General features: G+C 34.0%; 39 protein-coding genes, 2 tRNA genes, 3 pseudogenes and 1 riboswitch. Of the genes and pseudogenes, 9 read left to right on the forward strand and 35 right to left on the reverse strand.

Going from position 1 to position 49,664, the window contains the following annotated elements; all coding sequences use genetic code 11:
• Window positions 1–80: 80 nt before the first annotated feature.
• The 8 genes from N4A40_15585 to N4A40_15620 all read right to left on the reverse strand — a co-directional run bounded on the left by N4A40_15585 (window position 81) and on the right by N4A40_15620 (window position 9,031).
• Window positions 81–1,574 carry a HAMP domain-containing histidine kinase gene (locus N4A40_15585; GenBank protein ID MCT4663279.1) on the reverse strand — a complete coding sequence of 498 codons (1,494 nt, stop codon included), beginning with the start codon at window positions 1,572–1,574 and terminating at the stop codon, window positions 81–83.
• Entirely contained in the window at window positions 1,567–2,238 is a 672-nt protein-coding gene (locus N4A40_15590; GenBank protein ID MCT4663280.1) for a response regulator transcription factor, read from the reverse strand. The genes N4A40_15585 and N4A40_15590 overlap by 8 nt, the downstream gene beginning before the upstream one ends.
• A 236-nt stretch (window positions 2,239–2,474) precedes the next feature.
• Window positions 2,475–3,470 carry a GGGtGRT protein gene (locus N4A40_15595; protein MCT4663281.1) on the reverse strand — a complete coding sequence of 332 codons (996 nt, stop codon included), beginning with the start codon at window positions 3,468–3,470 and terminating at the stop codon, window positions 2,475–2,477.
• Between the two features lie 21 nt (window positions 3,471–3,491).
• Window positions 3,492–4,157 (reverse strand): hypothetical protein, encoded by a 666-nt coding sequence (locus tag N4A40_15600; protein ID MCT4663282.1) that lies wholly within the window; start codon window positions 4,155–4,157, stop codon window positions 3,492–3,494.
• A gap of 258 nt (window positions 4,158–4,415) precedes the next feature.
• The gene (locus tag N4A40_15605; protein MCT4663283.1) at window positions 4,416–5,279 is read right to left on the reverse strand and encodes a tRNA 2-thiocytidine biosynthesis protein TtcA; all 864 of its coding nucleotides are present in this window, start codon (window positions 5,277–5,279) and stop codon (window positions 4,416–4,418) included.
• Window positions 5,280–5,619: 340 nt separating this feature from the next.
• A complete protein-coding gene (locus N4A40_15610; protein MCT4663284.1) occupies window positions 5,620–6,027 on the reverse strand; it encodes a DUF5684 domain-containing protein in 408 nt (135 codons plus the stop codon).
• Between the two features lie 167 nt (window positions 6,028–6,194).
• Entirely contained in the window at window positions 6,195–8,369 is a 2,175-nt protein-coding gene (locus tag N4A40_15615; protein ID MCT4663285.1) for an RNA-binding transcriptional accessory protein, read from the reverse strand.
• A gap of 83 nt (window positions 8,370–8,452) precedes the next feature.
• Window positions 8,453–9,031 carry a helix-turn-helix domain-containing protein gene (locus tag N4A40_15620; protein ID MCT4663286.1) on the reverse strand — a complete coding sequence of 193 codons (579 nt, stop codon included), beginning with the start codon at window positions 9,029–9,031 and terminating at the stop codon, window positions 8,453–8,455.
• Window positions 9,032–9,643: 612 nt separating this feature from the next.
• Between N4A40_15620 and N4A40_15625 the strand changes: the two genes are divergently transcribed.
• The 6 genes and pseudogenes from N4A40_15625 (at window position 9,644) to N4A40_15650 (ending at window position 17,439) form a co-directional block, all read left to right on the forward strand.
• The gene (locus tag N4A40_15625; protein MCT4663287.1) at window positions 9,644–13,927 is read left to right on the forward strand and encodes a hypothetical protein; all 4,284 of its coding nucleotides are present in this window, start codon (window positions 9,644–9,646) and stop codon (window positions 13,925–13,927) included.
• Entirely contained in the window at window positions 13,924–14,223 is a 300-nt protein-coding gene (locus N4A40_15630; GenBank protein ID MCT4663288.1) for an EscU/YscU/HrcU family type III secretion system export apparatus switch protein, read from the forward strand. The genes N4A40_15625 and N4A40_15630 overlap by 4 nt, the downstream gene beginning before the upstream one ends.
• A gap of 84 nt (window positions 14,224–14,307) precedes the next feature.
• Window positions 14,308–14,721: a flagellar export chaperone FliS gene (fliS, locus tag N4A40_15635; protein ID MCT4663289.1), complete on the forward strand. Its 414-nt coding sequence runs from the start codon at window positions 14,308–14,310 to the stop codon at window positions 14,719–14,721.
• A 41-nt stretch (window positions 14,722–14,762) separates the two neighbouring features.
• A pseudogene (locus tag N4A40_15640) lies at window positions 14,763–15,176 on the forward strand (flagellin protein FlaA).
• A gap of 1,353 nt (window positions 15,177–16,529) precedes the next feature.
• Window positions 16,530–16,904 (forward strand): flagellin, encoded by a 375-nt coding sequence (locus N4A40_15645; protein ID MCT4663290.1) that lies wholly within the window; start codon window positions 16,530–16,532, stop codon window positions 16,902–16,904.
• Window positions 16,905–16,995: 91 nt separating this feature from the next.
• Complete coding sequence (locus N4A40_15650) at window positions 16,996–17,439, forward strand: YaaR family protein (GenBank protein MCT4663291.1); 444 nt, start codon at window positions 16,996–16,998, stop codon at window positions 17,437–17,439.
• Window positions 17,440–17,445: 6 nt separating this feature from the next.
• On the opposite strand, the gene prfB is transcribed toward N4A40_15650, so the two are convergent.
• The 5 genes from prfB to raiA all read right to left on the reverse strand — a co-directional run bounded on the left by prfB (window position 17,446) and on the right by raiA (window position 25,117).
• Window positions 17,446–18,502 (reverse strand): peptide chain release factor 2 gene (prfB, locus tag N4A40_15655; protein ID MCT4663292.1). Its coding sequence is split into 2 segments (ribosomal slippage): window positions 17,446–18,465 and window positions 18,467–18,502, totalling 1,056 coding nucleotides; the frame shifts between segments, so codons are not numbered across the junction.
• 50 nt (window positions 18,503–18,552) lie between these two features.
• The gene (secA, locus tag N4A40_15660; protein ID MCT4663293.1) at window positions 18,553–21,351 is read right to left on the reverse strand and encodes a preprotein translocase subunit SecA; all 2,799 of its coding nucleotides are present in this window, start codon (window positions 21,349–21,351) and stop codon (window positions 18,553–18,555) included.
• A 326-nt stretch (window positions 21,352–21,677) separates the two neighbouring features.
• A complete protein-coding gene (locus N4A40_15665) occupies window positions 21,678–23,720 on the reverse strand; it encodes a methyl-accepting chemotaxis protein (protein MCT4663294.1) in 2,043 nt (680 codons plus the stop codon).
• Between the two features lie 167 nt (window positions 23,721–23,887).
• Window positions 23,888–24,457 carry a DUF5317 domain-containing protein gene (locus N4A40_15670; GenBank protein MCT4663295.1) on the reverse strand — a complete coding sequence of 190 codons (570 nt, stop codon included), beginning with the start codon at window positions 24,455–24,457 and terminating at the stop codon, window positions 23,888–23,890.
• A 129-nt stretch (window positions 24,458–24,586) separates the two neighbouring features.
• The gene (gene raiA, locus N4A40_15675; GenBank protein MCT4663296.1) at window positions 24,587–25,117 is read right to left on the reverse strand and encodes a ribosome-associated translation inhibitor RaiA; all 531 of its coding nucleotides are present in this window, start codon (window positions 25,115–25,117) and stop codon (window positions 24,587–24,589) included.
• Between the two features lie 555 nt (window positions 25,118–25,672).
• On the opposite strand from raiA, the gene N4A40_15680 reads away from it, so the two are divergent.
• Window positions 25,673–26,653: a class I mannose-6-phosphate isomerase gene (locus tag N4A40_15680; protein MCT4663297.1), complete on the forward strand. Its 981-nt coding sequence runs from the start codon at window positions 25,673–25,675 to the stop codon at window positions 26,651–26,653.
• A gap of 133 nt (window positions 26,654–26,786) precedes the next feature.
• Here N4A40_15680 and N4A40_15685 read toward each other — a convergent pair whose 3' ends face one another.
• From N4A40_15685 to N4A40_15790, 22 genes and pseudogenes are all read right to left on the reverse strand, one after another.
• Window positions 26,787–26,993 carry a YjfB family protein gene (locus N4A40_15685; GenBank protein ID MCT4663298.1) on the reverse strand — a complete coding sequence of 69 codons (207 nt, stop codon included), beginning with the start codon at window positions 26,991–26,993 and terminating at the stop codon, window positions 26,787–26,789.
• 56 nt (window positions 26,994–27,049) lie between these two features.
• Window positions 27,050–27,460, reverse strand: a complete 411-nt coding sequence (locus tag N4A40_15690) for a hypothetical protein (GenBank protein MCT4663299.1) — start codon at window positions 27,458–27,460, stop codon at window positions 27,050–27,052.
• Between the two features lie 11 nt (window positions 27,461–27,471).
• Window positions 27,472–27,918 carry a flagellar export chaperone FliS gene (fliS, locus tag N4A40_15695; GenBank protein MCT4663300.1) on the reverse strand — a complete coding sequence of 149 codons (447 nt, stop codon included), beginning with the start codon at window positions 27,916–27,918 and terminating at the stop codon, window positions 27,472–27,474.
• Between the two features lie 54 nt (window positions 27,919–27,972).
• A complete protein-coding gene (locus tag N4A40_15700) occupies window positions 27,973–28,431 on the reverse strand; it encodes a hypothetical protein (GenBank protein ID MCT4663301.1) in 459 nt (152 codons plus the stop codon).
• A 1-nt stretch (window position 28,432) separates the two neighbouring features.
• The gene (fliD, locus tag N4A40_15705) at window positions 28,433–30,922 is read right to left on the reverse strand and encodes a flagellar filament capping protein FliD (GenBank protein ID MCT4663302.1); all 2,490 of its coding nucleotides are present in this window, start codon (window positions 30,920–30,922) and stop codon (window positions 28,433–28,435) included.
• 24 nt (window positions 30,923–30,946) lie between these two features.
• Window positions 30,947–31,330: a flagellar protein FlaG gene (locus tag N4A40_15710; protein ID MCT4663303.1), complete on the reverse strand. Its 384-nt coding sequence runs from the start codon at window positions 31,328–31,330 to the stop codon at window positions 30,947–30,949.
• 88 nt (window positions 31,331–31,418) lie between these two features.
• Entirely contained in the window at window positions 31,419–32,654 is a 1,236-nt protein-coding gene (gene fliB / locus N4A40_15715; protein MCT4663304.1) for a flagellin lysine-N-methylase, read from the reverse strand.
• Window positions 32,655–32,743: 89 nt separating this feature from the next.
• A pseudogene (locus N4A40_15720) lies at window positions 32,744–33,121 on the reverse strand (flagellin).
• 849 nt (window positions 33,122–33,970) lie between these two features.
• Window positions 33,971–34,393: pseudogene (locus N4A40_15725) on the reverse strand (flagellin).
• Window positions 34,394–34,614: 221 nt separating this feature from the next.
• The gene (gene csrA / locus N4A40_15730) at window positions 34,615–34,842 is read right to left on the reverse strand and encodes a carbon storage regulator CsrA (GenBank protein MCT4663305.1); all 228 of its coding nucleotides are present in this window, start codon (window positions 34,840–34,842) and stop codon (window positions 34,615–34,617) included.
• Window positions 34,826–35,287 carry a flagellar assembly protein FliW gene (gene fliW, locus N4A40_15735; GenBank protein ID MCT4663306.1) on the reverse strand — a complete coding sequence of 154 codons (462 nt, stop codon included), beginning with the start codon at window positions 35,285–35,287 and terminating at the stop codon, window positions 34,826–34,828. The genes csrA and fliW overlap by 17 nt, the downstream gene beginning before the upstream one ends.
• A 63-nt stretch (window positions 35,288–35,350) precedes the next feature.
• A complete protein-coding gene (flgL, locus tag N4A40_15740; protein ID MCT4663307.1) occupies window positions 35,351–36,697 on the reverse strand; it encodes a flagellar hook-associated protein FlgL in 1,347 nt (448 codons plus the stop codon).
• A 12-nt stretch (window positions 36,698–36,709) separates the two neighbouring features.
• The gene (gene flgK, locus N4A40_15745) at window positions 36,710–38,272 is read right to left on the reverse strand and encodes a flagellar hook-associated protein FlgK (protein MCT4663308.1); all 1,563 of its coding nucleotides are present in this window, start codon (window positions 38,270–38,272) and stop codon (window positions 36,710–36,712) included.
• Between the two features lie 187 nt (window positions 38,273–38,459).
• A complete protein-coding gene (locus N4A40_15750; GenBank protein ID MCT4663309.1) occupies window positions 38,460–40,451 on the reverse strand; it encodes a methyl-accepting chemotaxis protein in 1,992 nt (663 codons plus the stop codon).
• A 245-nt stretch (window positions 40,452–40,696) separates the two neighbouring features.
• Complete coding sequence (gene flgK / locus N4A40_15755; protein ID MCT4663310.1) at window positions 40,697–42,658, reverse strand: flagellar hook-associated protein FlgK; 1,962 nt, start codon at window positions 42,656–42,658, stop codon at window positions 40,697–40,699.
• Between the two features lie 119 nt (window positions 42,659–42,777).
• Window positions 42,778–43,272, reverse strand: a complete 495-nt coding sequence (locus N4A40_15760; protein MCT4663311.1) for a flagellar protein FlgN — start codon at window positions 43,270–43,272, stop codon at window positions 42,778–42,780.
• Between the two features lie 11 nt (window positions 43,273–43,283).
• Window positions 43,284–43,571, reverse strand: coding sequence for a flagellar biosynthesis anti-sigma factor FlgM (gene flgM, locus N4A40_15765; protein ID MCT4663312.1), 288 nt, complete (start codon window positions 43,569–43,571; stop codon window positions 43,284–43,286).
• An 85-nt stretch (window positions 43,572–43,656) separates the two neighbouring features.
• The gene (locus N4A40_15770) at window positions 43,657–44,079 is read right to left on the reverse strand and encodes a MerR family transcriptional regulator (protein ID MCT4663313.1); all 423 of its coding nucleotides are present in this window, start codon (window positions 44,077–44,079) and stop codon (window positions 43,657–43,659) included.
• A gap of 15 nt (window positions 44,080–44,094) precedes the next feature.
• The gene (locus tag N4A40_15775) at window positions 44,095–44,829 is read right to left on the reverse strand and encodes a ComF family protein (GenBank protein MCT4663314.1); all 735 of its coding nucleotides are present in this window, start codon (window positions 44,827–44,829) and stop codon (window positions 44,095–44,097) included.
• Window positions 44,816–47,068 (reverse strand): ATP-dependent RecD-like DNA helicase, encoded by a 2,253-nt coding sequence (locus N4A40_15780; protein ID MCT4663315.1) that lies wholly within the window; start codon window positions 47,066–47,068, stop codon window positions 44,816–44,818. Before N4A40_15780 ends, N4A40_15775 begins: the two co-directional genes overlap by 14 nt.
• Window positions 47,069–47,202: 134 nt before the next feature.
• On the reverse strand, window positions 47,203–48,387 hold the full coding sequence (metK, locus tag N4A40_15785) for a methionine adenosyltransferase (GenBank protein MCT4663316.1): 1,185 nt from the start codon (window positions 48,385–48,387) through the stop codon (window positions 47,203–47,205).
• A 134-nt stretch (window positions 48,388–48,521) separates the two neighbouring features.
• Window positions 48,522–48,631, reverse strand: a riboswitch (SAM riboswitch).
• Between the two features lie 95 nt (window positions 48,632–48,726).
• Window positions 48,727–49,182, reverse strand: coding sequence for a small multi-drug export protein (locus N4A40_15790; GenBank protein ID MCT4663317.1), 456 nt, complete (start codon window positions 49,180–49,182; stop codon window positions 48,727–48,729).
• 285 nt (window positions 49,183–49,467) lie between these two features.
• Here N4A40_15790 and N4A40_15795 point away from each other — a divergent pair.
• Window positions 49,468–49,544, forward strand: a tRNA-Pro gene (locus N4A40_15795).
• 15 nt (window positions 49,545–49,559) lie between these two features.
• Window positions 49,560–49,636: transfer RNA gene (locus N4A40_15800), tRNA-Pro, on the forward strand.
• Window positions 49,637–49,664 lie beyond the last annotated feature (28 nt).

Here is a 49,664-nt window from a genome sequence, read left to right on the forward strand (position 1 = left end):
AAAAAAAGAGAAGTGTAATGTAATACACTTCTCTCAATTCACTCTTGATTATAGAAAATTTCATCAACATCAGCATTACATTAATCGTTTACTAAAGAGTCTGATATTCTAAAAACCACACAGCTTTCCTGATTCTTCACCTCTATTTTATAACCATTTACTTCAAGCAATCTTTTAACTATTGAAAGCCCTAAACCAGTTTGTCCATCTATTCCTTTGTGAAACGGTTCAAATATTTTATCTATTAAATCCACCTCTATCGGTCTTCCATCATTCTCTATTATTAGTTCGCCAAATTGCCATCTTATATTCACTCTTGTTTTTGCATATCTCACTTGATTGCTAAGTATATTATCAAGTATAAATGTCCACTGTTCTTTCGTCCCTCTTGCAGGCATTTGTTCTAAAACCATATCCCACTTCAATTCAGATCTCACTATCTCAAATCGATCAACAGCTTCTTGTATCAATGGCTTTATTTCTATTTTAGAAATAGTATCCTTGCGTTTGCTCAAATAGTCCATTTTATTTAAATACAATATATTTTTAACCATATTTTCAAGCTTGTCAGTTTCTTGACCTACTATTTCAAGTGAACTCTCTAAATTACCTTTTGGGTACAATCCTCTTACTATACTATCTAGATATCCCTTTATGACCATAATTGGTGTTTTCAGTTCATGTGAAATCGCATGAAATTGATGTTTTTGCTGCTGATCATATTCATTTAGTTGCAAGCGAACACTATCCATGATAACTGATAACCTTCCAAATTCATACTTATCATCTAAAATCAATTCATCTTCCCATTCACGATTTCCTATTTTTTCAGCATTTTTTTCTAATTCTTTAAATTTATTCTTCATTCTCTTACTAAAATAACCCACCATCAAACTAACTACACTTATAAATACAATAGCTAACATTATATACGCTACAAAAAAACTACTGGTAGCTTCTTTAGAATATCTACTCCACATGCTAGAAACTACATATATTTTCTGATTATCTAGCCAATGTGCCTTTTCATGAGTTTCACTATGTTTTGTAATTTCACCTATACTATAGAGTAACGTCTGATTGCCTACTAAATACTCGAAATTTCCTTCTTTTTTCAAGTATTCTTCATTATCTTCTATTTTTTTGATTAGTTTTCCTGCATATTTTTGAGCAGCTACTGGCAATTGATTTATCCATCGTAATTTTCCCTTATCATCAATCCAAAAGAAGGTATGACTTACAGCTCTTTTATCTTTCAGTACTCTAGGACTAGCCTCTAATTTAAGTGCATATTCTAATTTCTTTTTTATTCTTTCATCGTTCGCTTCATCTTGGTCATAATTTGATTTCAAACGTTTCTCAGTTTCATTCAGTTGATTGTACTTTAATTTCCCTAAAAATGTCTCATATAATTGTAAATTAGTGTCCTGTGATGATTTTATTATCTTATAGCTTTCGTTGTAAAAATATCCGTTTATATATTTATAAAAAAATACACCAGTAATTAGTAAAAATATACTTGTTATGACCAAAAAACTCGCTAAAAATCTAGTAAATATAGATTTTTTACTCATATCCACACCACCTATAACCGTAACCATAAACAGTCTCTAATTCAAATTCAGGTAATTTTTTTCTAACCCTTCTGACTAAGTCATCAACAACTCTATCGCTTCCAAAATAATCTCTTCCCCAAACCAAATCAAGTAATTCTTCTCGTGAAAATGCTTTATTTGCATTTTTTGTAAAAACTTCAACCAAGTCATATTCTTTAGAAGTAAGTTCTATACTTTGTCCATTTTTCCTTACAAGCCTATTGTCATATAATATTTCGCAATTACTCCCTATGATTTTATTCTCAGAAGTTTTGCCATTGCCATTTGCTCTCTCCAAGATTTTTTTTATTCTAAGTATCAACTCTCTAGGCAAAAACGGCTTAGTAATATAATCTTCACTGCCAAATTCAAGTCCAACGACCCTATCTATATCACTGTCTCTAGCTGAAATAAATATAACTGGAACATCTGAATGGTGTTCTTTTACTTTTTTTATAAGAGTATATCCATCTATTTGAGGCATCATTATATCCAATACCCACAAATCAACTTCGTCTTGAATATGATCCAAAGCTTCCATACCAGAGTAAAAGCTCCTTATATTCCACCCTTCATTTTTGAGGTGAAATGTTAGAAGATCATTTAAATTTTTCTCATCATCAACTAGATAAATCGTATACATATTACCCTCCCAAAACTAAAATATAATTTTATGTACATGATACCCGCATTGTATCTTTTAACCTAGTATAGCATGAACTTATCGCTATTTTTTCAAAACATTGTGTGAAATTATGTGATAATACATCTAATTTCCCCAAATAAAAAGCTTTCAAATCTCTGCCAATTAACATATATGATTAAATGACATCAAGATTTGAAAGCTATAAATTTATAATTTATTAAAGTCAGCTAAGCTTATTTAGCTTCTTCAATAGCAACTGCAACTGCAACTGTTGCACCAACCATTGGATTGTTACCCATTCCCAAGAATCCCATCATTTCAACGTGAGCTGGTACTGATGATGATCCTGCAAATTGTGCATCTGAGTGCATTCTTCCCATAGTATCAGTCATACCATATGAAGCTGGACCTGCAGCCATATTATCTGGGTGAAGAGTTCTACCAGTTCCACCACCTGATGCTACTGAGAAATATTTTTTGCCTTGCTCAAGACATTCTTTTTTGTACGTTCCAGCAACTGGGTGTTGGAAACGAGTTGGGTTTGTAGAGTTTCCAGTTATAGATACATCTACGCCTTCTCTATGCATTATAGCAACACCTTCACGAACATCGTCTGCACCATAACATTTTACTTTTGCTCTTTCACCTTTTGAGTATGAAGTCTCTTTTACAACTTTTACTTCTCCTGAATCATAGTCAAACTCTGTTCTCACATAAGTAAATCCATTGATTCTAGAAATGATAAGAGCAGCATCTTTTCCAAGACCATTTAATATAACTCTAAGTGGTTCTTGTCTAACTTTATTAGCTGATCTAGCTATACCAATAGCACCTTCAGCTGCTGCAAATGATTCATGTCCTGCTAAGAACGCAAAACACTTTGTTTCTTCTCTAAGAAGCATAGCTGCTAAATTACCATGACCAATTCCTACATCTCTTTGATCTGCTACCGAACCTGGAATACAAAATGCTTGTAAGCCTTCCCCGACAACGCTTGCAGCCTCTGCCGCTTTTGTAATTCCTCTTTTTATTGCAATTGCAGCACCCATAGTGTATGCCCAACATGCATTTTCAAAACAAATTGGTTGTACTGATTTTACTATCTCATGTACATCTATACCTTTATCATCACAAATTTTCTTTGCCTCTTCTAATGAAGCAATCCCATTTGCCTTTAATACTTCATTTATTTTATCTATTCTTCTTTCGTAACTTTCAAATAATGCCATTATATTGCCTCCTCTCTTAGATTATTTATGACGTGGATCAATTACTCTTACTGCATCGTCGAAACGACCGTATTGACCAGTTGCTTTTTCCATTGCTGCAGCTGCTTCTTCACCCTTAGCGATCATTTCCATCATCTTTCCAAGGTGAACGAATTTGTATCCAATAATTTCGTCATTTTCATCTAATGCAACGTTTGTTACATAACCTTCTGCCATTTCTAGGTAACGTGGTCCCTTTTCTAGAGTTCCATACATTGTACCTACTTGTGAACGAAGTCCTTTACCTAAATCTTCAAGACCTGCTCCTACTGGCAATCCGCCTTCTGAGAAAGCTGTTTGTGTACGTCCATAAACGATTTGAAGGAATAATTCTCTCATCGCTGTATTGATCGCATCACATACTAAATCTGTATTAAGCGCTTCTAAAATAGTCTTACCTGGTAAGATTTCTGAAGCCATTGCTGCCGAGTGAGTCATACCAGAACATCCGATAGTCTCCACTAAAGCTTCTTGAATGATTCCATCTTTTACATTCAATGTCAATTTACAGGCTCCTTGCTGTGGTGCACACCAGCCTACCCCGTGTGTTAAACCTGAAATATCTGTTACTTCCTTTGCTCTTACCCATTTACCTTCTTCTGGGATTGGCGCTGATGGATGGTTAGCACCTTTCGCAACAGGACACATGTTTTGTACTTCTGTTGAATAAATCATCACAATACCCCTTTCTATAACATACTGCTTAACCTCTTATCGTCAACTAAATTTTGTATATCTGTCCAATAGCCTTGTTAACGACTCGTAGTGAATTTTTCACTGACTTTTTTATTGTACCACACTTTATCTAGCTTGCCTACGGTGTTTTTAGAAGTAAAGGGTTTCCCTGTGAACAAAAAAACAAGTGTGCAAATACCCCAGTATTTACACACTTTGACCGACAAATATCTAATAATTTTCTAAAAAACTATGGTGTTTCCCATCCTTTTTATATCCTAGTATAGCCCCTAGCTCTACATTCATAGCTGACTTAAATATATTTTGCTCAACTGTAGGATTATCTTCCTTAAGTTTTTTTATCAGATCCTTTACCTCATATCGCTTACCAGATATTTTCTTAGCCGCAACCATACAAGCACAATTTAGCGGTGTTATCCCACAATAATCTGCCCACTTTATAATGTCATCTTCTCTAATATATATCATGGGTCTTATGAGCTCCATATTTTCAAAATTTTGAGCTTTTATCTTCGGCATCATCGTTTTAAAACAACCTGCATACAACACATTTAATAAATTAGTTTCTATTACGTCATCAAAGTGGTGGCCAAGAGCAAGTTTGTTACATCCAAGCTCTTGAGCTTTAGCATAGAGGTTACCTCTTCTCATACGTGCACACATATAGCACGGCATATCTCCTGCAATTTCACCAACAACATTAAACAATTTAGACTCGTATATATGAGCATGGAGATTTAAAATATCACAGTTCTCCTCATGCAATTCTCTTATATCTGGGTGATACCCCGGATCCATAGTCAAAAGTACTATTTCAAAATCAACTAACTTATGCTTTACTAATTCCTGAAATAGTTTACCCATAACCAAACTATCTTTACCACCTGAAATTGCAACTGCAACCTTATCTCCCGGCTCTATTAGATTAAATTCTTTTATCCCCTTTATAAATTTCGACCATAATTGTCTTCTAAATTTTTTTGTCAAACTCTTTTCAATTTCTCTTAGTGGACGTCTTTCAGATGTTGGTACAAAAATAGGGCATCCATTACTCGCAATAGTCTTCTCTGACATATCTTCACTCCTTAAAAAATTCACCGCTACACGTTTTCAATGTTTCTATTTTATATAATTCCTGTAAATATGTAAAGAACTTATTGCACTACAAAAACAATTGTGAAAACTCCCGGCGCCCAAAGGCGTGATAGTTTCGCACTGCGCTGAAAAAACTACATAAAAATAGACTGCATATTTTTCCTTCTAAAAAAGTTAAATACGCAGTCTATATATCTTTTTTTATTCCCAATATATCAATTGCTTATTTATGCATTCTTCAAAGCAGTCAACATATCTTTGTTTAGTTAAACACGCTCACATAATTATAAAATACGGAACTCTCACTTCCATGTCAAATTTAGTATTTAACTTGGAAACGATTTGTTCTCTTGTAAGCACAATTTCCTGAAAATGCCATATACAAGAAAATACCTTGCATAAGAAATGGCACGAAGAATGACAATATTATTATCACTCCAGGAATTTCAAAACTGTCCATGAATTGATACATAAATATAATAGATGCTATAACATTTACAAATGGTACTATATATATAAGTAACCACCAAGCACTCTTATCTATAACATGGAACATAATAATAAATTGTAAAAACGGAATAAATGCAATCCAAGCGTTATCAAGCCCAGCTTTTTCAGCAATTTTATAGTACGTCAATGCATTGATCACATAAAACACAATCATGAAAAACATGAAAAAACCTGAAGCAAATAATCCACCCATCAATTCTGCTGTATTCGAAGTCATTATTTCACCTCCTTTAAGTTTATTTACTAACAATTATAACTTATTTTTTTGAATATAATACATGTTTTACTAAATTTTAATAAATTTTTATGGTTTTGTTTCGAGAAAACGCTCTCATGTACTTAACACATCGCTGAGAATAAGTTTAAAACAATACAAGTCATGATTTATACATCTTTCATAGTAAGCGCAATTCTCTTTTTCTTTATATCCAATTCTATTATCTTTACATCGACAACATCGCCTACAGAAACTATATCCAATGGATGTTTCACATACTTGTTTGCTAGCTGCGAAATGTGGACAAGTCCGTCATCATGTACTCCTATATCCACAAAAGCACCAAAATCAACCACATTTCTAACAGTTCCCTTCATAACCATGCCTTCTTTTAAATCTTTAAGAGACAATACATCACTTCTAAATACTGGTTTTGGCATCTCATCTCTTGGATCTCTTCCAGGTTTTTTTATCTCTGCTACTATGTCTTTTAATGTTGGGGCACCAACATTAAGCTCTTCTGCCATTATCTTTGTAGCCTCTGATAATGTCTTTGACTTCGTCCTTAACAATATCTTAGTTTCAATATCCTGAAGCTTACCACTTCGCAGTTCTTCTTCAGTATATCCAAGTACTTTTATCAATTGCTCTGCTGCCGAATACGATTCAGGGTGTACTGATGTATTGTCAAACACTATAGCTCCATCTGATATTCTTAAAAATCCTGCACATTGCTCAAAAGCTTTCTTTCCAAGCCTCGGAACTTTCAATAGTTCCTTTCTATTTTTAAACTTACCGTTCTCTTCTCTGTATTCTACTACATTTTTTGCAATCGTCTTATTTATACCAGATATATAAGTCAAAAGTGATGGAGATGCAGTATTTAAGTCTACACCCACATGATTTACACAATCTTCTACAACTATACTAAGTGATTCTCCCAATTGTTTTTGATTTACATCATGTTGATATTGCCCAACCCCAATTGCCTTCGGATCTATCTTCACCAATTCTGCTAGTGGATCTTGTAATCTTCGTCCTATAGATATAGCACCTCTCGTCTCTACATCTAAGTCAGGATATTCCTCCGAAGCTAATTTTGAAGCCGAATATACAGATGCTCCTGATTCACTTACTATTGTATAGTAAACTTCTCTATCTATTTTGGCCAATAATTGTGCTATAAAAGATTCTGTCTCTCTAGATGCAGTTCCATTTCCAATAGCAATGAGCTTCACATTATATTTTTCTATAAAACCTCTAACAGTTGCCTCAGCTTGTTCTAATCTCTTTCTAGGCTCTACAGGATAAATTACTGCATTATCTAAAAGTTTTCCAGTTCCATCTATAACCGCTAACTTACAACCATGTGCAAAACCAGGGTCACAAGATAGACATACTGTATCCTTAACTGGCGCTTGAAGCAACAATGGCTTCAAATTCTGAGCAAAAATTTCAATTGCACTTTCCTCTGCCCTTTCTGAAAGAGCTTTTCTTAGTTCTCTCTCAATCGAAGGCTGTATGAGTCTTTTATAGCTATCTCTAACTACTTCATCCATTGCCTTCTCAATATCTACATTTGACTGCTTAATTATTTGTCTTGAAATATAATTTATTGCAATCTCCTCGTCCAATTCAATTTTTACTTTCAATAACTTTTCTTTTTCGCCCCTATTTAGTGCTAATATCCTGTGATTTACAATCTTATTTACAGGTTCACTATAATCATAATACATCTCGTATACTGATTCTTCCTCTTTTTTGGATGCTTTTGATTGCACTAAACCTTGGTTATACATAATTTTTCTAAGTGCATCTCTGTAATCAGCAGTATCAGATATTCTTTCTGCTAGTATATCTTCCGCGCCTTTTATTGCCTCTTCTTCACTCAATATCTCTTTTTCTATATCTATGAATTTTTTTGCCTCTTCTGACAATACTGTATTTTTATCTTGAATCCAAATAATATCTGCTAATGGTTCTAAACCTTTTTCTTTAGCTATAGTGGCCCTAGTTCTTTTCTTTTTCTTATAAGGAAGATATAAGTCCTCTACACGCTGAAGGTTTTGAGCCATCTCTATCGCTTTTTTTAGCTCTGGTGTCAATTTTTCTTGTTCTGCTATGATTCTCATTACTTCTTCTTTTCTGCTTTCAAGATTTCGAAGATAGGTCAATCTCTCATCGAATTTTCGAAGTTGTTGATCATCCATCTCACCAGTCTGCTCTTTCCTATATCTCGCAATGAATGGAATCGTACTACCTTCGTCTATCATCGTAATAACATTTTCAACTTGAACTTTTTGCAAACCAAGTTCTTTAATCAATTGCTCCACTATTGTCATAAAAAATCCCCCTTATTCACAATTACCCTTCATTATAACATAGGCTTACCCTTGAGTCATTTTTTTCTGAAAATGTATTCTAATCATAATTGCTTTTCCACAAATGCTATCAAATACTCTTCGCTAGATGACTTAATTTTTTGTAAATTTATTCTAAAACAAACCACTTCTTTATCCTCTTTTTTATAAAGTTCTTCTTCAAATATAATTTTATTATGATAGTTCTTATAAACCAAATCTCTAACTTTCCAATAATTCATTGGACAAATATATTTCTTCAAACTATTTCCAATTAGATTTTTCTTTACAAAACCCGTCATTTCACAAAATTTAGCATTTACTTCCAAAATATTACCTGAAATATCCATAACTATTATTCCCTCTTGTATGTGATTAAAAAAAAACATAAATTTTTTATAATTCATGTACTGCTCTATATCTGTTTCACTATCTATTTTTTTATCAAAGAGCAGTTTAGAGTCTACCTCGAGTGCTGTGGATATTTTTTCTAGTGTCTGTAAAGACGGATTCACCCTACCTAATTCAATGTCTGATAAATACGTATTCGATATATGCGCTTTTTTTGCTAAATCAATCTGCTTTAGCTGTTTGTTCAACCTCATTGCCTTTATTTTTTCACCAATTTTCATAATTTTTTCCACTCCCTCCTACAAATATCACAATCAATAATACTTATCATTCTCTAAGCTAAAAAAAACAGGAAACCACTTAGTTTTCCTGTCCCTAATTTAATGCATATAAAACCTCATCAATTTCTTTTCACACATCCTTTTTCCTTTATTTTACTTTAGAATGCTTTTCTTTGCCGTTAAAAGCCTTATATTTTAATCATAATTCAAGATCTCTCCGTTATTTTCGAAATTTATCATCAATAATTTATAATGTTTACTTGTTTTCACTCAAAAAACATGAGGTCGACCCAACGTTTCATTTTATTTATTAAAAAAAAAATTATTTTTATCTGTTGACATTGTGTCATCTCCATTTGAGATTATAAAGGTGTCCATAACAAGAAACCTTAGCATGGTTAATGTAAGACTAAAGTTGCCGCTGATGTCTTACTATATTCCGCTTAGCAGACCCCTCTGCGAGCGAAGATTAAAGAATGTCCTCCCCCGGATATTCTTTTTTTATTTCACCACTTCCTAGTTTTTCTCCACTTCTGAAAACACAAATCAAAATCTACATATATCCATTGATTATTCTATCAATTCTTCCGATAATATTAATAGAAGATTTAGGAGGAAAAGTGTATGTCTATTCAAGATTCTATGAAAATAACAAATCAAATTCAAAATATAACATCAGGAAAAGTAAAATCAAGCGAACAACTAATGCGCGGCGAAATAGTAGATAAAATATCAGAAAATGAAGCTGAAGTAAAAGTAGGCTCTAATAGTTATCGAGTTCGTTCTGAAAAACCTCTGCCTGAAACTGAAAATTTTTCATTCAAGCTAATTGAAATACAAGAGTCTAGCTCTGGTGAAAAAACATTGATAATAGACCCTATAAAGGGATTTGAATCATCAAATACTATTAATAATGATACTCAAAATGTTTCTATAGAAACAGCTCTTCAAAACCAAAATATCAAATCTAGTCCGGAAATTTTGAAAGCGTTATCAGTTCTAAAAGATAACGGTGTAAAGCTTTCTGCTGATAATTTAAATCATATTTCGAAATTCATAAATGAAGCTTCTGGTTCTATAGATAAAAAAATCATAACTTTGCTTATGACGCATAAAAAAGGACTACCTCTAGAAAATGTATTTAGCGAAAAAATACACAAAGCTCTAAATAATCCACCTGCTAGGAATGAATTAGTTGAAAATACTAATACTTTAAAAGCACTAATATCAGATGTAACTAAAGAATTAGAATCTATTGTTTCTGAAAGTAAAATTTTAGAAAATAAAATTTTGACAAGAGAAGTAGAAGAATCTTACAAGAATCTAGAACCTAAATTCAGTAACATAAAGGCACGTCTTCTATCTGAAGAATCTCCAAATATTAAAATCATAAAAGAGAAACTTTTAGAAGCAAGTATAAAAGAACTACCAAAAAGAAATTTTGAATCCGCTAAAATATCTATAAATAATATAGAATCAAAATCCGATGCTCTAAATGTTGTAAAGTCCTTATCTGAACTAAGAGTATCCGAAGTTAAACAGCAATTAGAGCAAAATGCTACAAATTTAAAAATTTCCACAGATTGGATTAAATCAGAAATAGTTGCTGCTAAAGATTCGGCCTTGCACTCAAAAGAATTAAGTGTTTTTGAAAACTCCATAAGAGAAAATTTTTCTAAGGATATAACAATATCTCAAGAATTTAAAGATGAAATTATAAAAAAATCAATAGATTTATTAGAACCACTAAAAACTCTTGATTCCATTGGAAAGCCGGCAGTAGCACTATCAAAACTCGAACAAGTAGCTGACACTTTAATAGAATTTGCCGAATCTAAAATCAATGTAGAAACTGAAAAATCAATCTCGCTCGAAAATCATGAAAGACTTTCTAAATTGGTTGATACTTTAAAAACTTCACTTGAAAGTAGCAAATCTCTTGAAGAAATAAAATCAAAATTCGATGATATTTTGAAAAATAGTAATGAAACTCTACCAGTAAAAAAATGGCTTCGTTCTGCTTTTCAAGATGAATTAAAGAATCTCTATAATAATCTAAATAAAATGAGCACTATTGATGACAATGTCGACGTAAGATCAAAAATACCTCTAAATGCTACACTAAATGAAATTGAATCTACTTTTAATGAAAGTAAAAATGTGAAAAAAACTATAAATTTGATAGAAGAAAAACTATTAACTCATAAAGACATTCCTGAACCCATACAAAAAAGTTTAAAGAACAAAATTGCGCTCTCTCTAAATAAAGCTAAAAATTTAAGTCAATTTGGTCTTAGACGTCAAGCTGAAATACCTTTAAACAACGTACTAAAACAGCTAAAATCGGAACTAAAGCCAATACTTGAGCACCAACATAAAGAGAGCAGCACCGCTACTAAAATAGTTGATTCAAGTAATTCAAATTTAGAATCAAAAATCACAAAAACAAATACTAACGCAAATAATATTGAAAATGGTACTTCAAAATCAAATTTTAAAGTTTTGACCAAAGAAGTTAGTAATTTAGATTCTATCTCTAAAGTTGTCGATAGTGAAACCAGTTCTTCGGATTCTAGGTCTAAACCAGTCGATAGCGAAACTAGTTCCTCGGATTATAGATTTAAACCAGCCGATAGTGAAGCTTCTAAATCTAAAATAATTGCTAATAAAGATAGCTCCTCTGATTTGATATCGGACAAAGTAAGTACTAAAACTAGCCCCTTAAATTCTAAATTAAATGATGCCTTGACTATAAGACAAATTCACCAATCTGCTAAATTAGACCCTAGTTTTCATTCAAAAATTCAAACCACAATTGATAGTTTATCTAAATTACTTCAGGTAAATCTTCAATTAAATGAAACCATAGATGTCATAAAACAAGGTGAAAATGATTTGATATCTAGAAAAGCAACTGAAATTATAAGAAATTTAGAAAATATGCTAGATGCATCTGATCAAAATTTTACATCTCCTGAACAAAAAATCGAAATGATAAACGAAGCTGTTAACAAAGCTAGGCTAGATATTGGCGATTTGATACACCAGCAATTGCCAAGCTTAGAAAAAGTACTAACCAATCAGCTAAGTAATATCAGAAATCATGATTCTCTTGAATCTATAGATCTATCAGCAATTTCAAAAGCTATAACTTCAGATCAGCAATCGATATTAGACTCTATTTCAAATGCCTTAGAAAAAGCACAGATACTATCAGGTAAAAATATGGACTCAACAGCTATAAATACGATGATAAAAGCTTTAGAAGAAAATATTAAGTATGTACAAAATCTTCAATCGATCGACAATGAAACATTTGAATCCTTTAAATCTACACTTATAGATACTATCGATAATTTGAAACTAGATATAGAAAATTTTTCTAATTTGTCAGCTAATGAAGATAATTTAAATAATCCAATAGATTTATCTAAAGGATTTGAACAAATAAAATCTGATTTGAATGAGCCACAGGGTTTCAAAAAAGCTCAAAACACACTTGATAGTTTGCCATTTCCCGATGAAATAAAAGAGAAACTTTCTTCTATTCTAAAATCTGGTTCTCAAAGTGCAAAGCTTGGATATAGTCAAAGAGCTGTGGGTAAATCTCTAAAAGAAATCAATGATGTAGAAAATAAATTTAAGTCTGAAAGTGAATCTCTTAAAGTTGATAAGTCTAAAGCTGAAGAAATTGATAAAAAATTCGATAATCCTTCAAATCAAGTTTCTGATTCTGATAATATTTTAGCTTCACCAGAAATAAAAGAAATTCTAAATCCTTTAGATATAGGGACTAAAGATTTTATAGTAACAACTATCACTGAAAAAATGAAAAAAGTAGAAAAAGATTTTGCATCGATGAAACGTGACTTATCAACTACCATAAACTCCATAAAGCAGTTAGCCGAAAGCACAAGACAGCCTATACATCGTCATACTAAAGAAACTCTCGAAAAAGCCATAGCGAAATTTGATAAAATGCTAAATAAAAGTGAGCTTCTATTATACACTGACATGAAAACTGAGCGAAAACTAATAGGTTTTTCAAGTGATTTAGCTAAAGCTCAGAAATTTTTACAGCAAGGACAAAATAGTGAAGCTGCTAAAATTCTAGGTTCTGTTCAAAAAGAATTAGACAAAATGGTCTTTAAGCCATCAACATCTAAAGCTATGCATATGGTAATTGCTCAAAGAGAAGTATTGAAAAGACAAAATTTAAAAAGCTTAGTAGAGCGCGAATTAATATATGATGTAACTAAAAATGCAATCTCTAAACCATCTTCCAAAAATGTATTTGAGTTAATCCGTTCTAATGGGCTTAATTACGATAGCGATATAGCATCTGGACTTGCATCTGACGATCCAGAACTTATAAAACAAGCTGAAGAGACGCTAAAGGGAGCATTGCTGAAATGGTCTGAAAAAGATTCAAGCTCCGTTTCACAAGCAATAGATCAAACGACTGGGCAACAATTACTAAGTAAAGCTGATAATAATTCAAATCAACAAATGATGTATTTCTCACTTCCTATACAATTGAGTGAGGAACAAGGGAAGCTAAAAGTGTTTCTAAATAGTAGACGTAATGGTGATAGAATTGATTGGGAAAATACAAATTTATATTTCTTAATAGACACTCCTAGACTTGGTGAAACTGGAATACTTGTCGAAATAAAAAATAGAAATTTAAAATTAACCCTAAAGAACAATCATCTTAATTCTCTTGAAAATGCAAAAGCTAATGCAGAAAAGTTCAAGATGCATCTCCAAGAAATTGGGTATAATATCGAAGATATTTCTTTTAACAATCTTAAAAGTGAAGTAGTTTCTGATAAATCTAATACTCCTGAAGATGATCCATATTTGATTTACAATATTGATACGAAAGGAGCGTCTTGGTCGATATGATTTATAAAAAATTTAATTTCAAAAAGAAAAAAGAAGTTCAAGGTGAATCAGCCGTTGCCATAAAGTATGGAGATACTGATTCGGGGCTACCAGAAGTAAAAGCTCACGGAAAAGGTATGCTTGCAGAAAAAATAATAGAGCTAGCAAAAAAAAATAATATTCCAATGCAAGAAGATCCTTCACTAGTCGCAAATCTAATCGATTTAGACCTTGGTGATTCGGTTCCCCCTCAGCTCTATTCTGTAATAGCTGAAATATTGATTCTCATAGAAGAATTAGAGGGTGAACTGTATTGAGTAAAGAAAATATAGTCAAAAAGCTTAAGATTTACTTATAGATTGACGATAGAATTAGTGAGAAGAATTTTGGAGGTGAAGTAAGTGTACAAGGAGCTTACAGAACAAGAAATTAGCGAAATGATGCCACAAGAACTTACAAGTATCCTGTACGAAGCATGTATCGACAAGCTTGACGAAGCTTGCGATCTGATCGAACACAAATCTTATTTTAAGGCAAACCGTAAAATACAAGCTTGCAATGATATCCTGTATCGATTAGGCGCAGGACTAAAGTACGAGGTCGGTCCACTAGCAGATCAGCTTGACAACCTCTACAATTATTGTGCGGAAACCCTTATTCAAGCAAATTTAAAAAAAGACATTTCTTTGATTAAAATTGTAAAACGTATTGTAGGTGAAATCAGCGAAGGCTGGAAAATAGCTCTCGAACGAGGCAGTGAAGATACTTCTCGTGTAAATAAAAAAGTACTTGCTTATGACGGCTACGGCTATTAATCGTTTAGTAAAAGAAATGGATAGTAAAGGAGAGAGAGTTTATGCGAATCAATCATAATATTCAGGCTTTAAATGCCTATCGTAATCTTTCAATGAACCAAACAACGATGACTAAGCATCTCGAGAAATTATCTTCGGGACTTCGAATCAATCGTGCAGCTGATGATGCTGCTGGTTTGGCAATTTCTGAAAAAATGCGTTCACAAATTAGAGGTTTACAGATGGCTGAAAGAAATGCACTAGATGGTATTTCATTAATTCAAACATCAGAAGGAGCGCTTGCAGAAGTTCACTCTATGCTACAGCGTATGAGAGAACTAGCTGTGCAATCATCAAATGATACAAATACAAATGAGGACCGTGAAGGAATCCAAAAAGAGGTTTCTCAATTAATAGACGAAATCGATAGAATCTCTGCGAACACAGAATTCAACCAATTGGATTTATTAAATGGTGCTAGAAGTTCAAATGAAATATATGCAACTAGCGATGTGAAAATCACATCACCAACTAATAACGTAAACATCGTTGCTTCTGGACTTGATGCAAATAATGTTTTGAGCTTGACTATGGCTGATGATATAAAAATTACAGCTAATTTGAGTCAAAGAGACTACGATGGTTCAGTTGGAAAAACTGCTCATGACTTAGCTCAAGATGTAAAGAATCAAATCATAGGGGTAGATACAAACATAAATGAAAAAGAATATATCAGTATAGGAGTAGACAAGCCTTATCAACAAGGATCTACTGCAAAAATGGCTGGAACATCTGATATCCCCGATTTCAGTGTAACACCACTAAACCTTACTTCTATAGGAAATGAAGTTTCTATAAAAGTAAACGGAACAGACTACAAAGTAGACAATGCAGCTCTAAAATCACTTTCTTCTAGTTCTACAAAAGAAGATGTGCTTAACTTGTATAACAATGCTGTTGATGAGTTTGGAAATAAATTGTCATCTGTTGCATATGTTGAATTGTCAGGAAGTAAGATAAATATAGAAACTATGGAAGCTGGAACTGATGCTACTCTAAGTATCACTGTATCTGGTGCAGATGCTGCTGCTGTTCAATCAGCTATGGGATTAAATGCTCCTACTATAGTAAATGGTGGTGCAGCTGGCGAGACTTCTGCTAAGTACTCTGCAGTATTCACTCAAAACTTAATTCCTGGTGATGTACTTAGAGTTGGAGATAAAACTTATACTGCAGTAGCTGCTACAGCGACTCCTGGTGCTAATGAATTCCGAATTGGAACTGGCGCTACTATTGACGATCAAGTAAAAGATCTACAATCAAATGTCATAGCTGCAATAAATGCAGATACTGGATCTGACTTTACAGCGAGTCTACATGCTGGCAAGATAGTTTTAAAAGAAAAAACTACAGGTTCAACGAGTCTACCATCATTTGTAGTAGATAAAGAAAGTACTCCTTACTCACGATTTGTAGCAGATCCTACGGCTGCTAACTTCTCTGCATTAGCTAAAACAGCTAAACAAGGAAGTTTAATAGATGCTGTGAACAACCTTACTACAGGTCAAATGACTGCTAAAGGTTATCCTGATTCTAGTGATTTATCTAAAGCTAAATTTTTAAACGATATAATCGCTGGAACTAATAAATTTGATGTAAAATACGATGAAGCAAAACAAAGATTTGCTATAAAAAGTAATTACAAACTAAGAATGGATGAAGAAAAATCTACAGCAGCTGCTGATCTTGGAATGACAAATTTATTTAGAGGTTTAGATCTTCAAATTGGTGCTAATATAGGACAGATAATGAATGTAAATGTTGGCGATATGAGCTCTCGTTCTCTTGGCTCTGGAGCTAAAGACAAAGAAGGCAATTACATTAATAAAACACTTAGAGATGTTCAAATCAGCAGTACAGACAGTGCTAACGAAGCATTCCGTCTTATAGATCAAGCTATTAAACAAGTTTCAGAACAGCGTTCTAGCCTTGGTGCTTATCAAAATAGATTAGAACATACCGTTACTAGCCTTGGCGCTACTCGTGAAAACTTAACTGCTGCTGAATCTCGAATCAGAGATACTGATATGGCTCTTGAGATGTCTGGATTTACAAAAGACAATATAATAAATCAAGCTGCCACAGCTATGTTATCTCAAGCAAATCAATTGCCACAAGGGATTATGAGATTACTTCAGCAATAAACCAAAATAAAAATATACTACAATAAATGTCACCCCATGGCTTTGCAATTACCATGGGGTGTTCTTAGTCTAAGCAAAGGTGGATTATTATATGAAAATTGATAAGATAAAACCATCATCTGGTGTGTCTAGTAATCAAAAAGCTGGTGAAATAAAATCAGGCGATAGCGTCGTATTTCAAGAAATGATGAATCAAAAAAGAGAAGATCGCCAAAATGAAAGATTCAATGAATTATTAGATCACATAGATAAACAAGGAAAAAAGCTTGCCGAAAAACAAACAATAGCAAATCTAATTGATTACAAAAAAATGGTCAAAGAGTTTGTATCTGAAGCTGTCGATCACGGACTTAAACTTGAAAAACAAGGTGGTTTTAGACGTGGAGGTCGCTCAAAAATATTTAAAATAGTAAAAAAAATCGACGAAAAACTTCTTGATTTAACTGATGAAATTTTAGACAACGAAAAAAAAGGCCTAGATGTCCTCTCTTGCGTAGGAGAAATCCAAGGCCTTCTAATCAATATATATACCTAATGTATCTTAGGCATTTTGTTTAAGATATTCATTTATGAAAGGATCTAAGTCTCCGTCTAATACCTGCTGTACATTTCCAATTTCAAAATTGGTTCTGTGATCTTTTACCATGGTATAGGGATGGAATACATAGGTCCTAATTTGTGACCCCCAAGTAATTTGACCATAATCTCCCTTCAAATCCTCTATCTTTTCTTTGTGTTCCATTTCCTTTATAGCTATTAATTTTGCCATAAGCATCTTCATAGCCACTTCCTTGTTCGAATGCTGAGATCTTTGATCTTGACATTGAACAACTATCCCAGTTGGAATATGAGTAATTCTAATAGCAGAATCTGTAGTATTTACGTGCTGACCACCGGCTCCACTCGACCTATACGTATCTATTCTAAGATCTACAGGATTGATATTTATTTCTATCTCTCCATCTAATTCAGGCACTACTTCAACCGATGCAAACGATGTATGTCTCTTTCCTGACGAATCAAATGGCGATAATCTTATGAGTCTATGAACTCCCTTTTCAGGTTTCAAATATCCATATGCATTTGGCCCACTAACACTTAGTGTAACCCACTTTATACCGCCTTCAGTATCGTTTAGAAAGTCCAAAGTCTTCACTTTAAACCCTTTGCTCTCTGACCATCTTTTATACATTCTAAGTAGCATTTCAGCCCATTCTTGAGCATCTTTGCCTCCCACTCCAGGATGTATTGTGAGTATAGCATTATTCCTATCAAATTCTCCTGATAACAGTATTTCAAGCTTAACTCGTTGGAGTTCTTTTTCTAAGGCTTTAAACTCCTTTATACTCTCTACTTTCATATCGTCGTCTTCCTCAGCAAATTCTAAAGATACCAAAAGATTTTCATATGACTCTTTGAGATTCTGAGCCATCGCCCTTTTCTCTTTAAGAATATTGCTTTCAGCAATAATTTTCTGAGCCTTGTCATTGTCTGACCAAAAATCTTCTTTTACCATTTTTTCTTCAAATTCTACTATCAATTGTTCAAGATGAGGTAAGTCAAAGACTCACCTCTATATCATTGATACTCGCCTCCATATCTGGAAGCAAAGACTTAATCTCATCTAATTGCATAAAAGCGCCCCTTTCTATGCTTCTTTTCCACAGCACTTCTTGTATTTCTTACCAGAACCACAAGGACAGAGATCATTTCGTCCAATCTTGTCACCAGTTCTTCTTATTGTTTTCTTAGCAGATGATTCCCCACCATGACTAGCACCAGATTCTTTGGCTACTTTTTCTCTTTGTATATTTTGCTCTGTCTCTATTTCTATGTGGAATAAATACTTAACCGTATCCACTTGAATAGTATGGATAAGTTCTTCAAACATATCATAACCCTCTTTTTGATATGCTCTTACTGGATCTTCATTACCCATAGCTCTAAGTCCAATACCTTGTTTTAACTGATCCATAGCATCTATATGATCAATCCACTTAGTATCAACTATTTTTAACATTATAATTCTCTCGATTTCTCTAAATCTATCATCGCCAACCAATCTCTCTCGTGTTTCATAGAGCATCTGACCGACATTTTTAAGTGTCTCTGAAAGTTCTTCTTTAGTAAGCTCATCTATATCAGCTTTTCTAAATGCAGGCTTTAAAGGTGGTGGCAATAAAATATTGTCATGCTCAAATATCAATCCCATAGGAATAAATACATCATGCAAATACTTTTCAAGTCCATCTAAATCCCATTCTTCAGGGAATGCTCCGCCTGCTGTGTATCTTTCAACAGCTTCGTCTACTATATTACCTAACATAGATATTATATGGCCTCTAAGGTTTTCGCCTTCAAGAACTTTAGCACGTTCTGCATATATTACCTCTCTTTGTTTATTCATAACATCATCGTATTGTAATACATGTTTACGAATTCCAAAGTTACGGCCCTCTACTTTTCTTTGAGCACCTTCTATAGATTTTGAAAGTATTCCGTGTTCTAATGGCTCATCTTCTGGAAGGCCAAGCGAATCAACCATAGAACGAACTCTATCTCCGCCAAATAATCTCATCAAGTCATCTTCAAGTGAAATATAGAATCTAGAAGCACCAGGGTCTCCTTGACGACCGGCACGACCTCTAAGCTGATTATCTATACGTCTTGATTCATGTCTTTCTGTACCTATTATGCGAAGTCCTCCAGCTGCTAAAACTGCCTCAACTTCGTCTTTAATCTCTGCTTGTATTTCAGTTAAATACTTGTTGTATCTCTCTCTTACATCTATAACTTCAGGATCATCTGTTGGTCCATGTCCATCACAAAGAGCTATCAAATGATCCGATGCTCCCTGGCTTTTAAGTTTTTTCTTTGCCATAAAGTCAGCATTTCCGCCAAGCTTGATGTCTGTACCACGACCAGCCATATTAGTTGCTATAGTGACAGCTCCAAGTCTACCTGCTTGTGCTACTATTTCTGCTTCTCTATCATGCTGCTTTGCGTTTAACACTTGATGTTTAACTCCTGCCTTTTTAAGTTCTCTACTGAGCATTTCTGATGTTTCTATAGATATAGTACCGACCAATACAGGCTGCTTTTTTTCATAACTTTCTTTTACTTCGTTTATAACCGCTCTGAATTTACCTACTTCATTTTTATAAATAATATCCGGAGCATCTATTCTAGCTATAGGTCTATTTGTAGGAACAGCAATACTATCCATAGTATAAATCTCTCTAAATTCATCTTCCTCTGTCATAGCTGTACCAGTCATCCCTGCAAGCTTTTCATACATTCTAAAATAATTTTGGAACGTTATAGTTGCAAGAGTTTTTGACTCTCTTCTAACTTCAATTCCCTCTTTTGCCTCGATAGCTTGGTGCAATCCATCGCTATATCTACGACCAAACATAAGTCTCCCTGTAAACTCATCAACTATTACTATTTCACCATCTTTTATAACATAATCTATATCTAGTTTCATAAGATTATTAGCTTTAAGTGCTTGATTTATATGATGTGACAATTGCATATTATCCGCATCAGCCAAATTTTCTACACTAAACCAATTTTCCGCCTTTTCAACACCCTTGTCGCTAAGTGTAGCTGATTTGGCCTTTTCATCTACAGTAAAATCCATACTCTCTTCTTTAAATTCTCTTTGGAATCTGTCTACTTGTTGCTCTTCTTCTGACACGATTCTACCCTTGAGTGTTTTTACAAATTGGTCAGCTCTAATATAAAGATCAGTTGATTTCTCTCCTTGACCTGATATTATAAGCGGAGTTCTCGCCTCATCAATCAATATACTATCAACCTCATCAACTATGGCATAATTTAATTCTCTCTGAACCTTTTCCTCTTTAAATATAACCATGTTGTCTCTTAGGTAGTCAAAACCAAATTCATTATTTGTTCCATATGTTATATCAGCTAAATAAGCCGCTCTTCTCTCTTCTTTTGGCTGGTCATGCTCTATATGACCAACTGTAAGACCTAAGAATCTATATATTTTACCCATCCATTCCATATCACGTTTTGCAAGGTAGTCATTTACTGTAACTACATGCACACCTTTTCCGCTAACAGCATTTAAATACACTGGCAATGTCTCTGATAATGTCTTACCTTCACCAGTTTTCATCTCTGCTATATTTCCTTGGTGTAATATAATTCCACCTATCAGCTGCACTCTATAGTGTCTGATTCCAAGTACACGATCAGCAGCTTCTCTAACAACCGCATATGCCTCTGGAAGTATATCGTCAAGGCTCTCACCTTTAGAATAACGATCCTTAAATTCCTGAGTTTTTTCACGAAGCGCATCGTCAGCTAAGTTTCTCATATCTTCTTCATAAGATTCAATTTGCTGAACTATAGGCTCGATTCTTTTTATTTCTCTATGGCTGTATGTACCAAAGATTTTTTCAAATAATTTTTTCAACTACATTTCCTCCTTCATCAACATCTATGCTATATAATTAAAGTCATTGCCGATTCTAAATCGTCCATTTAAATTAAGTCTCTATCGGCTTTTTACCTTATCCTACTAATTTTATCATTAATAAAGCCTAGCTACAAGTTATTAGATAGAACTTAATCAGAAATTAATAAATAATAATTTGCTCACTTGCTAATAAATGTTTTTTACCACAATGACAAAAATATTTACACCCATAAAAACGTCTAGATTCCAAATATCATAGCAATTCAAATGATATTCAGAACCTAGACTCTAAAATATAATAAATTTACTTTTTAATCATTTACTTATTTAATCTTAAATTGTCTTATAGCATTGTTGAGTTCTTCTGCAAGTTCTGATAACGATCTACTAGCAGATGATATTTCATCCATAGATGCTGTTTGTTCTTCAACAGCAGCTGCTGACTGCTCTGTACTAGCTGCATTTTCTTCTGCAATAGCTGAAAGATTTTGAATAGTATCTAATATCTCTGTTTTTTGCTGCTCCATAGATTTCTCAGACAAATTCAAATTCTTAATTGCTCTCTCTGATACCTGAATAGCATCAAATATTTCTCTATATTTACCCTCTGTTTCACCTACGCTGTCTACCTGTTCCTCTATAATTGTAGTAACTCTCTCTATTGTCGTAACTGCCATCTTAGAACTATCTATGAGTTCTTGAACTATATCATCTATTCGTTTAGTCGAATCTGTTGATTGCTCTGCTAACTTTCTAATTTCCTCAGCAACAACGGCAAATCCTTTTCCAGCTTCACCCGCTCTAGCAGCTTCAATTGCCGCATTAAGTGCCAATAAATTAGTCTGTTCTGCTATAGATGCAATCACATTACTTGCCTCGCCAATCTTTCCTGTATTCTCATCTGTTTTTTGAATTACTTCAAATATTTCTTTAGTTGCTATATTAGTCTCTTCTGCTTTTTTACTCAAATCATCCACTATCTCTAAACCAACTCCAACTAAATCAACCACATTAGTTGATGCTTCATTAAGTTCTTGCATGTAGCCTTTATTTTCTTCAATCAAATCTCCAAGTTCAGCAGTTTTCATTGCGCCTTCTGTTGTGTTCTCGGCTTGATCCGTAGCACCTTTTGCAATTTCTTGAATAGTACTTGCAACTTCTCCTGATGCAGTAGCAACCTGGTCGGATGTAGCGTTTAACTCAGTTGCCGACGAAGCAACTTGCTCTGCTGTAACTCCAATCTCTCCAACTAGTTTTCTGAAATTATTTGTAAGATATTGGAAAGATTCAGCCAATGCTCCTATTTCGTCATTCCTTCTAACATATTGCTCTGGAATATCTTCTCTAAAGTCGCCCTCTGCCAAAAGCTGAGCATAATCAGCTGTTTTGATTATTGGTTTTATAGTTTTTCTAATACTTACAAATACAATTACAACCAGAATCAAGGCTCCTGCTATATATATTCCAACTAACAATGCAGTAAATTTAGAAAGTGGAGCAAAAACTTCTGATTTATCAACTAATTGTATAACGCCCCAACCATTTATCTCTATGGGTTCATAGGCAACTAGATAATCTACTCCATTGTATTCTAATTCTTTAATATCTGACTTTCCTGCGAGCACTTCACTTTGAACGGATGAAAAACCAGATATATCTGATAAACTCTTTTCTTCCTCTATCAACGCTTTATCTTGTGCATATACGAATTGTCCTGTGTTTGTTATCAAAAAATTAGTTCCTTTTTCACCAATCTTGTAATCTTGCATAATCTCAGGAATTCTCTCTAGTGAAATATCTGCTGAGTAAAATCCTAAAACTGAGCTACCATCTCTTACTGCCTGAAGCCCCGATATAACTGTTGCACCAGATCCTACATCTTGATAAGGTGCAGTGAATACTACATCATTCGAATTCATTGCCAATCCATACCAAGGTCTAGAACTAGCTTGATAGCCTGGTGCAGAAACAAACTCTGTATTGTCTATAAAAAAGTTTGCTCTCTCATTCGCTATCCATATAAACAAAAGATTTTCATAAGAATTAGCCACATCTATTATTGTATCGCTAACCTTAGAATAAAGTTCATGTGTTGTTATCTTCTCATGAGTATCGACCTCAGCTAAATACTGCCTAATATTTTTATCAGTAACTCCTTGCTTGACTACTTGCTCTGTAATCTCGAATATACTAGATACACTTTTGTTAACTAAGTCTGATTTCGTTTCAATATTTCCAACGATATTTGAGCTCAATTCATTCTTCGTATTATTGTATACAACAAAACCAGATATAATAAATATTAACAAAATAGCAACTAGAACAACTGATACTAATTTTGTTGCTATGCTGCCTCTTTTTTTCATGCCTACTCCTCCTTTTCCCTTTGCACTTTGATTGAAACTTAATCTATTTATACCCACTTTTTGAATTTTGAGTTAATTTCAAAACAAAAAAATATGCTAAACATTCATATTTTCCACCGCTCGCGATGTTAAATATAAACATTTAGCACAATTGTTTTCATTTTTAATTATCGAAGTCTAACAAAGCGTTCCATCTGATCATTTAGCATTATAAATTGCACAAGTGCAAACAATCCCACCATAATAGCTATATCTCCAAAACTATATATATTTTCAAATGGAATTTCAATCTGAACTGTAATCATTTTTGAAAAAATAGGAATTTTAGTAGCCTCTGACAATGGAACATAGAGTAATTTTTCTCCTGAAGATACTAAATCAGCTAGCACACCCTGCCCAGACATTCTAAGCCCCTCAATACTTATAGGCACTCCTCTATTTACCAAAAATACAACAGCATTCGCCAAAGTTCCAAGCCCTATTACTATCATAGCACGATACTTTACATTAAATGCTATTCCGATAAGCAAAAATACATAAGACAATATATATAATTCATTTATGTATTGTAAAACCAAATCATTTCCCGTAGCACCTATAAATGTTATTCCTATATTTAGTCCAAGACCTAATAAAATAAATACACTATTCTTCAAACGCATAGTTCCGATATTTCCAAGTGTACCGCCTCTTAACCAACCACATAAAACAGCTAGTATTAAGCAAAAAATTAACATAGTTTTCTGCCTCCTCGATAATTATGATATCTAAATTTTCTTACATTTTAATTATAGCACAACTTACTGTCATTTAAACACTTTAATGTTAAAAAAAGAGCTAATCTTTCGATTAGCTCAATATCACTATTAGTAGTCTCTCTCTATTAACCCATAATTTCCGTCTTTTCTCTTATAGACTACGTTTACCGCATCTGTGTCTGCATTTGAAAATACGTAGAAATCATGTCTCAAAAGTTCCATCTGCAAAACCGCCTCTTCTGGCGACATTGGTTTCATTGGAAAGCTCTTCATCTTAACGATTCTAGGCTCCGTATCCTCCTCCTCTTTAAAACTTGGAACATTGTCAAAACGAATAGTCTCACCTGTATGCTTTCTCTTCTGCAATTTCGTTTTATGCTTGATGACCTGTCTCTCTAATACTTCAACCACATCGTCGATTGAATCGTAAAGACTCTCTGTCGTCTCCTCAGCTCTCAAAATCGTCCCCGCGAATGGAATTGTCACCTCAACTATATGTCTCTCTTTCTCAACATTCATCGTAACCTTCACTTCGACATCTTTGAAAAAATATTTTTCCAACTTGTCAAATTTTTTCTCCGTCATATTACGAATCCCTTGAGTGATGTCAATATTCTTTCCGCTGATTACTAGTTTCATAAAAACAACTCCTTTCAAAATAAGTTATGTCAACTAGATTAAATCTAGTACTCTAATGCTATTTTTATTATACCCACCCTTTTTGCTTTAACTCACAAATAATAAAAAAATTTTTACAATTTTTTACTTTTATATTTATACATAGTGTTATCTGTGTATAAGTCTCTATTTTTTTGTTAGAATATAAAATATTTTCAGTATTTAATCTTTACAATATGCTATTTTGTTATGAAATTTTTCCCAACCACTATATTTAGTATTCATTTTCTATCTCGAGCAAATTGTCACACTTTTCAAATTATCAACATTATCCACAGGCTTATTCACAGCCAAAAACCGAACATTCATTCGAGCATCTGTTGATAATGTTAATATCTTTGTGGATAACCTATTTTTAAGGCTTTCATCTCTTGATAATTTGTGTAAAACTTTTTCTCAATTTTTCCACTACAAATAATTATGCATCATCTGGCTCATGATTTAATTTTATGCTATACTATTATCATGGTCGACGGATTCTACAAAAGAAACTATATATAATTAGGAGGAACTATTGTGGAACCATTAAAATTTGAAAATATTTATGTTGAAAAAGTCTGGGGTGGAAGAACCCTAAATGGTTTTAAAAATGATTTACCAGATGGGCAAATCGGAGAAAGTTGGGAAATTAGCTGCCATGATCATGCTACTAGCATTGTTGCTAACGGCGTTTATAAAGGGCGTAGCTTAAGCGATGTCATATCTATAGAGAAAAAGAACCTTATAGGAACAGCTATAGACGGTGAGCGCTTCCCTCTCTTGATGAAATTTTTGGATGCAAAAAATGAACTTTCTATTCAAGTTCATCCAAATGATGATTATGCTCTAAAAAATGAAAATGATCTAGGCAAGACGGAAGCTTGGGTTGTTTTAGAAGCTGGTGAAAATGCAAATATGGTATTAGGAACAAAAAATGCAACGCCAGAGGAATTTAGACAAGCAGTCGAAAATAACAATTTAGAACCGCTTTTAAACAGAGTCTCGGTAGAAAAAGGCGATGTATATTTTATAAAAAGTGGGCTAATCCACACTATGGAGGATGTTTTAGTTGCTGAAATACAACAAAATAGCGACACAACATATAGAGTATATGATTTTGGTAGAGGAAGAGAACTTCATATAGACAAAGCTCTAGATGTAATGGATATGTCGCTAAAAGGTTCTAAAAGCAAAGGCTTGTCATTTGAAAATAATCATTTCAAGAAGACATATTATTGCTTTGATTCAAACTTTTCCCTTGAACGATATGACGTTTTTGATGAAATTTGCGAACAAAGTGATGAAGAAAGATTCTTCATATTTACCTGCATAGATGGCATAGGCACATTAAATTACAGTTCTGGCTCAATGAGTTTAGAAAAAGGTGAGAGTTTATTGATACCTGCTACGTTAGGAGAATATTCTTTTAAAGGAACTTTGTCATTATTGAAATCCTATGTTCCCGATACAGATAAACTTAGAAAAGAAATCTTGGATATGGTTGATAAAACTATATAAAAATCATCAAGTGAATCTGCTAGAATAATAACTTTCTTTATTCTTCTGGCAATTCTTAGATAAAAAATGAGACTTAATGTGTAATCAAAGTTCAATTACATATTAAGTCTCATTTTTTTAATCAAAAAACACATTACGCCTTCGTATCTATTTTTCCACCTAGATGTGACTGCACACTTCTTTGTATTGCTTTAGTTTGTGCATCAATCATCTGCTGATTCTGCGTAGCCATAACCTTGGATTGATCAAGGGCTTTTTTCATTACTGCAATACTTGCTGACGTTTTTAGAGTAGCTTGACTACTCGCCATTGAAAATTTAGCTATACTAAGCACATCCATAAAACCCCTCCCTCCTATAATTAGGATACCCAATTTTCACAAAAACTACCTTTTTACTAAATTTTTTTATTTTTGTACTGATCTTCTAAACTTTTGTATCTTTGCACACTGCGTTTTGCTGGTTTAGCATCTCGTAATTTAGTCTTGATAGCTTTATTTTTTTTCTGACACTTAGCATAATTCAATTCTTCATATTTTTGAATTTCTTCCGTCAAACAAATCAATTGCTTCACACTATGCTGTATAGATTTTATATCTTCTTTTGGATTATGTGCATTCATTTCCTCTATATTATAAAGTTTACCAAAATCATTATCGATATTCTCCGCTCTAAAAATCAATTCTTCTTTTCTACCAATTATATCTGATGTAATTTCTCCTAATTGAGTTAAATCCAATACTTCAACTAATATATCAATTTTTTCATCTAACAATTCTTGAATTTTCTTGATTTTTTGGCTTTCCATAGTTTCTCCTATTATTTTACAATTTCTTGAATCGGTGCAGTCATAGATTGTTCACTTCCAAGAATCTTTTTTCCAGTTTTTCTTTCAATTTTAGCTCTTCTCATAGCCTCTTTCCATGTATTTCTAAGATCTTCAACCATAGGATATACTTCATCTATTATACTTGCATCTTTAGTCATATTCGCTTCATAAAGCTTTTCTAAAATAAAAGTATAAAGTGGTCTCAATGCTTTAGATACTGGGTACTCCATCTTAAGCGTCAAATTAAGTTCATCAATAATATTTTCAGCTTTTATTATCGCGTTATGAGCCTTCTCAATATTATTTTCATCTATAAAAAGTTTAGCCTGTCTCATGAATTTCAAGCATCCGTCATAAAGCATTAGCGTAAGCTCCTCTGGAGATGCTGTCAAAACTGAATTTTGTTTATATCTTTGATATCCTTTATTAATAGCCATTTATAATCACCTTTCCCCTACTCCTACCTTCTGTGAAATTGTATAAGATAACACCTATCTTTTGCTATCGAAGCGGCTTCCACTAAAGCCATCATGCATTCCATAATAGCTATTTGTAGCTTTTCTTGATAGTTTAATCTTCTTTACCTCTTTTTTTGAATCATCAACTTTAGATGATACTTTCTTAATATTTTCTTGATCTTTTCTGTACAGTAGAACAAATATATCCTTTATCTGAGTCTTATAAGTCTCCATCATATATTCTTCTAATATTTCATCTTCTTCCATACCTGTTTCTGTAATTACACTATCAAGATATGCTTGATATTTTAATTTATACTGCTCATATTTTTCAATTTCAATATCCCTTGCTACGATGAGCCTTTCAAATCTCTCCATATCATCATGATCTAGTGCAAACGACGTATACGTCATTATGGTTCTCATTTCTTCTGCAATACTTAGCATGTATTTCAAATTACTTTCTAAATTATCTAAAAGTTCATTTAGCATATTACATGCCTCCTAATTGCTGTGCAAGCCATGTTGATTGCTGGTTCATCTTTTGCATAGCTACTTCTAATTTAGAAAATTGATTATAATATCTCTCTTCTTTATCAGCCATTCTCTTAATCATCTCTTTTATGCGTTTATCATACTCTTTTATTTCTTTATACAATACATTGTCATACTGTGTTCTGTCACCAATCATACCTGCTTTTTGTAATAATTTACCTTTAGTTCCTGTCCTTCCAGACATCTTATTTACTTGCTCTTCTAATTTATAAGCTATTCCCTTACTGCCTTCTTCATCCATAGTGAAGAGATCCACTATTTCGCTACCCTTTTCTTTAAGAGCCATTTTCAATTTAGTTGGATTAATTACGAGCTTACCCTTTTCTTTATAATCTGAGCTAGTAGTTATTCCTATATCGGGTAGACTTATTCCTCCCACTTTCGAATACAAATCAAGTCTAAGCCCATCGACAAAACTACTTAGCGTAGAATCATTTCTAAGAAGTCCACTCTTCGCCTTTTCTGTCCATAATTCTGCATCATCGTCTGACATAGATTGTTTTTGCTCCGATGTAAGCGGCTTATAATCTCTGTATCTTTCCTCATTTAATTTGTCATTTACCTGCTTTATGAGCTTATTATAATCTTCTACAAAAGCTTTTATATTATCATATGCAGTATCCACATCTGACTCAACTGTTACTTCTATCTTCTTTCCTGGTTCTGCACTTTTTAGTTCATAGCCTATTCCATCTATATTAAATGAATTACTCGATTTGTATATATCTATACCATTGTCTACACCATCGTCTGTGTTGTCTATATTTACTATGGCATCCTGACCTCTCATCTCAGTCTCATCAAGGCCTAGCATTTTCATAAAATTGCCTTTTTGATCTTCAATTTTAACTCTTGATGCAGTTCCCATAGATTTACTCTCTAATACAAATTGATCTCTATATTGATCATACTCCATTTTCACTCCAACATTTGATTGATTTATCTTTGCAGTTATATCATCTATACTATCTGCTGAAGTAAACTGAAATGTCTGTCCATTTATCTTGAATTCTATCTCGCCTTCATCGTTAAATGGTTTGTTTACATCTGAATTTGCAAACAAATTTGCATCATAAACCTCTTTGATGCTACTCTTTAAATCAATTCTATTACTTATAGAACTTCTTTCCATTCCAAGATTTTCTAATTCGTTATTTCCAACAACTTCTATACTATGCCCATCTGGTGAATTAAATGCAATAGTTCCGTCATTTCCTATTGTAACTGAAACACCCGATCCACTAAGTGCACTATTGATAGCTGTCTCCATCTCATTTTTTTCGTTAGAATTAAAGTTCTTGTCAAAATTAACCTCGTAATCTTTTCCATCTATTTTAAATTCTAATTTTTGATTTACATCATTATACCCAAAATTAGCTCTTCCCTTCACAGCCTGTATTTCCGTTCCAGATGCAATCCCTGCTTTTGCAAGTAAATCATCACTAGTGTCATTTACTAATTTAAATTTCTCGCCTACGCCCATAGCACTTATCTGCAATTTATTTCCAGACATAGAAGCCTTAACTCTATTTGAATAATGAGTTTTCAACTGCTCATTTATTTTATCTAACATCTCCTGTGCATCATTTGCACCACTTACAGTGATTGTTTTAAAACTTCCACTTCCCTCTTGAATTTTAAATACTCCATTAAAATCTGTAAGTTCTTTAGTTCCCTCTGTGAAGTTTTTCTCTCCATCGACCATTTCCATCTTTTCATTGTACGTAGATACTGGATTTCTAAGTTCCAATTGACTACTCTTTAATGGTCCGCCAAGTTCAAAGCTAAATCTATTGTTTTTGAATTCAACTTTGATTTTAGGATTCTTTACTTTTCCGCTGCCACTTGGGTTATCTGTTTCATAATCACCAAATGCTTCTTTTAAAAGATTTTGGAATTTATCTTCAATTTCTTTATTTGTCGCTGAAGATAAATCCTCATCTAATTTTATAGATTTGAAAATGCCATCTACTACAGCACCAAATTCGAATCCCTCTTTCAATTTACTTCTATCGACATCTTTAGTTGACTCCAATTTAGAATATGAGCTGCTAATAGTTCCACTACTTTCTTTTCTCGCATTAAACGCCTTTTGTTTAACTGTAATAAATCGCGTTCTCGCTGCAATATTCTGTGTATTTGTAACTTTTATTATATTTTTGTAGTCATCACTGATAGTTGCCTTTGTAGAAGAGAACATAGCAGGCGATTTAATATATGTGTCTTTGTTAAGTACATCAAAATACTTATCCTTGAATTCGACAATTGATTTATTTATGTCTCTATATTGATCCTGTGTCCACTCTCTAACCGTTCTCTCTGCTTCTAATTTGTCAAGTTTCATCTGCTCGGCTTTCATCATATTTTTTACAGCAGCATCTGTATCCATACCACTGGCCAAGCCACCTATTCTCATTCTATCACCCATTTTGCCACCTCACATTCAGCCTCTCTAGGCTTTTTCATCAACTAATATTCCCGCTAATTCCCACATTTTTGCAACCATATCCAATACCTTTTCAGATGGTATCTCACGAATAATTCTGTCTTCATCACCACTAGTATCAATTACTTTTACCATTATTTCATGTGTCTTTTCATGAATTCTATACTCTAATCTTCGGTCGTAAGTCTTGACGCTCTTATTTGCTGCTTCAATAGCATCAATTAAATCCTTCTCTTGCACATCTTTTTTCTTAACCTGTTCCTTTTGATGCGCTTTTATAGTTTCTCTTTGTTTCGACATTTTTTGATTATCCAATTTACTTGATTTGTATGCTGTAGTTTTCTGCTGCTGAGTTATTTGCGTTTTTTCCCCAATTTTTTCAATTCGCATACTTCTTACCTCCTTTATTTCGATGCCTCAGCCTTTTGTCCTCTCCTATCCTTCTCACTACTATTATCGGCATTTAATCAAATATACTTTACCCTTTGATTAAAATTGACATATGAGCTAAGCTATCTAAATCACTATCTTTCAGCAAATTTATCATCTCTTTTATAAAATCCGAATTATGATTTATTTCCCTTGCAAATGCTTGTATCGAAAACAATGCTAATTCGTCATCAAATTTTTTATTGAAGCCAGAAACTCCTACAGCATGTAACCTAAGCATCCCATATAGCATACAAATATGAAGGTATGAATCCCAAATATCTCCGCCAATGCTAAATGGCATCATTTCTTTGTAGTATTCATTTACTAAGTAATTTTCATAAACATATTCTTTATCTTCCAGGTATGGCTTTACATACCTATCTAGATTTTCTATATATTCTTCAAGTACATTTTCAATCTTTTCGCCTTCTCTATATCCTACCCCTTCAAAAGTTTCTTTCAATAGTTTTAAATATCTCTTGTTTCCAACACCTCTTAAAAATCTCTCTGAAACCATTTCTTGAGCCAATCTCATTTGTATTTGATAATTCACCTCGATTTCCTCAATATCTGCTCGCAAATCTCCAGATTCAATTACCATACTCATGTTTTCAAGTAACTGAGGTATCTCTTTAGTTCGCTTATCTGTTTCATATTTTTTTATTTGCTTTCTCACTATTCCCATCAAAATTAAACGTTCTTCTAAAGAATACGTTCTATTTTGAAGTAGCGACAAATCAAACATTCTTATATCCCAAAAATATCTCTGTGTTTTATTCATGTACAAATGTCCCTGTGTTTCTAGATGCCCTCTGACTATAATTTTTGTTTCTACATCTTCATTTATGTGTTCAAACACTACTCCATTTTCATCTAATAGTGCCATTCGGGCAATCTCTGGACATGATACGCTCGCACCTCGCTCATATTGTCCATCTACCATTCGTTCTAATCTTGGATATGTAGTACACACATCTGACAAATACTCTTCGCCTAATTCACTTTGTATCATGCACAAATTATCTCCATCTAAAAATGGACATCTACCTTTAGTATCCATATCAATTTTGCCAAATTTCTTATCAGTGTATTTCCCATGATATCTCTTAATTTTAGCTTCAAATAATTTTTTTAATGGTCCTGTCTTTATTTTTTTATATTTTTTATAAGTTTTTTTATCTAAGTCTACACGCCATCCTTCACAGCAGCTATCTTCGCAAGCAGAACCTATACACTTAAAGTTTTTTATGTAAGTTGGTTGTAAAATTCTTCTAGTATTCATATGCATTCTCCTCTTTATTTTATTTTAAAAAAAAGGATTGGAGAGCATTTCTCCAATCCTTTCTAGCTCTGTCACTACATAGCATACAATTATCTCAATAATTGTAATACCCCTTGTGGTGCCTGATTAGCTTGCGCTAACATAGCTTGTGCAGCTTGTTGCAAGATATTGTTCTTAGTAAACTGCATCATTTCTTTAGCCATATCAGTATCTCTAATTCTAGATTCTGAAGCTTGTAAATTTTCTGCAGATGTATCTAAGTTCTTGATTGTGTGCTCAAGTCTGTTTTGAGCAGCACCAAGTGCACTTCTTTGCTCTGATACACTCTTGATTGCTGTATCAAGTGTATCTAATGAATTTGATGCACCAGCTTGAGTACTAACATCTAAACCTGAAATACCTAAGTTTGCAGATCTCATGTCATCAATTCCAAATGTCATTGTTTGACCTCTGTTAGCACCAATTTGTAATGTCATTCCGCCATTACCTGCTGCTTCGGTTTGTGCTTGACTAAGTCCTAAATCAGCTGCTGCTGTAGAACCGTCACGATCCATAAATTCCACCGGACCACTTTCACTTTGGATGTTTAATCGGCCGTCATCCGTTACTGTTACAGTCACATCTCTGATAAATCCGTCTTCTCCATCAGATTTACCAGTTGTACCATTGTATGCTCCAATAGATGCATTGATTTGAGTCTGTAATTGAGTTGCAACAGTACTCATTGTAGCTCCATTATTGATACCAGCACCAGTATCTAATTCCATTAATATACCATTTACTTTCATATCAATTTTAGAGTTTCCACCAATATTAGAGCCATTGTAAGTTGCTGTACCTACATTCTTAGCTGCTGAAACAGCTCCATCAGTTTGAGATAAAAGTTTACCAGCTATAGACGTACCCGCTGCTACAGCACTAACTGTTACTTCTGATTTAACTCCCTTAGTTCCACTTTCAAGAACAAGTTTGTTAGCTCCATCTAAGTAACCAGATACGTGAGCTACATTTTTACCTGAATTGTCGATAGCTGTATTGATAGCGCCAACAATTTTGTCTGATATACTGCTAAGCGTTGCATCAGTTGCTGCTGATAAGTTTGAGTTCAATAAGTTACGGTCATCAGTTGTAAGTAGTGTATCCCAGTTTACTTCAATTCTTTGACCATCAATTGTCAATTCATCCTTACCAAATGTCAAATTTGCACCTGACCAATCACCTTTAAGAGCATTTGCACCTGTCATCTTTCCAGCTGTAAGCTTAGAAATAGCTGCTCCAACAGTTGAATCTGCTCCAATAGCCGATCCGCCAGCTGCTTTCAAACTACCATTTAAAAGTTTCATTGTGTTGAATTCTGTAGTATTACCAATTCTGTCAACTTCTTCTTTCAATTGAGTAATCTCATCTTGAATCGCTCCACGATCCTCATTAGTGTTAGTACCATTGGCTGATTGATCCGCCAATTCTCTCATTCTTTGTAGGATAGCGTGTGTTTCATTAAGAGCACCCTCTGCAGTTTGGATTAATGAAATACCATCTTGAGCATTCTTAGAAGCCATTTTAAGACCTCTGATCTGTCCTCTCATTTTCTCAGAAATTGATAGACCAGCTGCATCGTCTCCAGCTCTGTTGATTCTGTAACCTGAAGATAATTTCTCCATCGACTTAGCACCAGAAGTGTTAGTCATACCCAATTGACGATTGGCATTCATTGCATTAATATTGTGATTAATAATCATAACATTCCCTCCTTGGAATTATATTTTTTTTCGAAAGCATCCATGCTTTCGAGTTTAACGATTTAAAATTATAATTTTAAATAACAACAAAACAAGTGCCTGTCGGCCGTTCAGGGTCTTCGTTTTGTTATTCACTATAGTTATCGACCAAAACATCTTAGAGCTTTAGTAAAAAATATAAAATTACACTTTGTAAATTTATGCTATTCAGATATTTCAATCTATTTATTAAATACTTTTTTAACTGACTTCAAATCCACATTCTTTTTACTCATGGCTGCTCTATTTTCTTCTTGTATCTCTTCAAATATTTCTTTTCTGTGAATTTCAATATCTTTTGGAGCCTTTATCCCTAGCTTCACTTTGCCATCTTCAATCTCTGAAACTACAATCTCTATATCCTTGCCAATCATTATGCTCTCGTTCTTTTTTCTAGACAGTACTAGCATTTCGATCTTCCTTTCTAGTATCTGCTATCACTCTATGCTTTGTATGATAGCGTTTGTCTTCTAATACTACTTGTTTTCCAAGTTTTTTCTTAAAATTTATAACTATTGGCCCTGCGAGATTGGCTGTCATTTCATTGACATTTTCCGGGATAACTAAGAGAGTATATATGGCAACATCCTCTTCGCTTTCAATTTCTAATTTCTCTATCACCTGATCACTAAGTTCAACCTCATAATCTGGTTTAAATAGAAATGGATCAATCATAATAAATGATATATCCCCTTCGTCTACTGATTGTAACCATTTAAATGGCAATTCTTCTTCTTGGCTATCGATTATGACAAATTTTCTTAAATTTTCAAACGCCAATATGCCTTCTGAAAACTCTAATATAGCTTCTTCATCTATTTTTATTTCTCCAAAATAACTTGTATCAAGCTTCAATAAATGCACCCCCACTTATGTGATTAAACTCCTTATTTTCATTATACCACAAATAATCCTTTTCTATCTCAAGAAGTCAAGCAATGTAGGTTGTATGATTTTGGCTCCTGCAGCTAATGAAGAATTGTATATATTTTCCTCTATTTTGAGTTGAGTATAAACCTGAGCCATATTAGCATCTTCATTGTTACTTAAAAGTTCTGTAAAGTTTATATTTTCATCACCCATACGATTATCAGTAAGTTCTAATCGTTTAACTTTTGCTCCAATTTCCGCTTTATTTTGCAATATATTTTCTTGAATACCATCAAATCTCTCTATTGTTTTCTGAATGATTTCAGCATCACCAGTCTTAAGTGCATCAGTAAATTCATCAACTACAGCTAACATATAACTCTTGTCAGCATAATCATCACTAGAGCGTTTTCCATTCTCATCATTTACTACCTCGTATCCGTTAACTTGATTTTGATGGTAATTTGGATTATCTATAAGCTTTCCGTTAGAATCAAATTCTGCTTTTCCAAAAATCCTTATTCCAACTGTATTTACTGTTATATCGTCAGACACTCCCAAATTATAATCTGAAACCTCACTTTGTTTAAGCGGATATCTTCCATCTTCTAGGCCTAATTTATCTAAACTACCTGCGCTAGGTGTTTCTATTAACAGACTATCTTCATTGCCAGATGGTCTCGTAAATACAAGCTGACCTTTTGTACCGCTTTGATTTACTATATCTGCAGTTATTCCAGTCGTTCCAGCAGATAATTGTGAATTTATTGCCGTTTTAAGTGCATTCAAATCAGAATAATTTTGATTCAAATTTATATTTGTAGAAGTTTCTCCAAGTTTTATATCAAAATTTAGCGGTTCCGAAGCAAAATTCAATTGTCCACCGTCAATTTCACTACCTCTAATTTCTGAGATCTGAGTATTTTCATAATCTGTAAGTTTATACTTACCACTATCATCTAAAAGTGGCACATCTGTTTTAAATCCTGAAAACAAATATCTTCCAGCATAAGTAGCATTGCCAGTTTGAACCAATTGCTCTCTCTTTTGCTCAACTTCAGCAGCAAATGCCTTTAGTTCATCATCTGTATTTGTTTGATTAGATGCGCTCACTGCAATATCTCGCATCCTCTTTACTAAATCATTTACCTCTGTCAATGAATCTTCTGTCATCTCCATCCACGACTGAGCATCTTTTAAATTTCTTTGATATTGTTTCAGTTTCCCCAAATCAGTATGAAATCTCATACTCTTTGTAACACCAATTGGGTCATCTGAAGGTCTAGAAAACTTCTTTCCAGAAGAAAACTGCCTATTAATATTATTCATTCTCTCAAGATTGTTATACATATTGTTCATTACATTGCTAATAAGCATGTTGTTAGTTATTCTCATATATTACACCACCTATCTACCCATTGTTCCAAGTTGATTTACAACTATATTGTAAACTTCATCTAACGCACGAATCATTCTAGCATTTGCATTGTACGCATGCTGGAATTTAACCATATTTGCAGTTTCTTCATCTTTTGATACTCCTGAGTCACTCATTCTTCTCTCTTTTACATTTTTCATAATTGTGCCCTCATTAGACTCCATTCTCTCGGCCTGCTGAGCGTCAACGGCGAGAGTAGATACTATAGATTTTAAAAATTCATCAGGTGTTCCCTGAGCAGTAGGTGTATCAAAGAATTTCTTATCATTTCTCAAATCCAAAAGATTCTTCAAGTTTTTATTATTTTCTGGTCCATCATCTGCCGTAGCTGTTGCTAGAGTATTTAAATCATTTTTCAAATCGCCAGAAATATCTATATTGTCTGCTCTAACATTTTCTCTCATGTATTTCTCAAATGCCTTGTAATCAGCAGATTCTTCATTCGTAAGATCTAAATCTTTTATTGCTTTTCCATTTATTTTAATCTTATCAGTATTTTCTCCAAATGCAGTCATAAATAATTTGCCAGATTCTCCATCGCCACCCACGCCGGTCGCATGTACCTTATTCATTTGTATAGCAAACGTTGATGCAAACTCATTTAATCTATTTACATAGTACGGAATGCCTCTATATTCGTTATTTTCACCTGAACCTTCTCCATCCAATGAGCCATCGCCTCTAAAATCCAAAAGGCCTTTTATTTCTCCATCAGTAAGTTTGAGTTCTAGCCCACTGCTTTCCCAATATATTTTGCTAAGTTTTTCTTCTGGATTTTGGGCATTGTCCATTTCCTTAACCAAAAGTTTATTAGAATTTTCATGGTCCACAAGTGTCATTCCACCAACACTGACATTGACTTTCCCCTCATATTCAGTAACATCTATATTTACTATTTTAGACAGATCATCTAACAAACCATCTCTTTTGTCTCTTAAATCATTTGCATAGCTTCCATCTAATTCCATAAGCTCAATTTGCTTATTAACCTCTGCTATTTGCGACCCATAATCATTGACTTGAGTCACTTTAGTTCTGACTTGAAAATCAGCTTCACTTTGTAAGTTATACAGTTTTTTTGCTAATTCATTTAGCTGCCCTGTAAATGTTTTAGCCGATTCTCTTACTAAGGATTTACTCGCATAATCCGATGGATTATTGTTAAGCTGTTCTATAGCCTTATATAAATCATCCGTCGCCTTTCTCATACTGCTATCTGTAGGTTCATTAAATGCATTTTCTATATCTTTTAACCTATTCATTCTGATTTCCCAATCGCCGTGCTTTCCGCTTTCATCCCAAAATTTATTATTTATATAGTCATCTCGCACTCGTTTTACATCTGTAATCTGTGTTCCTGTACCAAGCATTCCCACACCGTATACTCTCTGTGCCTGCGTTGCAGACTGAGTAATTACCTGCCTTGAAAAATCTTTATTATTAATATTTGCTATATTGTGTCCAGTTACATACAAACTCCTCTTACTTGTAAATAATCCTGAAACAACCGTATTAAATCCATCCCAAGCCATAGTCTCACTTCCCTCTATTCAAATTACTAAATCGCACATAAACTCTTCAAGGTTAATATCGACAAAAAGCTCTCAAATCTTGAGAGATAAAAACCATTAACATAATAACGAAAACAAAAGCCTAGTTCAAATATTACTTTGCTTGAAAAATAATATTTCGAACTAGGCTCTTTCATTTAATTTAAATCTATATTCTAAACTTTCTTATATCATTTTTCAGATTAACTGCTCTCTCATTTAATTCCTCAGCCGATCTTGCTACCATTTCAACCGCTGCCGTCTGTTGCTGCATACTAGCACTTACTTCTTCACTAGCAGCTGCTGTTTCTTCTGATACTGACGATATATTTGTTATAGCTGTAACTATATTGTTTTTGTCATTAATCATATCTCTAAGCTGTCTATCTATCGTTTCAATAGCAACTGCAATTCCTTCTATGGCCTGTGAAACATTATCAAATGATTCATCAACTGCCTTCACCGCTGTATTTTGCTTTTCTGTGTTGATTTTCAAATCTTCTACTATGTTAACTGTATGGTGAGTTTGACCTTGTATCATTCTTACAATTTCTGCTATTTTTTCAGCAGATGAAGATGATTCTTCAGCAAGTTTTCTTATCTCATCTGCTACTACTGAAAATCCTCTACCATGTTCTCCTGCTCTAGCTGCCTCTATTGAAGCATTAAGTGCCAGAAGATTAGTTTGCTCTGCTATTGATGTTATAGTTGTAAGTATATTTTCTATATCTTTAGATTTTTCCTCTAAATCATAAATGGCAGTAACAACCTCTCCTGTTGATGACATATTTTCAACAGATTTAGTTCTAAGGTCCACAACTACTTGTGTACTATTCACATTTATTTCTTTTATATCTGCTGATTTTTGGTAGATATTTTGTGTACTCTCTTCAAGCTCTCTCACTCCTGAATCTAACTTCGATGTAAGCATCGCTGCAGCTTCTGCATCTTGAGCTTGCTCACTAGCACCTTTAGCTATTTCTTCAACAGTTCTTGAAACCTCGTCTGCCGAAGCACTAACTTCTTCACTTGATGCAGCCAATGACTCTGCTGACTCTCCTACCGAATCTGTCATTTTAGATGCATTCTCTATGAGCTCTCTTACATTAGATGTCATATCATTGAATCTTCTTGCAAGTTCTCCAATCTCATCTTTTGATCTCACATTACAGACCACAGTCATGTCTCCCGATTGAACTTTAGCCATATCTTCAACTACTCTATATATAGGCTTAGTAAGCGATCTTGCAAACACGAATGCTCCAATAAATGCAATCAATATAGCCGCAAAACCAATCATGAATGTATTTCCAATCAATACACTCGCTTGATCATAGGCCTCTGATTCCAACATCGAAACCATAAGGTACCAATTAAGTCCCTCAACTTTTCTAATCACTGCATATTTTTTTACTACCACTCCATCTGCATTTGGATAAGTATAGTTTACAATTCCCTCTTCTCCGCTAAGTATCTGATCTTCAATTGCCTTTACCGGTACCTTATTTCCCACTTGTTTTGGGTCCTTATGAGTAATACAATTTGCCTCTGCCGTCAAAAGTGCAACTGCTCCAGTTTCTCCTACCTTTATCTCTGACATGTCTTTAGAAAGTCTTTCAAGATCCATACTCATTGCCACCACACCAATGATTTTACCACTAGCATCTTTTACGACTTTACTTCCAGAGACACTCGGTTTTCCTGTGGTTGCAGACTCATAAACCTTAGTCCAATTCTCTGCCCCAGTCTTCATTGCACCAGTATACCATTCTCTCACTCTAGGGTCGTATCCCTCTTCAAAATCATTCTCAGGATAGATATACATCCCACCATCGGGAGTACCTATATATGATTGGTACACTGTCTCATACACGTCAGTATAATTTTTAAGTAAATTTCTATGCCAAGTTGTATATCCCGTTTCTTCGAAAGTCTTGAAATTATCATTTAATGCCAATTGCTTCAATCCATCCATGTAACCCTGGTATTCATTTTGAATAGATCTAGCTATTTCCTCTCCAATCGCACCACTTGATGTCTTGAAATTTTCCATAACTAGCTGACTTGAAATATAATACGATGCTCCCCCAACAGCCATAACCGCTAATACTACAATCGCTGTAACTACTCCTAATAATTTTGTTCTGATATTCAGTTTCATAAATCTCCTCCTATTGTCTTCTTATCTACCTAACTATATAACGTCATCTTATCGCTATTCATTAATAGTTTTTAGATAAAATATATGAACAAAATGAAAATAATTCGTTATTTACGTAATTGATTATATAAAAAAACCTGAATTTCAGCAAAATCGCTAAAATTCAGGTTTATTCATCACTCTCTTTTCACAAATCACTTCACTTGCTTTACTTCTAGTCTTACTGATTTTCATCTATGACTTATCTATATTCCCACTCTTCCAGTTCCATTTATAAGTTTATCTATCATCTGGTCTATGACGTTTATCATTCTACTATTTGCAGAAAATGCATATTGATATTTCATCATAAGCGTCATCTCCTCATCCATAGAAACACCAGATATTTGCTGCCTTTTATTTTCAACTTCATTCTTGAGCGTGTCAAAATTATCTTTCATTCCTTTTGAATGATTTGCACTTACTGCTAATTCAGATGTGATACTTCTATAGTATTTATCAGGAGTTTTACTTCCAAATAATCTCTTTTCTCTCAATTTATTGATCTCTTCAGCAATCTTACCATTTCCTCGTTCTTCCGTTTTATCTGCTGCTGCAAAATAATTAAGACCCTTTTCTTCATCAAATATAGGATTTAATTTTATATTGCCAGCCTGAAGTGGAAGTGCTGGATTTTCTCTTACAAAAAGAGGTTCTCCTTTATTTCCCTCTAAGTCGTATCCTTTTTCATGAATTCTATTTATATTTCTAACCAATCCATTTATAAAGGCATTCAATTTTTGCTTGATATCCGGAATAACCTCTGCAAACTCACCTACATCTCCCATTTCTTCTGATGCAGTAGAATTCGTCTCAAATGCCAAATTCTTAAGATAATTAGGTTCATCGATTTTTGTTATATCGTGAAGTGTTCCACCAGTAGCCTCTGTTATATCAGCTAAGTTCTTATCGTTTATGTCTCCGATTATAGAGATTGAAACGCCTCTATCCTTTAATTCTGCTAGTAAATCCGCCCTCATAGTCGCCGAACCACTTATATCAATAGTAGAATTAGTCATCAATATTATTTTTTGATGACCATCTTTATTTTCAAAGTCTCCGCCTGAATCAACATAGTCAATCAAATCGTATATATTAGAAAATGTCTTAGCATTGTCCTCACTTATTTCGGGATTTAGCTCATAATCTTCCAGTTCTGCTTTCATAGAATTCTTAAATTCACTTAACTTGGAATTTTGGCTTGCATTTAACGTTCCTGAATTACTCACAAAATGAACATCTACATCCAAATTTACTGCACCGTTTCCCTTTCCAACAATTCTAGAATCTACATCACCTCTAGCATCTATAAGCCCTCTAAGCGCTCCCGCTTTTTCAGTTGACACATCCAAATCTACAAGTTCATTATCAAATATACTCTCAAACTCATCCCAGTAAACATCAACATAAGAGCTTTTTCTAGGAATAGTCATCATCTTTGTCGTAAATATACTTTGAACTAGATGTTTTCCGCCAACTGTTATATTTATAGAACCATCAGATCTTTCCAGTGTATCAATTGGCAGTAATCCAGATAATTCATCTATGAGAACATTTCTTCTATCTCTAAGATCATTAGCTCCACCAAATACCCCTTCATTGTGTATTATTTCCTTATTGATATGAGCTATCTCCTCAGCTATTTCATTTACTCGGTTGACCATTTGCTCTATATTTTTATTTAAATTTCGCTGCAAATCATCTAATTGATCGCTTATGTGGTTGACTGTATCAATCATAGCCTGACTGCTCTGTTTCAAAAGCGCTCTATTAGTTAAATCTTCTGGATTCTTCGCAACCTCATCCCACTTGTTCCAAAACTCGGATACTACCTTTTGTATTCCACTATCGTCAAGATCGTTAAATATCTCCTCTACTTGTTCAAACACCTCAGCTCTGGCATCATAATAAGCAGACTGCCTATTCTGCTCTCTATATCTCATATCTAAAAAGCGATCTCTTATCTGTCTTATCTCTTGGACATTAACACCGGTACCTACGCTTCCTGCCGGAATATCATCATATCTATTAGTCGAATGATTTACTTGCTGCCTAGTATATCCCTTAGTATTCATATTAGAAACATTATGTCCAACTGTATCAAGGGCTTTTTTATTTGCAAATAAACCTGACACAGCCGTAGACAAACCAAAAAATGAAGAGCCCATATCGCCACCTCCTCTTTACTATTCACTATAGTTATCGGTTTATTTTGAGAATATCTTGATAATAAAATATTTTCCACAAAAAAGAACTATCCTTTTCTGGATAGTTCCAAATTATACTACTAAATTTTAACATCAAATAAACTCTTAGATGGTTTAACCTGTCCCGGATCCTCTGCTGTCTGCTTGTAATTATCACTCTGCCCAACACTTGTAAGTAAATCCAAATTCAAATTCACAAACTCAAGAGAATCTTCTATCAATACTTTATTCAAATCATTCCCATCATGAATACGATTGAGAGTTCTCAGCAAGTCCTCTCTAATCTCGACAAAAAATGACTTATCTTTATCTTCTAAATGATCAATTAGTTCTCTCATTCCAAAGTCTTTAAGACCTATTCGTTTCCCCATTTGATCAACTAATTTTTCTCTAGACTCCTCTAGTTTACCAATCTTCATAATCAAACTCTGTTCCACTTGTGTCATCTTATCGAGTTCTTGTATTCTATTTTCTGTTATAACATCCTTTTTGGTCAACGTTATATCTAGTAATTTTTTGTACACCTCAAGCTCTTCTTGAAGTATAACTCTCAGTTGATCTAAAATCGCTCTCATCGCATTAGCCCCTATCTTCTTCTAGCTTCCGCCATCATTTTTGCTGCGATTTTCTTTGCATCAACTTTATACTCTCCAGACTCCACCTGCGTCTTGATAGCATCAACTTTTTCTTGTCTGATTTCAGGAACATCCTTAGCTGCATTTAATACAGTTTGAAAATCCTGAGCTGCATCAGATAATTTTAATTCGTCTCTCTTACCCACTTCTGTCTTAGACGATGTTTTTTTGGCTTTGATGTTTTGCTTGTTATAAACGCTCATCATTCTTTGTATATTTGCGCTATTATTTATCTTCATAAAAACACCTCATTCCCTTTCCATTGGCTTCTACTATACTATCGACAGAATACGAGTAATGCTTTAGTATATTTATGATATTTTTTTATTTTTTTCTATGCTGAGTTCTCATAAGTTCTGCTACACTCTTCTGCTTACTTTGAGTTGGTTTCTTTATGGTTGATTTTATACTATTAGCTGCTCCAGATAAGGTATCATGCATATCTTTTATGCACTTCTCGCAATAACGACCACTAGCAATAGGCACACCACAGCGCTCACATTCAAGTATCATATTGCCGTCACCTTTTACTTCCAATTTTCCCTGTCTCAAATACTCTATTATTTTGGCAACAGGTACCTCTGTTTCCTCTGAAACTTCTTGGGTACTAGAGCCTGGATTTTTATATAAATAATCCTTTACTTTTTGAAAATTATCAGCCTCTTCTCTCCTACACTTAGGACACACCTTTGATCCATCGTAATTAAAAATCTTTCCACACTGCTTACAATTAACTATCTTGTTCATAGTATTTCCTCCTCGCTAGACGTTCCTCCCCGTTGCAAGGGTTGCAACGTATACTTCTGTTGCTCCCGCTTCTAGTAAGGTCTTAGCAGCCGCATCTGCAGTGCTCCCAGTTGTCAATATATCATCAATTAGCAGGACCTTCTTATTTTCATAATACCCTATTTTTGAGACTTCAAAAACTCTTTTGATGTTTTTCTCCCTCTCAAGCCTATTCAGATGACTTTGAATTGAAGTCTCTTTTGTCTTTATGAAAAACTCTGTCTCATATGATATATCGGTATTTTCAGAAATAAATTTAGCGATAAGTTCAGTTTGATTAAATCCTCTTATAACTTTTTTTCTAAAAGTCATAGGTACACTTGCTATACAATCAACTTCGCACAAAAAATCTTTATTCTCATCTTTTCTGAGATGTTCTAATAAAATATGTCCTAATAATGTATAATAATAGCTTTTATCGTGAAATTTGTAATCCCTTATCATTTGCTTCACTTCACCATTGTAGATTAAAGGTGCTGTAGCTTTCTTGAAGAATCTTACACTTTGAGCACAAGTTTTACATCTTACCGCAGTTTCTTCCACAAGTGATTTTCCACAAACCTCACAAGTATTTCCGTCATTTTTGCAAAGTTTACTATAGCACGTATTGCAAATATGCCAATCATTTACATGTGCAAATCTTTCACCGCAGATATAGCAAATATTTTGTTCTGGAAAAATTAAATTTTCAACACTTTTAATTAGATTCACCCTTATCATCTCTTTCAAAGTACAGTTCTCTAACTTTATTAAGCCTATCTCCAAGACCTGAATATCTCTGCTCTATTTGAGTATTTTGTATCATTTGATGCATATAGTTTTCTGTTCCTACTAGCACCACAAGCTCCCTTGCTCTAGTAATACCAGTATATAATAAATTCCTAGTAAGCAGCATAGGCGGCCCCCACGTCATAGGCATAACTACAACTGGGAATTCACTACCTTGACTTTTGTGAATAGTAACTGCATATGCAAGCATCAATTCATCCGAAGCTTGAAGCCCTTCATAATTCACAAATTTATGATCTTCAAATTCTACAACCAGCGTCCTCTCTTCGATGTTAATCTCTCGAATATAACCTATATCGCCATTAAAAACGCCTTCCCCCTCTTCAGTTTTTACACCATTCTCTATCTGTTGCCATTTCATCTTATAATTATTTTTGATTTGCATGACTTTATCGCCAATTCTATAGCTAAATTTTTGAAGATCTAGCTCTCTAACCGCATCTTTAAGAGGGTTTAGTCGCTCCTGAAGTTTTTTATTAAGTGCAATTACACCACATTCTCCTTTTTTCATAGGAGCTAGTACTTGTATATCTTTCTTAGGATCGTATCCATTGAATTTCGGCAATCTCTCAGCACAAAGTCCTAGTATAGTTTCAGCTATATCATCAGGTTTCTTCCCTTTTATGAAAAAGAAATCTTTATCTTTTACGTTTAATTCAGGCCAATCACCTTTATTTATCTTATGAGCATTTACTACTATCATACTTTCTTGAGCTTGTCTAAATATCTCATCAAGAACTATAACCGGAACTAGCTTGCTTCCAATTATGTCTCTTAGAACATTTCCAGGCCCTACAGAAGGCAATTGATCTACATCTCCAACCAAAAGTACTCTAGTTCCTTTTTTTATAGCCTGAAGCAAATACAGCATAAGTGTTATGTCCACCATTGACACTTCATCTATTATAATTACATCTGCCTCTAGTGGTTCCTCCTCATTTTTACTAAAACTCATAAGTGCTTCTTCTTCTGAAAAACTATATTCTAACAATCTATGTATAGTCTTTGCCTCATGACCTGTTGCCTCTGACATACGCTTTGCAGCTCGTCCTGTTGGCGCCGCTAAAAGAACCTTTTGACTAAGTCCTTCAAATATATCTATTATGCTATTTATGGTAGTTGTCTTTCCCGTTCCTGGTCCTCCTGTTATTACAAGGACTCCTTGTTTAACAGCCTCTTCTATAGCTTTTCTCTGCTGACTTCCATATTTTATATTGTGCCTATTTTCAAGACCATCTAATCTATCATTGACATCGATCTCAAGTTTTTCCATCTCCGCTATCATAAGCTCTACTAATTTAGATGCCACACCAGTCTCTGCATGATAAAGCCCCATCAAATACACTCCTGTATGCCCATTTAAATCTTCAATTTTAACTTGCTGCGCCATGGCCATATTTTTTATACACGTCTTTGCAAATTCTTCATCCACTCCTAAAAGCTCTCTAGTATGTCTTACGAGAACCTCTTCAGGTAAATATGAATACCCCTCATTCGCCTTTCGCAGCAACACAAATTTCACGCCAGCATAAACTCTAAATTCCGAGTCACTTCCTATCCCAAGTTTCTGAGCAATTTCATCTGCTTTTTTAAATCCAATTCCCTTTATATCATCTGCTAATCTGTATGGATTCTCCTTTATTTTTGCTATGGTCTCGTCTTCGTACGTTCTGTAAATCTTTACTGCAAAATGTGGACTTATTCCATATTCCTGCAAAAATAGCATCACATTTCGAATCTCCATCTGCTCTGCAAAAGCAGCTACTATTCCATCAGCTTTTTTCTCTCCGATTCCTTCAACTTCTATTATCCTTCTCGGTGTTTTCTGCAAAATATCAAGTGTCATTTCTCCAAAATAAGCCACTATTCGCTTGGCCATTTTAGGTCCTATACCTGGAATCAATCCACTAGATAGATAATTTTCTATACCCTGAAGTGAAGTTGGAATAGTAGAGCGATATGTACTTAATTTAAATTGCTTGCCAAACTTAGGGTGGTCAATCCACTCTCCCGTAAGTTCTAAGTGCTCACCTAATTGTGGATTTGGAATATTTCCAACTATGGTTATCACATCATCTTCTGTCTCTAATATCCCTACTAAATAGCCATTTTCAGCGTTTGTATATATCACATCTTCCAAACTTCCATTAATCACTTCCACCTAAAATCCCTCACTTTATATTCTTACATTCGATTCTTTAATTATAACACAAGAAAAGCTTCGAACGACAAAAGGCCTCAAATTTCATCTATGCTCTGATAAAATTTGAGACCTTTTATAATTTTTTTAGCTATCTATCTTCCGCTCTCTTTTTTCAAAAGTTCTGCCTTGTCAGTTCTTTCCCATGGCAAATCAATGTCTGTACGTCCAAAATGACCATACGCCGCTGTTTGCTTGTATATAGGTCTTCTAAGATCAAGATCTCTAATAATTGCAGCTGGGCGAAGATCAAAATGCTTTCTAACTAAATCTTCGATGTCTTGCTCATCTATCTTAGCTGTTCCAAATGTTTCAACCAATATAGAAACTGGATTTGCAACACCTATAGCATACGCAAGCTCAACTTCACATTGATCTGCAAGTCCTGCCGCTACTATATTCTTAGCAACATATCTAGCTGCATAAGCTGCCGATCTATCAACTTTTGTTGGATCCTTTCCTGAGAATGCTCCACCGCCGTGTCTAGCATATCCACCGTAAGTATCAACTATTATCTTTCTTCCAGTAAGACCTGCATCTCCTTGAGGTCCGCCAATTACAAATCTACCAGTAGGATTTACAAAAATCTTAGTATCTTCATCTATCAATCCTTCTGGAATTACAGGACGGATGACATGTTTGATTATATCTTCTCTAATCTGCTCTAATGAAACTTCTGCATCATGCTGAGTAGATATTACAACTGCATCAACTCTTGCTACCTTTCCGTCATGATACTCTACAGTTACCTGTGATTTACCATCAGGTCTCAAATATTTAAGCGTACCATTCTTTCTAACCTCTGACAATCTTCTAGTAAGCTTGTGTGCCAAACTTATAGGTAACGGCATAAGTTCTGGAGTTTCGTTGCACGCAAATCCGAACATCATTCCTTGATCTCCAGCACCAGTATCCAAATCGTCTTTCGCAGTTCCCTCTTTGTGCTCTAACGCTTTGTCAACACCCATAGCTATATCTGGTGATTGCTCATCTAGTGCTGTAAGTACTGCACAAGTGTCACAGTCAAATCCAAACTTAGCTCTAGTATATCCGATTTCTCTAACTGTTTCTCTTACTAATTTTTGAATATCAACATAAGTATTTGTAGATATTTCTCCAGCTACCAATACCAATCCTGTAGTAACACTAGTTTCGCAAGCAACTCTAGCGTTTGGATCCTTTGCAAAAATCGCATCCAAAACAGCATCTGATATCTGATCACAAATTTTATCTGGATGTCCCTCTGTTACTGATTCCGATGTAAAAAACTTTTTTCTCACTTTACTCACTTCTCATTCCTCCTTCATTTTTGCAAAATAAAGACAACATGCCTTTTCTGTTTTGTCCAATTTGAAGCTTCCCGTTCTCAAAGCATAAAAAAACCTCGTCAAAAGACGAGGATTGTAGACAATCAACCTCATCTTCCAGGACTCACACCTGTGGGATTTAGCACCACAAAAAGATCAAACTTTTCAGGTTGCCGGATATCATCGGGCCCATTCCCTCCATCACTCTTGATAAGGCATATTCACTATTATTTATTAAGCACTTAATTCTATCATGCCTTTATTTTCTTGTCAATCATTTTTCTTATCAACAATTCTTCTTGTCAAGCATTTTTAATGAAATCCAACGCCAAAACCAGAAAGTGTATATATGCATATGGCAGATACAATAGCTCCTAGTATCACTACTGGAAAAGAGTATTTATATCTTATATCCAAAAGACTCGCCGCTAGACATCCTGTATAAACTCCAGTGCCTGGAAGTGGTATTGCTACTACTAAAAACAAACCAAATAAACTGTATTTTAAATATTTTTCATTCTTCTTAAGTGTTCTTTGTTCTAGTTTTTCTAAAATATTTCTTATCCGATCATTTCTCTTTAAAATTTTAAATACCGGCCTTAAAAATAAAAGTAGTATAGGTATCATTGCTATATTTCCAATTAAACTCAATAAAAAACTTTCAAAAGCTGTATAACCTAATGCTATTCCCATAGGTATAGCACCTTTAACCTCAACTATTGGTGTCGCCCCTGCAATTATGACCCAAAGCCTAGCTATACGTGTCATTTGCATTCATCCTTTCAATAAATTATTTACTAATTGTCTTTGTATCTTTGCTAAAAAAATGATAGCATTCTTTTATTAAAAACTGATTAAGTTTTTTATTTAAATCAAATACTACATTCGAATGAAAAAAATATGTCAATCTTTAGTATTTAAGAGTAAAACAAAGAATTTTCGTGTATATACGAGAAAATAGGGGTATAGATTAAAATTATAGCTATTGCCTATTTTTTCAAAATCGTCTATACTAAGTCTCGTCGGTAAAGCTTATTTAAAGAATTCATATATCGGGGTATAGCGCAGTTTGGTAGCGCATCTGGTTTGGGACCAGAGGGTCGCGGGTTCAAATCCTGCTACCCCGACCATATAAAATTTCATTTCGGGGTATAGCGCAGTTTGGTAGCGCATCTGGTTTGGGACCAGAGGGTCGCGGGTTCAAATCCTGCTACCCCGACCATATAAAATTTCATTTCGGGGTATAGCGC

Source organism: Tissierellales bacterium (genome assembly GCA_025210965.1).
Taxonomy (GTDB): domain Bacteria; phylum Bacillota; class Clostridia; order Tissierellales; family JAOAQY01; genus JAOAQY01.

Coding starts and splice junctions, on each gene's coding strand:
- N4A40_15585 (MCT4663279.1), bottom strand. CDS start 1,574: ATGAGTAAAAAATCTATATTTACTAGATTTTTAGCGAGTTTTTTGGTC.
- N4A40_15590 (MCT4663280.1), bottom strand. CDS start 2,238: ATGTATACGATTTATCTAGTTGATGATGAGAAAAATTTAAATGATCTT.
- N4A40_15595 (MCT4663281.1), bottom strand. CDS start 3,470: ATGGCATTATTTGAAAGTTACGAAAGAAGAATAGATAAAATAAATGAA.
- N4A40_15600 (MCT4663282.1), bottom strand. CDS start 4,157: ATGTGTCCTGTTGCGAAAGGTGCTAACCATCCATCAGCGCCAATCCCA.
- N4A40_15605 (MCT4663283.1), bottom strand. CDS start 5,279: ATGTCAGAGAAGACTATTGCGAGTAATGGATGCCCTATTTTTGTACCA.
- N4A40_15610 (MCT4663284.1), bottom strand. CDS start 6,027: ATGACTTCGAATACAGCAGAATTGATGGGTGGATTATTTGCTTCAGGT.
- N4A40_15615 (MCT4663285.1), bottom strand. CDS start 8,369: ATGACAATAGTGGAGCAATTGATTAAAGAACTTGGTTTGCAAAAAGTT.
- N4A40_15625 (MCT4663287.1), top strand. CDS start 9,644: ATGTCTATTCAAGATTCTATGAAAATAACAAATCAAATTCAAAATATA.
- N4A40_15630 (MCT4663288.1), top strand. CDS start 13,924: ATGATTTATAAAAAATTTAATTTCAAAAAGAAAAAAGAAGTTCAAGGT.
- N4A40_15645 (MCT4663290.1), top strand. CDS start 16,530: ATGAGCTCTCGTTCTCTTGGCTCTGGAGCTAAAGACAAAGAAGGCAAT.
- N4A40_15650 (MCT4663291.1), top strand. CDS start 16,996: ATGAAAATTGATAAGATAAAACCATCATCTGGTGTGTCTAGTAATCAA.
- N4A40_15665 (MCT4663294.1), bottom strand. CDS start 23,720: ATGAAAAAAAGAGGCAGCATAGCAACAAAATTAGTATCAGTTGTTCTA.
- N4A40_15670 (MCT4663295.1), bottom strand. CDS start 24,457: ATGTTAATTTTTTGCTTAATACTAGCTGTTTTATGTGGTTGGTTAAGA.
- raiA (MCT4663296.1), bottom strand. CDS start 25,117: ATGAAACTAGTAATCAGCGGAAAGAATATTGACATCACTCAAGGGATT.
- N4A40_15685 (MCT4663298.1), bottom strand. CDS start 26,993: ATGGATGTGCTTAGTATAGCTAAATTTTCAATGGCGAGTAGTCAAGCT.
- N4A40_15690 (MCT4663299.1), bottom strand. CDS start 27,460: ATGGAAAGCCAAAAAATCAAGAAAATTCAAGAATTGTTAGATGAAAAA.
- fliS (MCT4663300.1), bottom strand. CDS start 27,918: ATGGCTATTAATAAAGGATATCAAAGATATAAACAAAATTCAGTTTTG.
- N4A40_15700 (MCT4663301.1), bottom strand. CDS start 28,431: ATGCTAAATGAACTTTTAGATAATTTAGAAAGTAATTTGAAATACATG.
- fliD (MCT4663302.1), bottom strand. CDS start 30,922: ATGGGTGATAGAATGAGAATAGGTGGCTTGGCCAGTGGTATGGATACA.
- N4A40_15710 (MCT4663303.1), bottom strand. CDS start 31,330: ATGCGAATTGAAAAAATTGGGGAAAAAACGCAAATAACTCAGCAGCAG.
- fliB (MCT4663304.1), bottom strand. CDS start 32,654: ATGAATACTAGAAGAATTTTACAACCAACTTACATAAAAAACTTTAAG.
- csrA (MCT4663305.1), bottom strand. CDS start 34,842: ATGCTAGTACTGTCTAGAAAAAAGAACGAGAGCATAATGATTGGCAAG.
- flgL (MCT4663307.1), bottom strand. CDS start 36,697: ATGAGAATAACTAACAACATGCTTATTAGCAATGTAATGAACAATATG.
- flgK (MCT4663308.1), bottom strand. CDS start 38,272: ATGGCTTGGGATGGATTTAATACGGTTGTTTCAGGATTATTTACAAGT.
- N4A40_15750 (MCT4663309.1), bottom strand. CDS start 40,451: ATGAAACTGAATATCAGAACAAAATTATTAGGAGTAGTTACAGCGATT.
- flgK (MCT4663310.1), bottom strand. CDS start 42,658: ATGGGCTCTTCATTTTTTGGTTTGTCTACGGCTGTGTCAGGTTTATTT.
- N4A40_15760 (MCT4663311.1), bottom strand. CDS start 43,272: ATGAGAGCGATTTTAGATCAACTGAGAGTTATACTTCAAGAAGAGCTT.
- flgM (MCT4663312.1), bottom strand. CDS start 43,571: ATGAAGATAAATAATAGCGCAAATATACAAAGAATGATGAGCGTTTAT.
- N4A40_15770 (MCT4663313.1), bottom strand. CDS start 44,079: ATGAACAAGATAGTTAATTGTAAGCAGTGTGGAAAGATTTTTAATTAC.
- N4A40_15790 (MCT4663317.1), bottom strand. CDS start 49,182: ATGACACGTATAGCTAGGCTTTGGGTCATAATTGCAGGGGCGACACCA.